Source organism: candidate division KSB1 bacterium, from assembly GCA_016214895.1.
In the GTDB taxonomy this organism is placed as follows: Bacteria; Electryoneota; RPQS01; order RPQS01; family RPQS01; genus JACRMR01.
Map to the genome: position 1 here is coordinate 461371 of JACRMR010000003.1, position 57671 is coordinate 519041.

The 57671-nt window shown below is 58.1% G+C and carries 36 protein-coding genes and 1 other RNA gene (2 of these 37 only partly in view); 18 read left to right on the forward strand and 19 right to left on the reverse strand.

The window, feature by feature from the left end:
* The 9 genes from had to HZB60_03795 form a co-directional block, all read left to right on the forward strand.
* Positions 1 to 950, forward strand: the 3' portion of a protein-coding gene (gene had, locus HZB60_03755) for a 6-hydroxycyclohex-1-ene-1-carbonyl-CoA dehydrogenase (GenBank protein ID MBI5058885.1). It extends 106 nt beyond the left edge of the window; only the last 950 of its 1056 coding nucleotides appear in the window; the start codon falls outside the window, past its left edge; it ends in the stop codon at positions 948 to 950.
* Between the two features lie 67 nt (positions 951 to 1017).
* Positions 1018 to 2103, forward strand: coding sequence for a 6-oxocyclohex-1-ene-1-carbonyl-CoA hydratase (gene oah / locus HZB60_03760; protein MBI5058886.1), 1086 nt, complete (start codon positions 1018 to 1020; stop codon positions 2101 to 2103).
* 7 nt (positions 2104 to 2110) lie between these two features.
* Positions 2111 to 2887 carry an enoyl-CoA hydratase/isomerase family protein gene (locus HZB60_03765; protein MBI5058887.1) on the forward strand — a complete coding sequence of 259 codons (777 nt, stop codon included), beginning with the start codon at positions 2111 to 2113 and terminating at the stop codon, positions 2885 to 2887.
* 5 nt (positions 2888 to 2892) lie between these two features.
* Positions 2893 to 3630, forward strand: coding sequence for an SDR family oxidoreductase (locus HZB60_03770; protein MBI5058888.1), 738 nt, complete (start codon positions 2893 to 2895; stop codon positions 3628 to 3630).
* Between the two features lie 9 nt (positions 3631 to 3639).
* Positions 3640 to 4107: a (2Fe-2S)-binding protein gene (locus tag HZB60_03775; GenBank protein ID MBI5058889.1), complete on the forward strand. Its 468-nt coding sequence runs from the start codon at positions 3640 to 3642 to the stop codon at positions 4105 to 4107.
* Complete coding sequence (locus tag HZB60_03780) at positions 4104 to 6383, forward strand: molybdopterin-dependent oxidoreductase (protein ID MBI5058890.1); 2280 nt, start codon at positions 4104 to 4106, stop codon at positions 6381 to 6383. The genes HZB60_03775 and HZB60_03780 overlap by 4 nt, the downstream gene beginning before the upstream one ends.
* Positions 6380 to 7360, forward strand: a complete 981-nt coding sequence (locus tag HZB60_03785; protein MBI5058891.1) for an FAD binding domain-containing protein — start codon at positions 6380 to 6382, stop codon at positions 7358 to 7360. The genes HZB60_03780 and HZB60_03785 overlap by 4 nt, the downstream gene beginning before the upstream one ends.
* 31 nt (positions 7361 to 7391) lie before the next feature.
* Positions 7392 to 8600 (forward strand): hypothetical protein, encoded by a 1209-nt coding sequence (locus HZB60_03790; protein MBI5058892.1) that lies wholly within the window; start codon positions 7392 to 7394, stop codon positions 8598 to 8600.
* 14 nt (positions 8601 to 8614) lie between these two features.
* Entirely contained in the window at positions 8615 to 10687 is a 2073-nt protein-coding gene (locus HZB60_03795; GenBank protein MBI5058893.1) for a hypothetical protein, read from the forward strand.
* Positions 10688 to 10843: 156 nt separating this feature from the next.
* On the opposite strand, the gene HZB60_03800 is transcribed toward HZB60_03795, so the two are convergent.
* The 15 genes from HZB60_03800 to ssrA form a co-directional block, all read right to left on the reverse strand.
* A complete protein-coding gene (locus HZB60_03800; protein ID MBI5058894.1) occupies positions 10844 to 13963 on the reverse strand; it encodes an efflux RND transporter permease subunit in 3120 nt (1039 codons plus the stop codon).
* A gap of 11 nt (positions 13964 to 13974) precedes the next feature.
* On the reverse strand, positions 13975 to 15609 hold the full coding sequence (locus HZB60_03805) for an efflux RND transporter periplasmic adaptor subunit (GenBank protein ID MBI5058895.1): 1635 nt from the start codon (positions 15607 to 15609) through the stop codon (positions 13975 to 13977).
* 2 nt (positions 15610 to 15611) lie between these two features.
* Positions 15612 to 16856 carry a TolC family protein gene (locus HZB60_03810; GenBank protein MBI5058896.1) on the reverse strand — a complete coding sequence of 415 codons (1245 nt, stop codon included), beginning with the start codon at positions 16854 to 16856 and terminating at the stop codon, positions 15612 to 15614.
* A gap of 69 nt (positions 16857 to 16925) precedes the next feature.
* Positions 16926 to 17243 carry a hypothetical protein gene (locus HZB60_03815; GenBank protein ID MBI5058897.1) on the reverse strand — a complete coding sequence of 106 codons (318 nt, stop codon included), beginning with the start codon at positions 17241 to 17243 and terminating at the stop codon, positions 16926 to 16928.
* A gap of 465 nt (positions 17244 to 17708) precedes the next feature.
* Positions 17709 to 19643 carry a serine hydrolase gene (locus HZB60_03820; GenBank protein ID MBI5058898.1) on the reverse strand — a complete coding sequence of 645 codons (1935 nt, stop codon included), beginning with the start codon at positions 19641 to 19643 and terminating at the stop codon, positions 17709 to 17711.
* A 94-nt stretch (positions 19644 to 19737) separates the two neighbouring features.
* Positions 19738 to 21855 (reverse strand): hypothetical protein, encoded by a 2118-nt coding sequence (locus HZB60_03825; protein ID MBI5058899.1) that lies wholly within the window; start codon positions 21853 to 21855, stop codon positions 19738 to 19740.
* Between the two features lie 24 nt (positions 21856 to 21879).
* On the reverse strand, positions 21880 to 24414 hold the full coding sequence (locus HZB60_03830) for a T9SS type A sorting domain-containing protein (protein ID MBI5058900.1): 2535 nt from the start codon (positions 24412 to 24414) through the stop codon (positions 21880 to 21882).
* A 272-nt stretch (positions 24415 to 24686) separates the two neighbouring features.
* On the reverse strand, positions 24687 to 25535 hold the full coding sequence (locus tag HZB60_03835; protein ID MBI5058901.1) for a tetratricopeptide repeat protein: 849 nt from the start codon (positions 25533 to 25535) through the stop codon (positions 24687 to 24689).
* The gene (locus tag HZB60_03840) at positions 25532 to 26119 is read right to left on the reverse strand and encodes a hypothetical protein (protein ID MBI5058902.1); all 588 of its coding nucleotides are present in this window, start codon (positions 26117 to 26119) and stop codon (positions 25532 to 25534) included. Before HZB60_03840 ends, HZB60_03835 begins: the two co-directional genes overlap by 4 nt.
* Before the next feature lie 65 nt (positions 26120 to 26184).
* The gene (locus HZB60_03845) at positions 26185 to 29637 is read right to left on the reverse strand and encodes a caspase family protein (GenBank protein ID MBI5058903.1); all 3453 of its coding nucleotides are present in this window, start codon (positions 29635 to 29637) and stop codon (positions 26185 to 26187) included.
* A gap of 490 nt (positions 29638 to 30127) precedes the next feature.
* A complete protein-coding gene (locus tag HZB60_03850) occupies positions 30128 to 30583 on the reverse strand; it encodes a CBS domain-containing protein (protein MBI5058904.1) in 456 nt (151 codons plus the stop codon).
* Between the two features lie 707 nt (positions 30584 to 31290).
* Complete coding sequence (locus tag HZB60_03855; protein ID MBI5058905.1) at positions 31291 to 34386, reverse strand: efflux RND transporter permease subunit; 3096 nt, start codon at positions 34384 to 34386, stop codon at positions 31291 to 31293.
* A gap of 9 nt (positions 34387 to 34395) precedes the next feature.
* On the reverse strand, positions 34396 to 35985 hold the full coding sequence (locus HZB60_03860) for an efflux RND transporter periplasmic adaptor subunit (protein ID MBI5058906.1): 1590 nt from the start codon (positions 35983 to 35985) through the stop codon (positions 34396 to 34398).
* 1 nt (position 35986) lies between these two features.
* Positions 35987 to 37231, reverse strand: coding sequence for a TolC family protein (locus HZB60_03865; protein ID MBI5058907.1), 1245 nt, complete (start codon positions 37229 to 37231; stop codon positions 35987 to 35989).
* Positions 37232 to 37901: 670 nt separating this feature from the next.
* Positions 37902 to 38261, reverse strand: a transfer-messenger RNA (tmRNA) gene (ssrA, locus tag HZB60_03870).
* 589 nt (positions 38262 to 38850) lie between these two features.
* Between ssrA and HZB60_03875 the strand changes: the two genes are divergently transcribed.
* On the forward strand, positions 38851 to 40074 hold the full coding sequence (locus tag HZB60_03875; protein ID MBI5058908.1) for a T9SS type A sorting domain-containing protein: 1224 nt from the start codon (positions 38851 to 38853) through the stop codon (positions 40072 to 40074).
* Between the two features lie 154 nt (positions 40075 to 40228).
* On the forward strand, positions 40229 to 41746 hold the full coding sequence (locus HZB60_03880; protein MBI5058909.1) for a T9SS type A sorting domain-containing protein: 1518 nt from the start codon (positions 40229 to 40231) through the stop codon (positions 41744 to 41746).
* A gap of 167 nt (positions 41747 to 41913) precedes the next feature.
* Here HZB60_03880 and HZB60_03885 read toward each other — a convergent pair whose 3' ends face one another.
* Entirely contained in the window at positions 41914 to 42213 is a 300-nt protein-coding gene (locus HZB60_03885; protein ID MBI5058910.1) for a hypothetical protein, read from the reverse strand.
* Positions 42214 to 42573: 360 nt separating this feature from the next.
* Here HZB60_03885 and HZB60_03890 point away from each other — a divergent pair, with 360 nt between their 5' ends.
* On the forward strand, positions 42574 to 44031 hold the full coding sequence (locus tag HZB60_03890; GenBank protein MBI5058911.1) for a T9SS type A sorting domain-containing protein: 1458 nt from the start codon (positions 42574 to 42576) through the stop codon (positions 44029 to 44031).
* 2142 nt (positions 44032 to 46173) lie between these two features.
* On the opposite strand, the gene rpsU is transcribed toward HZB60_03890, so the two are convergent.
* Positions 46174 to 46371, reverse strand: a complete 198-nt coding sequence (gene rpsU / locus HZB60_03895) for a 30S ribosomal protein S21 (GenBank protein ID MBI5058912.1) — start codon at positions 46369 to 46371, stop codon at positions 46174 to 46176.
* Between the two features lie 316 nt (positions 46372 to 46687).
* On the opposite strand from rpsU, the gene HZB60_03900 reads away from it, so the two are divergent.
* Complete coding sequence (locus tag HZB60_03900) at positions 46688 to 48862, forward strand: hypothetical protein (GenBank protein ID MBI5058913.1); 2175 nt, start codon at positions 46688 to 46690, stop codon at positions 48860 to 48862.
* A gap of 98 nt (positions 48863 to 48960) precedes the next feature.
* Here HZB60_03900 and HZB60_03905 read toward each other — a convergent pair whose 3' ends face one another.
* On the reverse strand, positions 48961 to 50106 hold the full coding sequence (locus HZB60_03905; protein MBI5058914.1) for an acyl-CoA dehydrogenase family protein: 1146 nt from the start codon (positions 50104 to 50106) through the stop codon (positions 48961 to 48963).
* Between the two features lie 316 nt (positions 50107 to 50422).
* On the opposite strand from HZB60_03905, the gene HZB60_03910 reads away from it, so the two are divergent.
* Complete coding sequence (locus HZB60_03910) at positions 50423 to 52048, forward strand: hypothetical protein (protein ID MBI5058915.1); 1626 nt, start codon at positions 50423 to 50425, stop codon at positions 52046 to 52048.
* An 86-nt stretch (positions 52049 to 52134) separates the two neighbouring features.
* Here the strand turns inward: HZB60_03910 and HZB60_03915 are convergent, their stop codons facing one another.
* A complete protein-coding gene (locus tag HZB60_03915) occupies positions 52135 to 53280 on the reverse strand; it encodes a hypothetical protein (protein ID MBI5058916.1) in 1146 nt (381 codons plus the stop codon).
* Between the two features lie 205 nt (positions 53281 to 53485).
* Here HZB60_03915 and rsgA point away from each other — a divergent pair, with 205 nt between their 5' ends.
* The 4 genes from rsgA to HZB60_03935 all read left to right on the forward strand — a co-directional run.
* Complete coding sequence (gene rsgA, locus HZB60_03920) at positions 53486 to 54415, forward strand: ribosome small subunit-dependent GTPase A (GenBank protein MBI5058917.1); 930 nt, start codon at positions 53486 to 53488, stop codon at positions 54413 to 54415.
* 117 nt (positions 54416 to 54532) lie between these two features.
* Positions 54533 to 55711 carry a Fic family protein gene (locus HZB60_03925; protein ID MBI5058918.1) on the forward strand — a complete coding sequence of 393 codons (1179 nt, stop codon included), beginning with the start codon at positions 54533 to 54535 and terminating at the stop codon, positions 55709 to 55711.
* A gap of 105 nt (positions 55712 to 55816) precedes the next feature.
* Entirely contained in the window at positions 55817 to 57097 is a 1281-nt protein-coding gene (locus HZB60_03930; GenBank protein ID MBI5058919.1) for an FAD-dependent oxidoreductase, read from the forward strand.
* Positions 57098 to 57421: 324 nt separating this feature from the next.
* The coding region annotated (locus HZB60_03935) for a hypothetical protein (GenBank protein ID MBI5058920.1) crosses the window boundary (this coding region is incomplete at its 3' end): on the forward strand, positions 57422 to 57671 show 250 of its 2707 nt. The annotated region continues 2457 nt past the right edge of the window.

Here is a 57671-nt window from a genome sequence, read left to right on the forward strand (position 1 = left end):
CCGGCTGCGGTGTGTGTCACACGGACATTAGTTTTTGGCATCACGGAGTGCCGACCAAGAAGGAACTGCCGTTGACGTTGGGGCACGAAATCAGCGGCGTGGTAGTGGATGGTCCGCTGGACTTGATCGGGAAATCGGTTGTGATTCCGGCGGTACTGCCTTGCGGCGAATGTGATTTGTGCCGAACCGGGCGCAGCAACATTTGCCAGAAACAGCGGATGCCGGGCAACGACTTTCATGGCGGCTTCGCCAGTCATATTGTGGTCCCATCGCGATTTCTGGCGGTCGTACCGGAGGCCGTGCTCGCGCGCTACAAACTCGAAGAACTGGCCGTAGTTGCCGACGCCGTTTCGACGCCGCTGCAGGTCATCGAAAAGAGCGGACTGAAGTCCGGGGATTTAGCCATTGTCATCGGGATCGGTGGCGTCGGTCTGTATGCCGCACTGCTGGCCAGAATTGCGGGAGCCAGGGTTGTCGCGCTTGATCTTTCGCAGGCTCGTCTCGATCTGCTTTCGCAGGCGGGGATCACCTCGACGCTGAACACCGGCGGACTGAGTATCAAGGAAATCAAGGACAAGGTGAAGGCGATCGGCAAAGAATTGGGCGCGTCGCCCTATGGCTGGAAGATCTACGAAGTTTCCGGCACGGCGGCCGGGCAGGAATTGGGCTTCGCGCTCCTCGGGATTGCCGGCGTGTTGTCCGTGGTCGGGTTTACGCTCGACAAACTGGAACTGCGGCTCAGCAACTTGATGGCCTTCGATGCACAGGTCATCGGGACCTGGGGCTGCCGTCCCGAGTTATACGGCGAAGCGATCCGCATGGTGGGCGACGGTCGGCTGAATTTGGCACCTTTCACAAAGACGCATCCGCTGTCGCAAATCAACGATGTCTTTCAGCAGGCGCTAGAACACAAGCTCTTGCAGCGCGCAGTGCTGGTGCCGGATTTCTGAGCCACCCGGCCCACGGAGATCAGACATCGCGCTCGGCTCTTCAATTTAACTCACAAGGTGCAAAAACGTGGCTCACGATCTGTACGATCATAACTTGGTGGAGACCCGGTTCTCCGAGATCCTGTTTGAACGGCGCCCATGTCTCGACAAAGGCGGTAATCCGATCGCGGGTTTGTACAATGCCTGGATCCTGCTGAATAATCCGAAGCAATTCAATTCGTACACGACGGCGGCCGTCAAGGAAGTCATTCTGGCCGTGCGCAACGCATCGGCCGATCGTGCCGTGGTCAACGTCGTTTTTACGGCGGTCGGCGACAAGGCGTTTTGCACGGGGGGCAACACCAAGGAATACGCGGAGTACTACGCCGGGCGGCCGACCGAGTACAAGCAGTACATGCGCCTCTTCAACGATATGATCACGGCTCTGCTTTACTGCGATAAGCCGGTGATTTGCCGCGTCAATGGGATGCGAGTCGCGGGTGGTCAGGAAATTGGCATGGCATGCGATTTTACGATTGCCAGCGACCTTGCGGTCTTTGGGCAAGCCGGGCCGAAGCACGGGAGCGCGCCAGACGGCGGCAGCACGGATTTTCTGCATCTGTTCGTCGGAATCGAACGCGCAATGCAAAGCTGCACGCTCTGTGAAATGTGGAATGCGTATGAAGCGGTATCCATCGGGCTGATCTCGCGAGCAGTGCCGGTATTGACAGTGAACGGCAAGCTCGTGCGCAATCCTCTGCTCATTACCGACCGTTGGTTGGATGAGTCGGGTACGATTGTGTACGGGCAGAAGAAGACGGGAGCAGCGATGGAGGAAGCTAAGGCCGTCATGGCCGCCGGCACCATCGACTTAACACCGCTTGATAGCGCTGTCAACGAGATGGCCACCAAGCTGCTCTATACGATGCCGGATTGCATCAACAAGACGTTGAACAGTCTGCGAAAGAAGAAGCTTGAGCATTGGGATCGGAACCATCAGACCAATCGCGACTGGCTTGGGTTGAATATGATGACCGAAGCCAAGGCCGGGTTTCGAGCGTTCAATGAGGGCCCGAAGGGCAATCGCGAGGTGGATTTCGTCAAACTTCGCTTGATGCTGGCCGCCGGCCATCCGTGGGATGAGGAGATGGTGGAAGCGATACTACCCAGGTAACAAAGACATGCCGCAGAAGATTCGCCGCGAGTCGTCGTACGACGGTCAGGTCGTCACGCTGACTCTTGACGCACCGAAGGCGAACATCCTCGATGCTGAGTTGATGTGTCAGCTACAGTTGGAGCTGGATGATTTGCGCGAGCACGCCGAGCTGAAACTGGTTCAGTTCACGGGTGCGGGAGATCATTTCAGTTTCGGCGCCAGTGTTGCGGAGCACACCCGTGAAAAGGCGGCGGCAATGCTCACGCAGTTTCATGCGCTGTTTCATGCGCTGACTGAGCTGGCCGTTCCCACCGCGGCGCTCATTTCGGGACAGTGCCTTGGTGGAGCCATGGAATTGGCGCTGATGTGCAATTTCATGTTCATTGATCGCACGGCCCGGCTTGGTCAGCCGGAGATTGTGCTTGGGGTCTTCCCCCCGCCAGCTTCGCTCTTGCTGCCGTTGAAGATCGGACAGGCGCGTGCTGACGAGCTAATTCTCACAGGTAGATCGCTGACGGCGGAGGAAGTGGTGAGCTTCGGCCTGGCCACCGCATCGTGTGCCGATCGCGCCGCGCTGGAGGCGGGAGTTGAAGCTTGGGCTGCGAAGCACATCCTTCCGAAGAGTGCCACAGCATTGCGCTACGCTGTCCGCGCGTCACGCTGGCGGTTCAATCAGGCCATCAAGACGGAGCTGAACCGACTTCAGGAGTATTATGTCGGGGAGCTGATGGCTACGCATGACGCCAACGAAGGCATCGCGGCGTTTCTGGAAAAGCGACCTCCAGTTTGGCAGAACCGCTGAAGACAATGAGTAGTTTTCAAGGGAAGTCCGCGATCGTGACCGGAGCCGCGCGCGGCATCGGCCGCGCAATTGCTCAGCGGTTTCATGAGTTGGGTGCACGGGTGTTCGTACTGGATCGGGACTACCCCGATTCCTTTACGAGCGAAACCGAGGGTCTCATCCCGTTCACCGGTGATGTGTCATCGCGTATCGATGTCGAGCAGTTCGTCGCGGCCGTTATTGAGCAGGCCGGCGGCATCGATATCCTTGTGAACAATGCCGGAATTCTTCGAGACAATGTGATCTGGCGAATGAGTGAGGAGGAGTTCGACGCCGTGTTGAATGTGAACCTGAAGGGCGCGTGGTTGATGTGCAAGACCGTTGCCCAGCCGATGCGCGAGCGGAAGTATGGCCGGATCATCAATATTGCCTCGCGTGCGTGGCTAGGGAATGCCGGACAGTCCAATTACTCGGCTTCCAAAGGCGGACTCATCAGTCTCACGCGCGTGCTGGCTTTAGAATTGGCGCGCTCCCAAGTGACCGTGAACGCGGTAGCACCGGGACTGATTGATACCCCGATGACGCGGGCATTGCCGGAGGACACTTTTCAGATGCTCGTGAATGCGCAGCCCGGCAAGCGGGCCGGGACTCCCGAGGACGTTGCCGCCGCGGTTTGCTTCTTCGCTTCGGCTGAGGCGGCGTTCATCACGGGCCAAACGCTCTACGTGGACGGCGGCAAAAGCATCGGAGCCGCGACCGTATGATTCGGATCCATGCCTGACCTGACGCTCAATGTGAATGGCGCGCGGCACACCGTTTGGGTGGATCCGCACGAATCCTTGCTGGACGTCCTCCGCGAACGCTTGGGCCTGGCGGGAACGAAGCGGGGTTGCGACCAAGCGACGTGCGGCGCCTGCACGGTGCTCTTGGACCGTCAACCGATCCTGAGCTGTATCACTCCGGCACTCCGCTGTCGAAACCGCGATGTGCGGACCATCGAAGGCGTCGCCCTGAACGGCAAGCTCCATCCGGTGCAGGAAAGCCTGGTCGAATCCGGCGGGATTCAATGCGGCTTCTGCACGCCGGGGATGGTGATGACCATTCTCGCCTTCTTGAGTGAGAATCCCAATCCCTCGGCGGAGCAGATTCGCCGGGCCCTCTCCGGGAATCTGTGCCGCTGCACCGGCTACGCAAAAATCGTATCCGCCGTGCAGCGCGCGGCGGAGGTACTTAGATCATGAGTCGTGTTATCGGCCATCCCACGCCGTACATTGACGCACGCCGCAAAGTGACCGGCGAGGCGCTGTACACGGATGACTATCGATTCTCCAATGCGCTTCATGTTCATTTTCTGCGCAGTCCGCATGCCCATGCCTTGATCAAAAGTATCGACGCGTCCGCGGCCGAGGCGAATCCGCGGGTGCGAGCGATCGCAGTGGGCAAGGAGTTGCCGACGGCGTTCGGAATACTGCCCATCAGTCCGGATGAGACGGCGATGGCGATCGAGAAGGTGCGCTTCGTCGGGGAGATCGTGGCGGCGGTGGCGGCGGATACGAAACAGGCGGCCATGGCGGCGGCCCACGCCATTCGCGTCGAATACGAGTTGCTTCCAGCGGTTCTGGACCCGGAGGAAGCGCTGCAAAGCTGCGAGCCGGGGCGGCAGATTCACGACCATTCTCGCGACCGAACGAATATTCACAAGACGGCCGAACTGAGCTTCAATGATCCGGAAGCCGGGCTGCAGGAATCGACTTTTGTACGATCCGCGGAATTCAAATTCGCGGGCGTGACTCATGCGTTTACCGAGCCGCATGCCACCTGGGCAACGTATTCACCGGATGGCGAGCTAACGGTGATTTCCGCGACGCAAGTTCCCCACTACTTGCAGCGGACGTTGTCCACTGTGCTTGGACTGCCCCGGCACCGGGTGCGCGTGGTGAAGCCGACGCTGGGCGGTGGCTTCGGCGGGAAGGGCGATCCGTTTCCCCACGAGCTCATTACGGCTCATCTGGCGATGAAGACGGGGCAGCCTGTCCGATGCTCTTTCAGCAGGGAAGAAGTGTTTTTGACCAATCATGGCCGACATCCAACGACGCTGACGATGTCGGTCGGCTGCGACAAGTCCGGCAAGCTGACGGCACTGCACGGAGACATCGTGATTGATGGCGGAGCGTTTGCCAGCTTCGGCGTCGTGACGACATACTACAACGGTGTGCTGCTGCAAGGGCCTTATCGAATAGACCGTTTTGGCTTTCGGACCCGGCGTGTGTACACCAATAAGCCGCAGAGCGGCGCGATGCGCGGCCACGGCGCGGTAAACTCCCGCTATGCGGTCGAAACGCTGTTGGACATGCTGGCGCGCGACGCCGGGATGGATCCCTGCGACTTCCGCATGCAGAACTTCCTCCCGGCGCATACTCAAACCGTCGGTCAACTGCGCATTACGAGTAACGGAGTGCGGGAATGTCTGGAGGCTGTCCGGAAACGTTCCGGCTGGGATCAGCGCTTCGGCAAGCTGCCGTTCGGGAGAGGCATCGGCGTGGCCTGCGGCTTCTACATCTCCGGTAGCGCGCTCCCTATCATCTGGAATCGCCAGCCGCAAAGCGTCGTTCACGCGAAACTCGACGCCGACGGCAGCATCGTGATCTTCAGCGGCGCTTCCGACATCGGTCAAGGTAGCGATACCATGTTGGCTCAGATTGCGGCGGAAGTGCTCGGCGTTCCGCTGAGCCGGATTCGTGTCGTGACGGCGGACACGAGCCTCGCTCCCGTGGATTTGGGAAGTTACTCGAGTCGCGTAACCTTTATGGCCGGTAATGCCGCCAAAAGCGCGGTCGAGAAAGTTCGTCACGAGATCGCGCTTGCCGTAAGTCAAGAGCGCAAGGTTGATGCGGACGCGCTGTGCTTCGATCATGAGCGTGTCCTGACCGCCGACGGACAGGTGGATGTGAGTTGGGATGAAGCCGTGGAAATCGCCACCGCCTTTCGCGGTTCCTTCGTAGAAAGTGGATTCTACATATCTCCCAAGCTGGGCGGAGATTTCAAAGGTTCCGGCGCGGGTCTGAGTCCGTCTTACAGCTTCGGCGCGGCCGTCAGTGAAGTGGCGGTGAATCATCACACCGGTGAGGTGCGCGTCATCAAGGTGTGGAGCGCTCACGACTGCGGCAAGGCGCTGAATCCGCTGGCCGTGGAAGGGCAGATGGAGGGCAGTATTCACATGGGTCTCGGCCAGGTCCTCTCAGAGGAGTTGCGCTACGACAACGGCCGACTGCTGAATGCAAACCTTGCGGACTATCGGATTCCGACGGCGCTGGACACTCCTGAAATGGATGTCACCATTGTTGAATCGGCGGATCCCGAAGGTCCCTTCGGCGCCAAAGAAGTCGGCGAGGGGCCGATTCATCCGGTGCTCCCTTCGATTGGAAATGCCATCTTCGATGCCGTTGGTGTGCGGATGTATGAACTGCCGATCACTCCCGAAAAAGTGCGTCGGGCACTTCGCCAGGGCTCCGTATGAGCAGCGCATTGCCGTCCGATCCCGCAGCGCGCTTCTACTCCCTGCCGGAATCCGTTGCTGAAGCGTTGGCCGCGGCTCGCAGCTGTGCGGGAGAATACCGATACTCGGCAGGAGGCACGGACCTGCAAGTGCTGCGTGGGCAAGGCTTGCATGATCCGGCAATGGTGATTGACCTCTCCTGTATCCGCGACCTTCGTGAACTGCGCTTTCAGGATAGCGCACTTGACATCGGCGCACTTGTCACACTGGATGAACTGATTTCTAATCTCCGGGTCAGGCAAGCCTATCCGCTGTTGCTCGAAGCGGCGCTGTCCGTGGCGACTCCGGTAATCCGCAAGACGGCGACCGTCGGCGGCAATCTGTTGGTAAGTAATCGCTGCATAAACTACAATCAATCCCGGTCGTGGCGAGCCGCGGTGGGTTCCTGCTTGCGCGACGTCGGCGACACGTGCCTTGTCACGGGAGTCCGCCATGGCAAGTGTTTCTCGCGTCATGTGTCGGATTTGGCTCCGGTCCTGCTTGCCCTCGATGCCGCGGTGACGATTCGAAATCAGAACTCCACGTTCTCCATTCCGTTGTCCAAGTTATATGTGCAGGATGGCATCCGGTTCCTCAGCCACCTCGAGCACGACGGCATTCTGCTGAGCATTCGAGTCGCGGCGACCACCAAGCATTGTTATTACCGAAAGCTTCGTCTGCGGCAGAGCCTGGATTTCGCGTCGTTGTCAGTGGCGGCCTGCGTTGACGCAGCAGGAGTCGTTCGCATCTGCCTGAACGGCATAGCGATGGCTCCAGTTTTGATTACGGGCACATGGTCCGACCTCTCTTTGCCGGACCTGATCAAGCGGGCGCGTCTGAAGAGCAAGTTAGTGGACAACGATCTTCTGCCGATGGCCTATCGACAGGAGATGCTGGCTGTGTATCTCGAAGAGTTGTGGCACGTCTTCCACGGGCAGAGACCCGAAAGCAATCGATGAGGGACAACATGACGAAATTCCGGAGGCATTCGTGAGCGACCAACACCAGATGTTTCCTCGCGCCCGAATCCCCTATGGCACATGGGGCAGCAGCTTCTTTCCGGCGTGGCAGACGTCGCCGCTTGCCGAGGTCAATATCGGCCAGTTCGCGGGCGAGGCGATGAACCTGATCATGGGGAAACGCAAAGTCCCGGTCCGCGAACTCCAATATCTGATCATCGGCTCTACCATTCCGTGGCACTGGAAATTTTGGAATGCTCCGTTGGTAGCAAGCTGCGTGGGCCATCGTGTGCCCGGTTTTCACATGGAACAGGCATGCGCCACAGGGCTCCAGGCTGTGCTGCTCGCCGCGGCCCAGGTAGAGACAGGCGCCAGCGACGTCGTGGGCGTGTTGACGTTTGATCGCACCAGCGATTCGCCCGTGGGAGTCTTTCCCGAGCGACGCGGGTACCGGCGCACGGAAGTTATCGGTGATGTGTGGGATAACTTTGGCTTTGACCCGGCCACCGGACAGGCCATGATCACCACGGCGGGCATGACGGCGCGCAAGTACAAGATTGACCGCAGTGAGGTGGACGATATCGCGTTCTTCCGTCACCAGCAATATTTTGAAGCGCTCGCCTCCGGAATTCTGGATCACGTGCTCGTTCCGTTGGACGTGCTGAACTTGCAGGGCCGCTCCATGGGTGTTGTGAGTCAAGATGTGGGCGTTCGCGAGGTCACACTGGCGGGTCTGAAAGCGATGCGCGAGTTGGACACCTGCGTGACGGCGGGAACTCAGACTCATGCTGCCGATGGCATGGCGACACTCCTGGTCACAGACAAGCAGCAGGCGCGCAAGTTGAGCACCCGTCCCGAAATCGATATCACGTTTGTCGGGAAGCAGGAGGTTCGCACCTCGCCCGGCATGATGCCGGAATCGCCGGGAATGGCGGTAGTAGAGTTATTGAAGCGGACCGGACTAAAGATGTCCGACATGGCGGTGGTGAAGAACCACAATCCGTTTGCCGTCAATGACGCGCTGTTTGCCAAAATGCTCGAGTACGACTGGCGGAACATGAACAAGACCGGCAGCTCGCTGGTCTGGGGACACCCGCAGGGACCGACCTTGACGCGCGTGATTATTGAGGCGTTGGAAGAGGCGGTGTCACTCGGCGGCGGTTACGCGCTGATCTTTGGCTGTGCCGCGGGCGACGTTGGCATCGCCGCGATACTCAAAGTAGCGGAAGGGGGGAACTGAACATGGTCAAGTTCATGAGGCAGCCTACACTACAGACGCTCGGGCTTGGGAATGTTCACGATATCTTCCGTCAGGGTCGTTTACCCGTGACCGCCGGCGAATTGGTGGACAAAGTTTTCGGCAAACCGGACGAACGCGGCTCGCTGGTCATCTCCGGCATGAACGGGATTGTGGGCGCGGGAAAGGCGATGCAACTCGGATCACGGTTGGAGCCGTTTGGTGTCACGATCGTGGGTTTGGATTTTCCCGGCGCCGCGGATGGCATCGGACGCCAATATCAAGGCCTGAGGCAAGCGTTTGGCGGGGACGGCGCGGACCGAATCATGGGTCGAATTGTCCGGCTTGCGTACGATGGCAAGCATTTGCCTGCCGCGCTGTTGGGGATGAAGCCGCGTTTTCTGCTCGAAGCGATCCCGGAAATCCTCCCCGTGAAGAAATCGCACTACACGCTATTCCAGGCGGCGTTTCCCGGAATCGAGATTCGCTCCGTCACCTCCGGATTTCCGCGGTCTCAGCTCGGGGTCGGCGTCGCCCATCCCTCGTTTCCCCATGAAATCAATAAGGTGTGGGAGACCATCGAGCCGACTCCTTCCGCCATCACACAACTACTCTGGGCGCTGGGGCTTGTTCCCGTACCGGTGGCGGATCGTTGGTCGTTTGTGCTCGACGTGCTCTTCTGCGGTGTGACGCTGGCGGCGCTGCGATATCAGCAGGCGAGCAACATGCCCTTCTGGAAGGTGGACAAATTCGTGCGGCGGCTGGTCGGCCCGAATCCGTTCCGCGCGCATGATGCCATTGGAGCGAAGGGTGCGGACTTCCTGACGTGGTCCTGCCTGCATCATCTGGCGCAGCAGTATGGCGAACTGTTCCAGCCGACGATTCAACTGGAGGAGCGCCGTGCGGATGGCCGGGATTGGTATCCGCTAAATCACCTGCGGCCGATTGTCAACTGGAGTATGCAAGCCGATCAGGAAGAGGAGTTTCGATCCTGGATTCTGGGGCCCCTCTTCCAGATGGCCGCTCTCATGTTGCATGAAGAGCGGGGGCACCTCTCGCATATTAATGCCATCGGCGAATTGTGTGCTCAATTCCGGCGCGGAATTCTCGCCGAAATCCGTGCGAGCGGCGCGGCTGCAGCGATCAAACGCGTTGAAGCTTATCATCGTCTGCACCCGGCGGCGGCGCAGAGTTGGTTTCCCGCAGCATTCGACAATCTCGACGGCCCGGACTGGCAGCAGCTCTATGTCAATGCCGAGCATGACGGAACCGTGGGTGTCATCACGATCAGCCGGGAAAGCTACAACGACGATGTGGACCGGGAACTGAATCGTGCGGTGGATTGGCTGAAAGCGGAGCGGATCAAGCGCGTGATCGTGACCGGAGATTTTCATCTTTCCACGCAGATGGTCGGGGCGGATACGAACGAGTTCTTTGGTGCGCTTGAGAGCGCGGACCACGGAACGCAGCTTTCGATCCGTTGGTCGCTGACGGCCAGACGGCTGCATCACGAGTTCGATGTCTCGATTGGTTTCATCAACGGTAAACGCTGCCTCGGCGGGTTTCTCGAGCTGTTGATGCATTGCCACTACTTGGTCTCGCTGGACTCCGCCTACGTGGGAATGCCTGAAGTTTCACTGCCGGTAGTGCCGGGCATGGAAGGCTGTCACTGGCCATTCCGCAAATCGAGCCCGGAACAATGGCCGCAACTGCTGAACTTCCTCCTCAGCGGAAAGATGCAGAAGGCAGGCGAAGCCGTCCCGTGGTTGGTTGACTATGCCGGGACCATCGAGGATGCGCTGCAAACGACTTGGAATATTGCCACGGGCGGCCACCACGGATTGAAACCGAGAGTACTCAGGCAAGAGCGCTTCGACAGCATTCCCCGAGAGTCGCGCCTTGCGGCACCCGAAAATCCGGAAACCGAGGCCGCGCGCAAAGCGATCGTGGATACGATTCAGGCGGCGTGCGGGGCCGGCCTGAGTGAGGCGCTCGAGATTCAGGCCCGTCACTCGGCGAACTTCATGACGACATCATCTTGTAAGCGCGGACGGATCGGTCAGGACTGCTCCAAGATCATGGCGGTTTGACGTCAGCACGGAACGCGGCGGTAGCTACAAGAAGCCCGGGAATCCCCGGGCTTCTTCGCGTCTTAGCAACTTGTGCGACGGACAGTAATTCGCCCGCAATCACCCGGAACCCAGTCGTGGGAGTTCCCGCTGTGCGGCTTCTCAACCGTGCCGCTGTCATGTTTCCTGTTCGTCGGCGATCCGCGCTGCCTGCGCCTTGCGCTTCGCCCCGAACTTCCAATAAAGTGCGGGCAGCACGACCATGTTGAGTGCCGTTGACGTGAGCAGACCGCCCAGAATCACAACGGCCATCGGCGTCTGAATCTCCTTCCCCGGCTGACCACCGCCCATCGCCAGCGGCAACAACGCCAGTCCGGCACAGAGCGCCGTCATCAGGATTGGGTTCATTCGTTCCATGCTGCCCCGGATGATCGCACTGCGCGCCGACATCCCTTCCTTGTCGATTAAATCGTGGAAATGGGCAATCATGAGAATACCGTTTCGAGCCGCGATCCCGAAGAGCGTAACGAATCCCACCAGTGCCGCAACAGAGACAATTCCGCTGGTGAAGTATATGGCAAACACGCCGCCGATCAGCGCCAACGGCAGATTCACCATGACCAGAAACGCGTCTCGGAAAGTCCCGAATTCCATATACAGCAGTACGAGTATCGCTCCGATCGAAAGCAGTGACAGCAATAGAATGATGCGACTGGCGGCTTCCGCACTTTCAAACTGACCACCGTAGGACACAAAGTAGCCTTCCGGCAACTTGACTCCTGCGTTCACTTTCGCGCGCACCTCCTCGACCGCGCTGCCCAAGTCCCGACCCGCAATATTGGCCTGGACCACGATCTTGCGGCTGACGTTCTCCCGACTGATCGAATTAGGTCCGCTTGCACGATAGACCTTCGCCATCTCATTGAGGGGCACTTGCGGCCCGGCGGGCGTGGCGAAGAGGCTCGTGCGGATCAGTTCGTCATCTTGGCGGGCAGCTTCCGGAAATCGCACGACCAGGTCAAACGGAATCTGACCTTCCAGCACCTGCCCCACGACTTCGCCATTAAATGCAGTCTCGATATTCTCCGCAAGATCGGCCACCTGCACGCCGTACACGGCCATCGCGTCCCGGTCCATTTCCACGCGGAGCTGCGGCACATCCACTTGCGCCTCCACGGCCAAATCCACAAGACCGTCCACCGTTTGCATTTGCGCCTTGACTTGCTGAGCAATGTTGCGCAGCTCGTAGAGGTTGCTGCCAAAGATCTTCACGGCCAGTGCAGCCTGGGTCCCACTTAACATGTGGTCAATCCGGTGAGACAGCGGCTGACCCACGCTGATAACCGTTCCCGGAACGTCTGTTAGCAGCTCACGTAGTTCACGAAAGACCTGCTCCTTGTGAAAGCCCTCCGGCTTCAGGCGAACTTCAAGCTCCGTCTGATTGCTGCCAAACGAATGTTCATCCAACTCACCGCGGCCGGTACGACGCGCCACGGACAGCACCGCCGGATGTGTCATCAATCTTCGCTCTACGAGTTCACCCATGTCGGTGGACTCCTGCAGCGACGTTCCCGGCGGCGTCAGCGCAATGATCGTGGCAGAGCCTTCATTGAATTCGGGAAGAAACGAGCGCCCTAACTGCGCGTAAACCATTAGCGCCACAACAATCAATGCCAGGGACGACGCGATCACCCAGTTTCCGCGCTTGAGTGCCCACTCCAGCGCCGGGCGGTAGCCGGTCTTCAGCTTTCGTACCACCCACGTTTCCTGATGTCCGGCTTTCTGTTTGAGCGTTGGCAAGAGGTACAAGCTGAGTGCGGGAACGATCGTCACCGCAACCAGCAGCGACGCAAACACGGCAATGACGAAGGCGAAGCCCAGCGGCAGCAGTAGCCGGCCTTCAATTCCCGACATGAAGAAGAGCGGGGCGAACACGGCGATGATGATGAACGTCGCGATCACCATCGGCTGCCGAATCTCGTTGGACGCTTCAAAAATAACCGGTAGTGACGGCCGCTGCTTGTCCACGGGCAGGGTCCGATTCTCGCGCAGCCTGCGATAGACGTTTTCAACGTAGATAATCGCATCGTCCACCAGCACCCCCACGGCAATTGCCATCCCGCCCAAGGTCATCGTGTTGATGGTTAGCCCCATCCCATACATGGCCAGCATTGCCAGGATCAGAGACAGCGGAATGGAAATGAGACTGATGAACGTCGTGCGGATGTTCGCCAAGAACAGTAAGAGAATGATCGTCACCAGAATCGCCCCGTCCCGCAGCGCTTCCACAACATTATGAATGCTGACGTCGATGAAATCCGCCTGCCGAAAAACATGGTTGTTGATGTCCACGTCGGCCGGCAACAGCGGCTTCATGTCCGCGACCATCGCATCCAGCCGCTCGGTCAGCTCCAGCGTATTGGCGTTTGGCTGCTTCTGAATGGAGAGAATCACGGCATCGCATCCGCTGACTGATGACGTTCCCAGCTTCGTTGCCGCCCCGATTTGCACATCCGCGACGTGCTCCACCAGTATCGGGCTGCCGTCGCGCACCGTGACCACAGCTCGCTTGAGGTCTTCCAGCGCTTCAACCCGTCCGACTCCGCGAATCAGATATTCACTGCCGCTGGCGACAAAGAACCCACCGGTTGAGTTTAGATTGGCTTTGCTGACTGCCTCTTGCAATTTGTCAAGGCTGATCTGATATGCCGCCAACCGTTCCGGACTGGCGAGCACTTGGTACTGCTTTCGTTCACCGCCGATGGCGACAACTTGCGATACCCCCGGAACGGCCAGCAGTCTCCGTCTCAGGATATTGTCGGCGAAGGACCTGAGGTCCATGGCGGGAAGCGAGTCACTGGAGACGCCTACGAGCATGATCTCACCCATCAGGGAGGAGACCGGGGCCAGCATCGGCGGGTCCATGCCCAGGGGCAGCAGGCCGATGGCGGATTGCAGCTTCTCCGCGACAATCTGCCGGGCCTGGAACACATCGGTTCCCCATTCGAATTCGATCCAGATCACCGCCACGCCTGTCGTCAGCGATGAACGAACGCGCCGAACACCCGAAGCGCCATTCATGGCCGTCTCGATGGGGAAGGCAACCAGTGTCTCCACTTCCTCGGGAGCCATGCCGTGCGCATCCGCCAGAATGGTCACGGTGGACGCCGTGAGATCGGGAAATACGTCAACGGGCAGGCGAAAGGTAACGAAGTAGCCCAGCAGCAGAACCAGCACGGACGCGAGCACGACAATAAATCGATTCTCCAGAGAGAACCGGATGATTTTTTCAAACATGGTTCTGCTCCTTAATGTCCGTGACCGGCATGACCCGCATCCGCCGCGCTGGTCTTCAGCGACGCCAGGCGGACTTTGTAGGCGCCCGTGGCAACCACTCGTTCGCCTTCCACCAGACCGTCGAGAATCTCGATGTATCCTTCATCTTTCGCTCCGGTCTGCACGATCCGTCTCACGAACTCCTCTCCGCCGATCTGGACATAGACGACTGGAGTGCCATCCTCGTCGAGGATTGACGACTCCGGAACCGTCAGCGCTGCTCGCGACGAGCGGGTCTTCAGGTACACATGTGCGTAGCTGCCGGGGCGAAAGATGGCGTTTGTGTTATGAAATTCAAAGATCACGGGGACACGTCTCGTCGCCGGATCAAGCAGCGGACTCACGGTGACGAGCTTGCCGCCCAACTCGGATACTCGATGAATCTGATCCGAACCACTGAGTGTAAAAGCGGCATCGCTCACCTGATCCAGCCGGCCGGATTCGGAAACCGGAACCTGCACCTCCAACCAAATCCTGGATGGATCAACGATGTTGAACAGATGCTCGCCCGTCTCGACGTGCTGTCCAAATCGCAGATGAGTATCCGTAATCACGCCGCTCGCCGGTGCGCGCAAGTGAAAGTGATCGCCCTCAGCAACCAGTGCATCGAGCTCAGTGTCTCTTCCGCCCAGCGCGCCACGGAGCCGACTCCGCTTGTTCTCCAGATCCAGCCGCGCCTCTTCACGGCGCTTCGTCGAGACCGCGCCCCCTTCCGCCAACCTGCTGACCCGGTCAAATTCCGCGTTGGCCAGCTTGTAATCGTTCAGCAGTTGGGTCCAACCGCTTTCCGGTCCGCCCGAGGCGGCAATCCGCGCCAAAACCTCGCCTTTGGCCACCACTTGTCCGGGACGAACGATGCCGTGCTGAGGATCAGGCATCAGGACACCATCAAACGGAGCGAACACTTCCGCTTCACCAACACCCGCGGCCTTGATTTCACCTAACGCTCTGATATTGTCGGACAATGTCCGTCTGCTCACGGGCTGTGTGCCAAAGTCTAACTGCCACTGCTGCTCCTTTGGAAAGCTCACGGCCTCTGCGGTGACCGCTCCGGCATGGTCGTCATTCTCCGGCGTCTCAGCATGTGCTTCGCCGCCAGAGTGCTCAGAGCCTTCCTGCTCATCATGTGCGGCCGCGGCTGACCCCCATACATCGACATCGTCGAAGATCGCGCGGTGGACGCGGCTATCTCGATTCAAGGTGAATACAAGTTCATACTCCCCTGCGGCGGGACAAGCAAGCTGCACACGATAAATCCCGGGACGAGTCGGCTGTTCTACCGCCGCACTCTGAATCTCCCTCACATCTTGCATGAGCGCAACCGTTAGCGTGCCAGCGGTTACCGGCTTGAACGTGTGCAGGTCCGTGACACGAACCAATAAATCAGCCTTCTTCCCGGTGACCAGCTCTGTCCACTCGGTGAAGACTTCGAGACTGTCTTGCCAAACCGTGCGGGAACTACCCGCCGCATCGTGGCCATGTCCCTCATGCGCCGCGTCCACGGCCTCCGTCCTGGCTGGGTCCGCCTCGCGTGTGGCTTTACAGCCGGCGCTGAATAGTGCCACCGTCATCGTGATCTGCACGACTACGAGTAGATAGCGTTTCATGGTTATGGCTCCACGGGGTCAATGCCGGCCACCCTGCGCAATTCCGCGCGCGCCATAGCCAGCGAATTTCTCAGTCTCAGTGCCGCATCCTGAGCTTCGATGCCGGTGCGCAGCGCGTCCACCAATTCCAGCGCGCTCATTTCGCCTTCCAGATACAAACGCACGCCTCGCGCCGTATTCAAATTGGCGCTGTCCGCAAGACCGGTTTCCAGTGCGAGTCGCAGGCGGTCCACAAGCTGAAGCTGCTGAAATGCCGCACGCACTTCCTGTTCAACAAGTTGGAGTTGACTGCTCTGATGAAGCTCGGCCCGAGCCAATTCCGACCGGGCAATGTTCTTCTCGCCTCGGCGCTGGTTCCATAGTGGCAACTCCAACTCACCTTCCGCATAAAGTCCGCCCGGACCCGGATCAACCGTCTTCGTACCCACACCGAGGCTGACTTCCGGCAATTGCCTCCAGCGCGCCTGCGCCAGCGCGCGCCGCGCGGCAGCGAGTTGTTTTGCCGTCCGCGTGAGTTCAGGACGGTGGTCCAGGGCATAGCGCACGGCTTCATCTTCAGAGGTAAACGACAGCGCCGGCGGGGATATCAATTCGATCCGCTGCAATCGCTCCGCGGGAAGTCCCGTCAGCCGCACCAAACCGGAAAGCGCATTCAGCTTGTCCCGGGCGGATTCCTGCTTACGGTTCTGCAGTTGGACCTGCTCCAGCAGGAATCTCTGCTCATCATACGGAGCGATGTCACCCTCTTTGCGACGAGCCGTGGTTGCCTTGGATAGCTGCTCCGCGCGTGCGAGCACACTGTCCAGTAGACTGCTCTGTTGACGCAGCCGATCGTACTCGTATGCCTGAGTCATGACCTGAACTGTCAGCTCGCGCCGAATCTCCACGAAGGCGGCTTGTGCCGCCTCGTACGCGGCTTTCGTGGCGGCATAACGCGACGATTGGGACCAGAGGAATCCCAAGTCTTGACGAACACCGATAATGCGTTCGGTAGAATTGATCGCATCATTCAGGGTTTCTTGAGTACCGAAAAGCGCGGGGTTGGGAAAGGCTCGGCTACTCGTATGGGCGGCGCGCGCCCTGGCGAGATCGACTCGGGCTGCCGCCAGTACGGGCGACGTCGAGTCCAGAGACGCTATGACCTGCTGCAGTGAGTGCGAGTCAGGCTGAGCGAGGGAAGGGGAAACGGGGCTGGATACAAAAAACGCTCCCAGCAGGAGCGTCAACCAATTAAGTTGAGATGGCATTCCTGTACTCCAAGTTCAACACGAGTGTAGCCGTACCTTGTGAAGGCACGGAGTTGACCTATGAATGAATTAGGAGTGCAGTCGAGGCGGTCGTTCTATCGAGGGGAGGTAGGTGTGAAAGGTGGAGCTAATGTGGACATACAGAGCTGGAGCCGTCGGCAGCGCCGGAGCACCGTGGACGTCGAATAGGACCGCGCAGACCACGATGTGGCAAGGACACCCGCATTGCGAATCATCGTGGTCACCTTCCGCGGTGGATGAGGATGTTTCATGCCCTTCGTCACACGCGTGACCCATCGAACCGATCACCGGGCCGACGGCGATCAGCAGACAAACAAGGGTCACAACGATGAACGGAATGAATCGGGTCAGCATCAGGTTTCGCATTGCCAATATTACTCAATATGCAACCACAATATACAGTATTTAGTTCCATTGGGCAAGTACCGCGCTCGTCGGTGCAGCCCATGATCGAGGTTGCAGGCCTCCGGCACGCAATGGAGTCGCAAGTTGCCCCGATTCGCGATCACTCCCGTATTTATAAGAGTTTAATAAACAATAGCATAACAATGACTTCCCAACCGGTTACCGACACCGCACCAAGATAAGGTAATTCGTCAAGTCACTATACGAGTGTTGTCACACATCGCCGGAGATGACCTCTGCTGAATAACCGTGAGAAAAGCCCCTGCGGGGGGGCTTCTACTCGGATGACAGCGAGATCCGCTGTCCAGCAACCAGCATCAACTGAAAACAGGATAAGAGCAGTCCGGCGGTCTTCAGGGAGGGTGTTTCACAACGTTGATGAGCGTCAGCTCGTTCTGGAGGTTGCCGGACTCCCGTCGAAGCAACCTATTTCAATAGCATGAGCTTCGTCGCCTGCGAATTGGCGCCAGCATCGAGCCGCGCGATATAGATCCCCGAGGCCAGATCGCTCCCATCAAACGTCACGCGGCGCATTCCTGCCTGCACAACTCCATCCTCGAGTACCGCAACTTCCCTCCCCAACAGATCAAACACGCGCAGCGAAACGTACCCGGTCATCTGCAGATTGTAGGCAATCGTGGTTGACGCATTAAACGGGTTTGGATAGTTCTGGACTACGGAAATTTCACGCGGTGCTGCACGCGCGTCCGGCGGCTCCGGCGCCGCGAGATGATGCTCCACGTATTCGAAGATCTCGTTGTAGATGTACCGCGGGCCCCAGTAATCTTCACCGTTGGTCAACACGATAACGCCCGTATTTTCTGCGGGGCAATACCACATATCCGTCGCGGCCCCATGCTCCAATCCGTGATGTCCCCATACGACTCGCCCCCACCAAGTCCGTGAAATCCAGAACAGACCCCAGACGTAGCCGCCCCACACCGGACTTGGAAGCTGAGCGCTTGACATCATCTCAACCGTCGTGCTGTCCAGGATTCGAGCTCCGTCAATCTGACCATGCTGCATGAAGGCGATCAGGTGGCGGGCGAGTTGATTCACGCTCGTACGCAACTGACCGGCGGGAAAGTCAGGATAGCCCGGATGCTGATAGGAAACGTAGCGGCTTCCATTCCACGCATAGGGCACGGCGGCCTGACTCATGTCCAGATTCGCTTGGAAGAACGAGGAGTTATTCATTCCCAGCGGATGCAAAATGTGCTCCTGGCAGTACTCCTCGAATGCCAGCGAATCAGGATTCATTCGCTCCACCAGATAAGCTGCCAGCGTGGCCCCAACGTTGCAGTAGTTCCAAACGGTACCGGGCACTGCGTTGCTGAAGTTCGCTCCCGCGTGATAGTAAGTGCCCCCGGGCGTCAGATAATTCATCAGGAATTCTCCCAGTGGAATCGGTGAATCGCCGCCCCAAGTATAAAGCTGATCCAGCTCGTCCCCGTTGTCCGCAATGCCTGACGTGTGCGTCATCAGCATTCGAACCGTAATCGCGGAGTCGGGGTAGAAGGGATGGTGCACTTCCCAGGGCAGATACAGGTTGATGTCATCATCCAACCCGAACAGACTATCCTCCCAAAGTTGCATCAGCGCGGTCGCGACAACGGTTTTGGAGATCGACGCCAAATGGTAAAGCGTGGAATCCGTCGGCGCGATGTCCTGCGCGATATTCGCGTTTCCGTAGTTGCCCGTCCAAACGATCTCCCCGTCACGAACGGCACACGCCGACAATCCCGGAATATGACGCGCCTGCATGGTCGAATCGATGAAGGAATCCAACTCGGCGGCTGGCTGGTACTCAGTAATGCGCAACTGATAGGCTCCGGCGCTGTTGCCGTACCCGTCCACCACGATCAATAGCTCTTGTCCCGCCGACAGCGCAAAACAATACAACTCGGACTGAACTCCGCACACATCATCACTTCCGCAGATGAAATCTTCCGGATACGACGGTTCTGCGGGGCAAGTGAAATTGAATAGCAGCAAGCCAGTGTCGTATGAACTTCCGCAGAGGGAAATGGTGTAGCGGGCATCCGCCGGCACGGTCCACTTGTAAGTAATACCTCGTCCTGAACACGCGCCCGAATCCCAGCCGCCCCGCCAGCACGGAGGCCATGCCGGATATGGGCCGTAGTCATTCGTGGCTCCGACAGTGGTGCCGTTCACGTTGATGGGCAGTGACTGGCCCGAGAGGTCAATGTAGTCAGTGCAGTCGCCCGTGAGAAAGGGATCTCCGGGAGGTGAACGGAAGACCTCCGAACCCTTACAGAATACTCGATTGCTGAAATCCGCAGCTTGCCCACACACTTGCGGGAGCAGGCAGCCGAGGATTACCACTAACAGGATCGCCACGTTCGGCCTCCTTTCAACGCTAATTCTGCTGATGTCCACGAACGATCTCCCACGATGTGTCGTCTTGCGAACGGCTTCCGCGAGCCGAGCGGCACTAACGCGCAACTGCTTTCACTTGATAGACGCCGTGCCGGTTCATCGCCGGCGTGTCAACGAAGTATGTTGTGTCATGAGGAGCAGGAACTCCGACTGAATCCATCCGAGTCCCGTCACCCTTCATCACCACATAGTGGTCAACATCGATTTCCGCGCCCAGGGTGTCGAACCGGACCGGCGCCCAGCTCAGCCACAACAGCTCGAAATCAGGATCATACCGCACGACCAGACTCTCCGGGGCTGCGGGTACGCTGGGTGGATGGGGCGCAAAGTATGAGATGTCATAGATCCCGAAAAAGTGGTTGTCTGCTACATATGCAAGATCACCAACCACGGAAGCGCTCCAGGCCAAACCCGGCGTGTCGTAGTACCCCACCGGCACGAGCGAAGTCGGGCTTGTGATGTCAATCACGCGCAGACCGCTCGCGTAATCGGCGACGTAGGCGTAATTCTCCACGACGACGACCCCCGAAGCCACGCCCGGGGTATCATAGTATCCCGCCAACGCGGGTGTCGCCGGATTGCCTACGTCAATGACCAGCAGTCCGGAATATCCGGCGGCAACATACGCATAATCTCCGACCACGGCCACCGCGGAATACACATCCGAAACATGATCATAGATTCCGATTTGCCACGGCGCCGTAGGTTCGGAAATATCAATCACCCGTAGCCCCCCGCCCCCGTCCGCCAGATAGGCCAGATTCCCCACCACGGCCACGCCCATTGCGCCCGTAGTTGAGAGCCCCGCTACGTCGAGCGGGGCGGCAGGATCCGTAATATCAAGAACCCAGAATACTCCGCCTGCGTCTGCCACGTAGGCATAAATACCCGCGACCGCCACGCCCCGGATAGCTGCGTATTCCGCCATCCCAATCGCCCCGACCTCCGCGGGCCAGAGCGGATCTGAGACGTCGATCACGCGGAGGCCGCCTTCGTAATCCGCGACGTATGCATAGTTACCGGCCACCGCGACCCCGCGCGCATGACCCGGTGTATCGCAGAAACCCACCTCCATCGGAGCCGCGGGTGTCGAGACATCGATGACGCGCAACCCGGCGGCGTCCGCCGCGACATAGGCATAATTCCCGACGACAGCCACGGCCATCGCCGATCCCTGTGAATCGAGAAATCCCAACTCGATGGGAGCGCTGCCGACGGCCACATCTACTACGCGCAGGCCAGCATTGAAATCGGCGACATAGACGACATCGCCAACCACCGCCACGCCATAGGCGTTTCCGGGCGTGTCATAGAACCCAACCGCAATAAGCGTCGCTGGGTTCGAAACATCGATGACGCGCAATCCGGTGATACCGTCCGCCAAGTACGCATTGCTCCCTGCGATGGCCACACCCCGCGCCTGTCCCGGCGAGTTGTAAAACCCCATGGGCACGGGCACTGCCGGATCTGTCACGTCGATGACGCGCATCCCGATGCCATCCGTGACGTAGGCAAACTGGCCGGCCACCGCCACCGACAGAACCATGTTCGGGGTGTTCAAGGCAACGATCGAGACTGGCGCCGCGGGATTTGAGATGTCCAGAATGCGAAGCACTCCGTATTCCTCATCATAGTGGTAGTCCGTCAAATAGGCATAGCTCCCCGACACGGTCACCGCCCGCGCTTCTCCATCCGTGGCATAGAACCCGATCTCGGCCGGAATGGATGGCGTCGAGATGTCCACTACTCTGAGGCCGTTCGTATCATCCGCGACGTAGGCGAGATTACCGGATACGGCTACGTCATGAACGAAACCCGGCGTGTCGTAGGCGCCGACCGCTTCCGGGGATGCCGAATTGGAGATATTCACCACGCGTAAGCCACTGAGTCCGTTCGCGACATAGGCGAACTCGCCGGCAACGTCCACACGGAGTGCTGGTTCGGGGGTGTTGACAAACCCGACGTCTATCGGTCGCGACGAGTTCGAGACATTGACGATGTGTAGTCCGGTGATTCCGGTCGCGCAATACGCGTAGTCGCCGACCACCTCTACATCGTACGCGTATTCCCAGAAACTGAACAAGCCCACCCGCCGCACGTTCAGACTGTCCTGCGCGATCGCTGCCTGGCCGATCAGTATTCCGGCGACCATAGAAATCGTGAATCGCTTCATCTCATGCTCCACGGATTGTGTCTATCACTTTAGCAGCATCAGCTTCCGCGTCTGCGAGAACTCCCCCGCCTCCAGCCGCGCGAAGTAGATCCCTGAAGCCAAACCGCTGCCGTCGAACACTGTTCGATGCCCGCCGGCTTCGACAATGCCATCCTTGAGCACGGCGACCTCTCTGCCCAGCAAATCAAACACGCGAAGCGAGATTCGTCCAGCCTTCGGCAGATCGTAGGCAATGTTCGTGGTTGAGTTGAAGGGGTTCGGGTAGTTCTGGCGAAGCATCAATTCAGTCGGTAGCGGTTCGTGCTCTTCGTGAACAGCTTCGACTTGCTCATCCGCCAGCCTGATGAGATAGACATCGCTGCCACCGGCCCCGAAGGAGCTTGTTTCACCGGCAATGACATGTCCGCCGTCCGAGCATCGTGCGAGACTCCAACCTCGATCGGCTGCGGATCCTCCCCAGCCCGTGCTCCACACTGAATTGCCAAGAGAGTCAGTTCTCACCAGATAGACATCCCAGTCACCCGCACCGAATGACCGCGTGAAACCCAAACTGAGAAATCCCCGGTCCGCCGTCTGGACAACCGACTGGCATTCATCCCAATCGGAGCCTCCATCCGCCCGGTTCCACTCCGCGTATCCGTGGACATCGGTCCTGACAAGATAGGCGTCATAATACCCACTGAATGAACAGGACCATCCCCCGAAGATGAATCCTCCGTCTGAAGTCTGCTGGACGGAACGACCCCCGTCGCCCGCCTCACCTCCGTATGTTTGCGACCAGACAACAAAGCCGTCGGCGTCAGTCCTGACCAGATAGTAATCCCAGTTTCCGGCGCCGTATGATCGCGTCGTCCCTGCAATCACATATCCGCCGTCTGACAACTGTTGGATTCCCCAGCCCTCGTCGTTACCTTCGCCTCCAATGGTTCTTGTCCAGAGGGTATCGCCCCTTTCATCTGCTTTCACCAGGTAGATGTCACGCTGACCCGCCCCGAAGGAACTCGTGATCCCCGCCACGATATAATCTCCGTCGGCGACCTGTTGAACCGAAAATGCCCACTCATCGTTCGCTCCGCCGAACGTACGTGTCCAGATCGTGTCCCCCTGGCTATCCGTCTTCACGAGGTAGAAGTCCCTGCTGCCCGCGCCAAAGGAAGTCGTAGTTCCGGCCACGATGTAGCCGCCGTCCGTGGTCGGTTGCACGGACCGGGCCTCATCCCAGCCGCTTCCTCCATATGCGCGCGCCCACAGCATGTCTCCGAGCCCGTTCGTTTTCACCAGATAGAAATCACCCGAGCCGGCACCGAGAGACTCGGTTAGTCCTGCCACGATGTAGCCTCCGTCGGCGGTCTCCTGAATAGAATAGCCGTAATCATTACCGGCGCCCCCAAGCGTACGCGTCCACACCGTGTCGGGTGCGGTTCCTCCTGACCGTCCGCCGTTGGACGTATGCAAGATTAGACTCCAGGTCGAATCAAGCACGCCATTCGAATCGTAACGCCCGGCGGATCCCACAATCCAGCCATGGTTCGCGTCCGCAAAGTCAATGTCTTGAACGCGAGTCAATGGAGCACCGGTTTCCTGTGTCCACCAAGACACGCCCCCATCCGTGGTGTGTTGGATGACATAGAATGGCGGAGCCCAAGCGCTCAATGCTCCGTTACCCGCGGCCCAGCCCCAATTCGCGTCAATGAAATCAAAAACGGTCTGAGATTGCCTCACTCCGGGAATTCCATGAGTGCTCCACGTAGCGCCACCATCTGTCGTGCGCCAGAAGCCGCCCATGTCGTAGCCCTCAGGCATGCATCCCCCAACAATCCAACCGTGGTTCGCATCAATGAACTCTACTCTTCGGAAGGGATATGAGCAATAAGCCACTTGCGGAGTCCACGTGGCTCCCCCATCCGTCGTGCAATAGACGACTTCTCCATCATCGAGCGATCCGGTGTCGCAGAATCCGCCCACGGTCCAGCCATGGTTCACATCCAGGAAATGCACGCCATGCATCAAGTGACTCACGCTCGCCTGTGTCACCCATGTGAGACCCCCGTCGGTAGTGTGCAATATGTCCGAAGGCGGCGTCCAACAATCCACGCTGCCCACAGCCCAACCGTGGTTCAAGTCAACAAAGTCCACGCTGCTCAAACAGCGACTTGAATCGCTCACCTGCGTGGTCCAAATCGCGCCGCCATTGGTGGTCCTCATAATAACGGAACGCCGAAAGACGGAAATAGAATCTGACCCTATCACGCTGCCCACCGCCCAACCGTGATCAACATCTACGAATTCCACTTCAGTCAGGAAGTACCCTGTGTCACTGCTCTGGATCGTCCACGTTTCGCCGCCATTGGTCGTATGCAGAATGATGCTTCGACTGGAATCAGGGTACCAGTAGTCAACAGACCACGCTTGACCTCCGACGGCCCAGCCATTGCTGGTGTCCACAAAAGCGACCGCGTTGAGCGGCAGCTCTGTCGGCGGAATCTGCCGCTCCCAGCCTTGCGCGAACGCCTCTTGGTTGATCAGCACCGCAATGACGATTGCAACGAAGCTCTTCATGCGTCGCCTCCTTGATTCACCTTATGTTGCCCGCAGAGGAAATTGGCAGGACTGCCTGGACTCGCCTTCGGGGGGCTTCTACTCAGTAGATTGGAGGATCGCACCGCGTCTTTCCGCGAGTCCAAACCACGGACGAATGCGGACTTAGAGTCACGGTCAATCGGCAACTCCACGCACAAGAAAGGCAGACTCTTCCGCCGTCGGTGCGGAGAATCTGCCTGTCCAAAGCGCGCGGCGGAGATCGGACCTCCCCCCCGGATGTTATTGCGGGTCTATCGCGTCCCTTTCAGTTTCCAAAGTTTCGTGGCGAGCAGATCGGCTCTTGGAGACCAGCGAGATTCTCGATCCACTTGCTCAAGTACCTCCAGTGCGGAGTCCGCCTGATTGTTGAGGAGAAACGCCTGCGCGAGGTACCACTGACCGGCGTTACGGACTCCGGGACTCGTGCTTGAAGTCGCTTGCCTCAGGGCTTTGAGGGCCGGACCCGCGTCTTCTTGGAGATAGTAGGAGACGCCCAGGTAGAGCCAGGCTGAATCGTTCTCGGAATCATGAGTGACCGCTTGGGAGAGTAACGTCGCTGCCCTTTCATAATCACCGGTGCAGTAAGCATCCATGCCTTCACTGAAGAAATCGCCCGGCTTCGGAGCCTCCATTTCTCGAACACCGTGTCTCTCATAGAGCAAGGGCTCGAACTCCAGCAAACCCAGGTATGCTTTGCGCGGATAACTCCACATGAGTACCAGGATAGCCACAATCGCTGCCGCGCCAATGGCGGGTGCCAGCACCCAGGACCTGCGCCACTGCGAAAGCCACTGGACCTGTCGAGACCACCACGCGGAATAGGGAGACTTTCGATTCGAGTCGCTGACCGCGATAGCGCGTATCTCACTGCAGATCGCCTCATAGGTAACGCCTTCGTCCTGTAGCCTTGCGAGTAACTCGACGCGACGCTGACGGAGCGCACCCATGGCCGGCAGCATCGTGAAGACCTCATGTCGGCACACCTCGCATTCCATCAGATGAACCTCGAAGCGCTCGCGCTCGTCCGGCTTCAGGTCACCCAATTCATAGCGCCAGATGTGGCAGCCGATCGCCGTGTCCGTACAGGAAGCAGCGTTCACGGATTCAATCCAATCGCTTCTCGAAGCCGTTTGCGACACATGAATATCCGCTTGTCAAATGCTCTCCGTGTTAAGTAAGGCTCCGCAGTGTGGGCAACGTCCCACACATCAAGCACTGCCTTGCCTTCCAGCATAGCGACGATGAACATCCTGCAGAAACGCGGAAGCCGGACCAATTCGGCGTGAATGCGCTGCAGCAGGGCGGTTCCATCGATCCGCGCTCCATAGTTGCTCTCTGGATCAGTTTCGCCGATCGGCACCGCTTCTGACGTCTCGTCCACATCGGAGTCCGCGAAATCCGCCCGATTGCCCCTGATTGACGCACTGGACTTCATATGCCGCAGTGCGTCACCGATCTTGTTATGCATGACCTGCAAGGCGAAGATGTGCGGGTTATCTTCGATGTGGCTATACTTGTCGGCAAACACTAAGAGCGTATTTTGTAGAATATCCTCCTGATCCTGCCGCGACCATCCCCATAATCTGGATTGTAAGGCCACTCGCAATCTTTCCGCAAGCGCCCGACACAGTTTGTCCAAGGCCGCACGATTTCCCCGTTTGGCCTGGCTCAAAAGCTGATTCATCTGGCGGGCTTCCTCAGACATCGGTCGTTCTAAAGGGTGATCATGGATCATGCCATTCCAGGTGCCTAAGGGAACGCCGATCGCAGGAGGGGGGCAGCCACCACCAAGTTCTCCAGGCCCGCGGGTGCCCAGAACACCGGATTCTGCTTCTGCCCCGTCAGTTGAATGACGCGACTGCTCACATAGGTGATTAGTTGCAGCGCAGTAACCTTGTGCTCCACGCCGGACGGATTTCCCTCGCCTTCCAATCCTTCAATCAATGCATACGTGAACACTCCGTGCTGCAAGCTATCGGATTCAATTGAGGGTCGGCTGCCCTCACTGGAAGTCATAACCAATACACGGTTGTCTTTCAGCCCGCGCGCAAGTCTCACAACGTCAACACCGACGTCTCCTGAATGGCAGGCATCGAGAAACACAAGCCGTCGGGCCGATACGTTGACCGCCTCCAGCAGGGAGGCGCTTGAAATCGCTTTGGACTTGTTGAAGTCGTGGGGTCCCGCAATCTCGGCATCGGAAGGCAGGAAGTAGAAATCCCCTGTGCTGTCGTTTTCACCATGTCCTGCCATGAACAATACGGCCAGATCCCGTTCGCCTGCCCGCTGCAAGAAGCCGATGTTTGAGACAATGGCGGCGTACGTCGGTTTCTCAGGGCTATCGTCCGTGAGGCACACACTCATTACCTTCCGGCACGTCTTGCCGGCCTGAGACTCAAACGCCTGAATGACCCCCTGCGCATCATTCTGGCAGTAGCTTAGTCGGCGCACTCGCCTGTCATCATACCGATTCACGCCGACCGCGAGTATCCAGATCGTGTCAATGTCCCAGGGTTCAGATCCGGTCTCGGTACTCTGAACCCGCACCTGAAGGTTCACCACGGCTTCCGACCTGCCCAGAACGATGATCGAAATCTGATTGTCTCCTTCGTCCAGCTGTACCGGGACCTTGAGGTCGCGTGAAGCGTTTCCTTGGGCAATGTCGATGAAGCGACGCGAAGTCGCGTCGCTCGTGGCGGCGGTCGTGCGCCTGGTCAAGGGCCGACCATTCACAAACACCCTGACTGACTTGATCGACGAGTGCCGGTCCTCGACTCGAAACACCAGCGTCGCGTCAGTCGTTCGCAGTGTGTCACCGTTTCTTGGATACTTGATCTCGACAATTGGCGGCTCCAGAGTCGGCAAGTCAGCAATCGTCGTACACGTTTCCTTGCAGCCCAGAACTTCACGGATGGCCGCTTCGCTATCCCCCAGTCGCAACGCCGCTTCAACCACGGCCGGCTGGTAGAATGTCGAACGGTACGGCTCAATCCCCGTGACCATGCTGCCGGCGCGCACGTTAAGAGATGCGTCTCCATTCAGTGATGCGGTGTAGTAGCCTTCTGGAGTTACCGCAATCCACTCGCCGTTCAGGAAGCTGACCAATTGCACGATCTCTTTGCCGGTCACAACACTCCACACCCGTGTGATACCCCCATAACTACTGGTGACAAGCCGGTGGTCATCCGCAGACAGACCATTGCATACGATGTACCCGGTTTGGTCGAAGAACTCACGAACCTTCCTTCCCGTTTGAGCATCCCACATCCCGACCGAAGAACAGTCCCATATTCGTGTCCTAAGATACTCGGTCCCCGTCCACCAGTCGATCGCCGCCAAGTGATACGCCTGACCCGCAAACCAGCGCTCGTCCGAGGACTGCACAAGTCGCACCGCGGCGTCATCCAACTTCAATGACCGGGTGATCCTGCCGGTCAACACGTCCCAGAATTCAACGGTACCGTCGAATCTCGAAATCACCGCGCGATCACCCGATGACGAGAGTAGTGCTTCCGTCGTGCAACCGCCGCCCCAGCCGTCTGGATCAAATCGAACATCCATGGCGGTATCGCGCAGAATCATGTGACGGTTCGTCGTGAAGTCGAAGTAGTCCACCTCTGGAACACACCGCTTCGCCATGGCTCGTTGGCCGTTGGCAGAGAGTGACACCGTCCTACATAGCTGAGACTTCACGCAAAGTGGCGGGCAATCGCCGGTAAAGCTCCCGGCTTTCTGGCCGGTAGCGATGTCCCACCGAGTGTAAACGCTGTCAACCGTTTCTGTCAGCGCGAAGTGACCGTTGCTATCGACAGCCCAGGCTTTCACGTCGCCCAACACAGGTTGCGATGTGATCCCCAGCGGACCGCGTTCCACGCTCCAGAACTTGATGTAGGCAGAGCCGGCGTCATCCCCGGCAATTCGCGCCAAGGCATGTCGGCAGTCTCTGGTCCAGTTCCACCCTTCACCCTGCTCGCTCGGAAATACCACTTCAACTCGTCTGCCCGTTCGTGCGTCCCAAGACATTAGCCGGTCCCACAACGCGGTTCGAATCCGGGTGCCGTCCGGCGAAAAGGCAACCTCGGAAACGGCTCCCGCGAGCCTGGCGAAGTCGCGCACAAGACTCCCCCGCTCGATGTCCCAGAGGTGGATAGCGCCATCAGACCCTCCCGTCAGAATGTAATATCCATCTGGCGACAGAGAAGCAGCGGTGACGGGATAGTCTTGCACGGGATACTGCGTGAGCAGCTGCCCATCCTCGATTCCCCACAACTTCATCGTCCCGTCCAGTCCGCATGAGAGCACGCGCCGCCCGTCCGGCAGAATCTGGATTGCGGATACACCGTAGTCATGCGCGACGATGTATTGTGTCCTGCCCCCCGATTGTACATCCCATATTTCCAGCTTTCCGGCTTCCGCATAATCCGCACGTGGCCCCGGAAGTCCGACACCCGCACGAGACTTCACGAACGCCTTGAGGTTGCCGTTGCCGGAGAATATTTTCGCTCCACTCTCGTCGAATGCGACACACAGGAGAGCTCCTGGCGCCAGGCGAAATTTCTGGACAGCACGGCCTGCATTGACCTCCCACTTGGTCAGTAACGTCGTATCCTGCGATCCCCCCGTGATCGCGTAACGTCCGTCGCCGGAGAATGCTGAGCAGATGGCCCCCCCGAAGCCGGTAGTCACGCGCTGCAACTCAGGCCCTGAGTTGGTATTCCAAATATACGCAACGGAGTCACTGGTCGTGCAGAGAATCCGGTCACCATTGGCGGACAAAGAGACGGAGTTGACCGGAGCTGCTGTGTTGAAGCGCCGGCTCTCCGTCAAAGTGCTCGCATCCCAGATCCGCACTGTGCTGTCTGTACCTGCTGTCAGAAACTGCTTGCCGTGAGCGACATACGCTACAGCGGTAACCCAGCCCGTCGCATGCGCGCGAAGACTGTACACCTCACGTCCGGTCGCGACTTTCCAGATCTTGACAAGGCCGTCCCGCCCCCCAGATATCGCGTAGCGTCCATCCGGCGACCACGCGATGGATATCACAGTTGCATGGTGCCCTTGCTGAACGTACACCTGCGGCGCGTCGAACTCGACAACGCCAGCGGTACTGCCTTGCTTTTCGTGCCTGGCCAGGAGCAGGGCCAAGACCGCAGCGAGGACAATCGCTAAGACCAGTGCAAATCCGATAACGCGACGACGCACGGCATTCTCCGGAGTCTCATCACCTTGAGAGTCTTCTTCCAAGCCCTTTCATGGTGATAGCCCGTGTACAAGTAACGGGTGATACCTGATCCTGCATCAGAGGTTGGTCCGACGGTCTAAAGATAGCGACAACAGTGAACTTTCAGCCTAAGATACGTAATGACAAAATAGTAGAATTTATCAAGGAATCAATTTCCGCGAGCAAGATGTTACTTGCGGCAACGTCGGATCCAAACAAATTCACAAGGCCCCTGTTAACAATGAAGTTAACAAGGGCCTGTCGGTGGGGAGGGCGGGAATCGAAAACGAAACTGCGGAGCTCGGCACGCCTTCTAAACAAAGTAAGCACAATAAGTAAGCTGGCTTGTGACGGCTCTGCGCGGGTACGATCACACGGCATAGAACGCCAATCCGCGGCAGGTCAGGGAACCGGGGATGCCGAGCCCGGAATCAGCGTGTTCATCCCGTCACAACACGGCTCTGGCTATTCCTACTCCGTGCGGTCCGGCACACGCTGGATGAGAACTCGGTCGATGCGGTTGCCGTCCATGTCCACGACTTCGAATCGACCGTTACCGAACTGGAAGTGTGCGCGAATCTCGGGTATTCTTCCAAAATGGCCCAGTACAAATCCCTCCAGGGTCTGCATATCATCTCCCGTGAAGACTCCGGTGATCTCGGTGATCTGATCGGTCGCAACATCCCCGTCCACCGGCCACGACCCATCGTCGCGCTGAACAATTGCCGCCTTCTCGTCTTCGCCTTGCTCCGGCAGCTCCCCTGCAATCGCTTCAACAATGTCGGTCAAGGTCACCAGCCCGTCCGTCGAACCATGCTCATCAACGACGATCGCGAAGTGGATCTTCTCCTTCTTAAACCTGTTCAACAGCTTCAGCGCCGGCATTCGATCCGTCACCCACAGGACCGGTGTCACATGTTGACGCAAATCTATCGACTCTCCCAATCCGCGTGCAGATTGGACGGATCGATGTCCGGCTCATGCGCATGGGGATGATGCCCGTCGTGGATGTGCTTGTGATCGCGTAATGCTTGTCATGCGTGTGCTCGTGGCGCTCCGGGAGATACAACCACACTCCAACAGCCATGAGGACTGCCGGTGCGGCATACGCCGTCGTCAACGGAGAGTGAAGTCTGGCGAGAGAACTCATCGCTCCGGCAAACGGAGCTATAGAAAAATACGCACCGGCTCGGGCGGTTCCGACGTGCCGCGGAGCAAGCACGCACGGCCGCAATTCTCTCGGCAAGCGCAATCATGCGCAACAGGGGACCCACAACTCCGCCCACGGCGACTGCGCGGGTCAACCACGGTCGGTCGTACCGAGTCAGCGAGCCTTCGGTCGTAATTCCAGGGCATCAGCGCATGTTTCGAATAGGCAGCTACCAGCCAAGTCCTACTCCGGCACCTGAGTTAAGCAAACCGCGAGGAGTGCGGGATCCACCCCGTTGAGCAGGGACTCTGCAAGGGGGGTGGATTCTCCCCAGAGTACAGCCGCCGCCAAGCCCGGGTAGGCGCCGGTTCCATCTGGCCTGCTCGTTGACAACTCACGAATGTTTCAGGAGTCAAGTCTGAGTACTTGCCATCGGAAACGTGAGAGTCGGCGGAATTGCCGACTCCTGCATTCCTCCGACAGTCTATTCCACCGCGGCCAAACGTTTGTCGCGGCCGAAGCGCAGATAGAGCGCCGGAACCACTACCATGTTCAATGCGGTCGATGAAATCAGTCCACCGAGAATCACGATCGCCATCGGGGTCTCTATCTCTTTGCCCGGTAGTCCTCCACCCAATGCGAGCGGTATCAATGCCAATCCAGCGCACAAGGCTGTCATCAGAATCGGACTCATCCGCTCGATACTCCCTTGCACGATGGCCTCGCGGAAGGCAACACCTTCCTCCTGCATCAGATGATGATAGTGTGAAATCATCAAAATGCCGTTGCGTGCCGCGATGCCGAACAAGGTGACAAAACCAACCAAACTTGCGATCGACACAATCCCGTCAGTCATCCCGATTGCCAGCACACCGCCAATCAAGGCAAGCGGTAAGTTCACCATGACCAGGAGCGCGTCGCGCAGGTTGCCGAATTCCGTGAACAACAGGATCAGTATCACCAGAATGGCGAGCACAGTCAGCATGCCGATCACCCTGCTCGCACTCTCGGCGCTTTCAAACTGACCGGCGTATGAAACGAAGTAACCGTCCGGGAGCGGGACATTTTCCGCCACGCGCGTCTGTACATCACCCACGACGCTGCCCAAATCGCGCCCGGCCACATTGGCTTGAATAACGATCTTGCGGCTGACGTTTTCACGCGAGATCATGTTCGGCCCGGTTGAACCGTAGATCGTTGCCAAATCCCGCAACATCACAAAATGACCTGTCGCTGTGTGGAACGGAGTTCGGATGATAGCGGCCGTATCGGCCTTGGCGCTTTCATCATAGCGGACAATCAAGTCGTAAGCATATTGCCCTTCCATGACGCGGCCCACGACTTGTCCGTTGAAGGCGGTCTCGATGGTTTCCGCGAGTTCGACAGGCTTCACGCCATATTGACTCATCGCCTCTCTGTTCATGTCAATGCGTAACTGCGGAACCTCGATCTGCGGTTCGACCGCGAGGTCCACAATGCCCTCAACCTGGCTCATCTCCTGTTTGATCTTCTCCGCCGTGCTTCGCAATTCAGTCAAGTTATCGCCGTATAACTTCACGGCGATCGCCGCTTGAGTGCCGCTTAACATATGGTCGATTCGATGCGAGATTGGCTGTCCGATGCTGATGAACGTCCCCGGGACCAGCGCGAGACGTCCACGCAGTGATTCAAGCAGATGTTCCTTGTCCACCCCTTCATCCAACCGGGCTTCCATCTCGGTGGCATTCGAGCCCATCGCGTGCTCATCCATTTCGCCACGGCCGGTGCGACGGGCGACGCTTGCCACTCCGGGTTCCGACAACACGATCTGCTCAATCATGCGACCGATTTCGTGCGATTCCTGCAAGGCTGTTCCCGGAGGTGAGACGGCAATAACAGTGAGCGATCCCTCATTGAATTCCGGTAGAAAGGCCTGTCCAAGTCGGCTATACAACACGACAGAGGCGATAAAGAGCATCACCGACACCACGATCACGGTCGTGGCATGCTTAAGCGCAAAGTCCAGCGTTGGGCGATAGGCTACCTTTAATCGTCGAACGAGCCACGCCTCATGTTCAATCTGACTTTGCTTGAGCCGCCCCAGCATGTAATACGACAGAGCGGGCACCACGGTGACAGCGACCAATAGAGAGCCGAGAATCGATATGACAAACGAGAGTCCCAACGGCCTGAGCAGCCGCCCCTCCACTCCGGACAGGAAGAAGAGCGGTGCAAAGACAGCAATGATAATGAGGGTAGCCACGACAATCGGCTTCCTCACTTCAATGGCTGCCCGCAGGATCACGACCAGCACGGAACGCTGCTCGGCCGTGGGTTTCAATGCGTTCAAGCGCAATCGGCGATACACGTTCTCGACGTAAATGATCGCGTCGTCCACGAGCAGTCCAATCGCGATCGCCAGTCCCCCCAGTGTCATCGTGTTGATCGTGCTTCCCATCAGGCTCAAGACGATTACCGCGACAACCAGTGACAAGGGTATCGCCAACAGACTAATGAACGTCGTTCGCAGATTGCCCAGAAAGAGCAACAGAATGATCGTGACCAGGATCGCTCCGTCTCTGAGTGAGTTGAGCACATTTCGGACGGCAACTTCGATGAAATTCGCCTGCCGGAATACGTCCGCACGAACCTCAACGTCCGCCGGAGCCAGCCGCTGAAGATCCGCTACGGCAGTTTCGATTCGTTTGGTCAGTTCCAACGTGTTCGCGCCGGGCTGCTTCTGCACCGAGAGCACAACGGCGTCCTTGCCTTCCACGGAAGCCGTTCCCAGTGGAACCCCTCCGCCAATCCGCACATCCGCCACCTGCTCGATGAGAATCGGGACACCATTGCGCATGGTGATAACCGTTCTGCCGATATCATCCGTGGATTCCACGCGACCAACACCGCGAATCAGGTGCTCCTGTCCTCCCTGCAGAAGGTAACCGCCGGTCGTATTCTCGCTGGACAGGCGTGCGGCTTCCAGCACTGCTTCCAATGAGACGTCGAAGGCAAGTAGTTTCTCAGGCTTGACGACAACCTGATACTGCTTGATCTGCATCCCGATCGGCGTGACTTGCGCGACTCCCGGAATTGCGAGTAGGCGCTTCCGTAGAAAGTTATCCGAGTATGAGCGTAAGTCCGTCGGATGAAGTGAGTCGCTGCGAACGCTGATCAGCATCACTTCACCCATGATCGAGGCAATCGGCGCAAGCATGGGTGGCTCCATATCCGGCGGCAGGCTGCTCATCACGGACTGCAGTCGCTCCGTCACCACTTGTCTCGCCTGCAATATCTCCGTACCCCAAGTGAACTCGACCCATACAATGACCATTCCAGTCGTAATCGACGACCGGACTCGGCGAACGCTGGTAGCACCGTTCATTGCGGATTCAATCGGAAATGCGACCAGACTTTCAATCTCTTCGGGTGCAAGTCCGTGAACGTCTGCCATCACCGTGACGGTAGGCGCAGTCAATTCCGGGAAGATGTCGATGGGCATTTGCAGCGCAACATAGGTGCCGCCGATCAGGATGACCAGCGCTGCCAGCAGCACGTGAAACCGCTTCTCAAGCGATTGGCGAACGATCAAATCAAACATGCTTTCTCCTTAATGTGCGTGGCCGTGACCGACTTCGCCGGTACTGCCAGAAGCAAGTTTGATTTTGTACGCCCCGGCCGTCGCGACACGCTCTCCTTCTTTCAAACCTGCCAGGACCTCGATCCATGGCCCGTCGATTGCGCCCGTCGTCACAACGCGTCTTACGAAGGATTCTCCTCCGGCTTGAACATAGGCAACCGTTGACCCACCGTCTTCCAGAATCGCGGACTTCTGCACCGCCAGTGCTCTGCGGGCCACCGAAGTCTGCAAGTCCACCTGCACGAACTCCCCGACTTTCAGAAGGCCGTCACTATTCTTCAGTTCAAATGTCACAGGAATCCGCCGTGTTATCGGGTCTAAGACTGATCCCGATGCAATGACGTTTCCTTCAAATTGATCCGTCGAATAGACAATCCCGGAGCCACTGATGGTAAAGAACGCCCGGCTAATGTCGTTCGCGTTGTGGATGTCTGCCGCGGCCGCCTGGATTTCGAGCCAAACGATCTCCGGATTTATGACGCTGAATAGTCTCTGCCCCGGCTGAACGTAGGCTCCGTAGGCAACATCATGATGGGCAATGACGCCGTCACGCGGCGCCCGTACCGTGAAGTGTGGCGTTTCGCTGTCCACATCGTCCAGTTCGGCTCCCCCCAAGGCCGCCATTAATTGAGCTTCTTTCACCGTCAACCTTTGTCGTGCCTCCTCAACCCGACGCTGCGATACTGCCTGTGACTCATAGAGCTTCTCTACACGAGTCATTTCAGCCTTTGCCAGGCGATACTCTCCCAACAACTCATACCAACTGTTTTCGGCATTCGGTGAAGGTGATATCATGGCAAGTGCCTGGCCCTTTCGCACGACCTGACCGTGCCTGACCGCTCCAAACTTGTGGTCGGGCAATAACGCTCCTGCGAACGGCGCATAGACTTCAGAGGCCCGGTTCCCGGCAGCTTTAAGCTCTCCGGGTGCACGAACATTATCGTGAATGTCCCTGCGCTCGACCAGTCCTGTCTTCGTGCCAAGCACCCATTGCTGCTCTTTCAAAAACGAGATTTCCTCTTCGCCGCCTTCTGCATGAGGCATTTCTGGGGCTTTGCCTTGATAGACGTGAACACCATCAAGCGTAATCGTACCACTCATCTGTGGCGATGCCAGGGTCATCGTCATGCGATACGTCCCCGGATCCGGTGGAAGAACCTCGACAATGAAAATGCCGGTGCGGGTCACGGTGTCGGCGACTTGCGACTTCACCACTCGCTCGCCTTGCTGCCACGTGATGGTCAATGGCCCGTCCGTTGCCGGGTCGAAGGTGATGAGACTCGTGAAGTGCAACACGGCCCGCGAAGACTGTCCGGCCAGGAATTGCGGCCACTCGCCGAACATTTCTAAATTGTCTTGCCAAATCGTCTCAACCACTCCACCTTCGCCAGGGCCGTGACCATGTTCGTCTGCTCCGTGGTCACCATGTTCACCTTCGTGTGCTTGCTCGCCTTCGTGCGCGTGCTCGTCATTTTGAGCGTGATCGGCAGTGCCACCGCCGCAGCCAAAGGCAAACAGAATGGCGGCGAACGCGACGGCAATCAATCCTGTATACTTCATGTTACTTAGTCTCCAAAGTTGGGTAGCCGGTCAACTCTCGCAGGCGCAGATCTGCCTGAAGTCGTGCAAAGTCTATCTCAAACCGCTCGTTCAAAGTCACTTCCGTAACTGAAAACGCATCGAGGAACTCGAGGTAGCCAATCTCTCCACTCATGTACAACGAATGCGCGGTCTTCATGTGTGATAGCAGCGACTCCAATTCTAGTGCGACTTGCGGCTGGGTGCTGAGTTCTTTCCAGACACTGAAGGCGCCGGATATCTCAGAGTCAATGCTGCTGGATCGCACTCTGCTAAGCCGGCTTGATTGAAATGCTTGCGCCGTTGCAAGCTGTACATCGGCGTTTCTGCGACCAAACAACGGGAGTTCAAGTTCCGCTTCAACGAGAAATCCCTCGTCGTCACGATTGGTTGATTTGCTTCCTGCACCGAGCGCGAGTGCCGGCCAGCGGTTGCGCTTGGCGGCGGTTACAGAATGTTTCGCGGCATTCTCCTTTGCATGCAGCAGAGCTAATTCCGGGGCATGTTCCCGCGCGTATTCGGTGGCATCCTCAATGTTCGAGTAGGGTAACACGGAAAGGCCGTCCAGATCAATCTGTGACAGCTCGTATTCGCACAGCCCTGTCGCACGGCCCAATGCAGACAGCAGAAGTTGTTGTTCGCTAACCAGCGCACTCCGCCGATTGGTGACCGACAAGGCCTCAAATCGGACTCGTTGTGCATCGAAACCGGAGATGTCTCCTTCGATGACACGCGCTTCATTTGCCTGCAAGATCTGATGGAACCGACCCTGCATCGTGTCAAGCAACTGCTGGTTCTCAACAATCTGTTGAAACCGCAAGAGCTTGAGGATTATGTCAGAATAGGTCTTCGAACGCTCAAGTGCGAGCGCCGCTTCTGCAGCTTCCAGTGCTGCGGAAGCTGACGAGCGGCGCGGTGCGTACGACCACAGGAATCCGATATCTTGCCGAACTCCAATAGTATTCTCCGTCACCGACTGGTTGGCATTGCCCAGCTCTTCGCTTAAGCCAAATAGTGTCGGATTCGGAAACGCATGTGATTGAGCCAAAGCAGATCGCGCTCGGGCGACGTCTTCTTGAGCAGCAAGTACACTGGCCGAAGTCGAGTCAATCGCGTTGGCGAGATCGGCCAAACCGACTCCCTGTGCCTTCGCACAGGGAAGAGAAACGGACAAAATGGAAACGGCCACCCCAAACAGGAGTAGCCGACATAGGATATGCTTGCGCATGTCGCTCCTTTCTTAGGTAGATATTATAGCCCGCCCACGAGGTAAGCGGTTATGATCGCCTTAAGCAAGGAACAGTTTGGGAGGTCGTTCGAAAGGAAAGAGCGGAGGGAGGGGGAAGGTATGGGAGAAATCAATACGGCCTGATTCGGCGGCTAACACAGGGCCCAGGTGAACGACGTATGCCGTAATACCTGTCACCTGGAAGTGGACATGACCATCTACGGTCACGCCCATTTCAGCATGCGCTTCTTCTTCGTGGTCGTCGTGGTGTGGGAATTCGGCGGCGATTCCAAACCCGGCAACGAGCAGGATTAGAAGCACGGATATGATCCGGAAAAACAGCATACTGCTTTAACACGATTGACGAAACTAAGTTCCGTAGGGTAAATGTCCTTAAATGAATCTGACGAATACAGTCGTATATATGCACAGGCTGCCTCCATGTACACGACGCGAACGCGATCTAACAAAGATCGATGCACATAATCACATTCCCCGCGTTAGTGAGGGTCTCTTTTCGTAATCAATAATAATAATAACAATAAGAAGGCAGTGAAGCTGTCCGTCGATCGTGCGGCGTGTTTTGTTCCTGTCCTGTCGCCATCCGCATCACTGTGCCCCTAACAAACACCTGCGCCCTTGATAAGTCTATACTTAACAAGGGCGCAATTTGTGGAGACGGCGGGAATCGAACCCGCGTCCGAGAAGCGGACCACACCGGGTACTACAGGCTTTTCCGACTGTTTGGGTCTTGCTTGCGGGTTAGACAGTCGGCGAACCGATCGCAGGCCAGTCGCAGTGAATCTTGCCCGCGCATCACGACTCTGCGTGGACCAGCGCTACTGGGTTGGTGCCGGGACCGGGGCGGCAGCGCGCACACCGGGCGACAGGTTGGCTAACTTTTTAGGTTAGGCAGCCATTGCGTAAGTGCTGTTGGCACTTGAATTGTGGAACTGTATTTAGGAGGAAATCCCAACCTCCGCCTGCACCCAATGCCATCCATACATCCCGTCGAAACCAGATCGTCCCCGAGCAGAAACGTGAAATTTGAAACTTGGAACCTGAAATCAGAGCAGAATTGTGAACGCGAGCGAAGTATCTTTTTGACCAAACGAACTATGTTAAGATAGGAATTTTATTGGTTTGAAGGAATATTGAGTTGGTGACCACATACCTAACATTGTTACCGTGGACGGGTGAATATGGTTCCAAGGTGATCGCCGCTTCTCGCGAGGGCCGTAGCCAGCCAGCAATATACGAAATACAAGGCCAAAAAGCAAGACATTCGCTGATTAAATTGCACAGCACTACTGAACATACGAAATTCTGGAGGCATGAAGGCGTGGAGATTGCGCGGGGGGGGGTCAGGCGGATTCCCGTTCGGGGGAAGTCAGACGTAATTGCATTCATTTGACAAGTTGGGCGGGGCTTGGTATCTTGGACCCGCAAGCGTCATTGGGCAAGCGGGCAGGGAGGGGAGTATGACACGCGAAAGGCGAATAGAGAGCGGACCTGGATCACGAGCGAAGTCGTGGTCCCGGGTCCGCTTTGTGTTTTTGGGGATAGCGTGTATTCTATTGACAATTCAGGGTTTAAATGCGCAGCCAGTCTGGGAGTTTGTGAGTCTGGGTGATACCAATGTGGTCTATCTGTACCCCAGCATATCTGAACCGAACGTGCTGTTTGCTGCCGTCATGCCGAATCCTCGGGTAACTCCGATTCTCAGGAGCGACGACTACGGGGAGAACTGGCGGCTCGTGATTCCTGCGGACTCCCTGGCAGGCCCCGGATGCATCTCAGAGGACCCGTTCAACCCCGGCCATTTTGTGTGCGCTGGGCTGGGGACGTTTCTCGCGAGCACGGACAACGGAAACACCTGGAACCGACGCGTGACGAATCTCCAAATCCTGCCGTACGTGGGTGTCGTCGCTGTGTACTCGGGGATCGGCCCCGGAGTCATGATTCTGATGGCGGATGATGTCGACTGGCACTACCCACTGCACCGAAGCGTGGACGGCGGTTATGCCTTCACTCCGATTCCCGACGAGTATCCCGGCTTTGGCCCGCTTAATTTGTATTCCTTCCCGTCACACCCTAACGACATCTGGCTAGGCGGCACGGGCCGACTCAGCACGGACGGGGGAATGACTTGGGCTGCGCCCGACGATACGCTGAACGAGTTCTGGACCATTCGCAGCGGACAGTTGCCGGAGATGACATACTACTCAGTATTGCGTCGGCTCCAAGGGCCTCACGTGGGCGAACCATTCTTGGCCGCTCGTTCATCCGACGACACTCGCTGGTCACTCATCCGGTCAGTTGCGGGGGCAGGGGCCAGACTGGCGGCGCATCCCGCCAACCAGGACGAGCTTGTGATGGACGACACGACCGGCCTGTTGCTCACACTTGACGGTGGCGAGACCTGGAGTGTTTTCGGTGAATTCGAAATCGATTCGCTGCGGACCCGCGACCTCGCCTTCAGTTCAGATGGCCGCTACCTCTATCGAGCCATGGGGAGAGGGCCGTGGCCGGATCGCGGCGGCATTTGGCGGAAGGATTTGTCCGAAACCGCTCAATATCCACGTCGTATGCGCACCAGTGAAGACCTGAGCCTGTATCCGAATCCCACGAACGGAGTTGCGACGGTTTGGTGGCCGGCCGCTGACGCTGGACGGAGGCGCCTGCAGCTCTATGATTTGGTCGGGCGGAGAATCGTGGACACCGAGTTGAACGCGACTCAGCATTATCTGCTGCCGACATTCGGCCTTCCATCCGGCAGTTACATAGTCGTCGTAAAGGACGGTGTTCGCCGCGCCTCGCGACGACTATCGATCATACGGTAAGTCACGGTCGGCGAGGTGTAAGATTCAACATTTTTGTCCGGGACTCGTCGGTCCGGGCAAAAGTCTTGGCAATTGGACCTCTTCACTTGCTCTTCTCCGGGGGGGGGGGGATATATTTGGGTAGGTGCGTAGCTCGGCAAACCGGGAGGCGGGAATGACAGGCAATTGGCGAAAAGCGCGCGGACTTGGAGCACGAGCGAAATCGTGGTCCTGGGTCCGCTTTGTGTTGTGGGTGCTGGTGTTGATCGCATTGTCGATTCATGACTTACAAGCCCAGCCGAACCCCGATACGCTGTGGACAAGGGTGTATGAGCAATACCCTGTGGAAGTCCAAGCAATCGCCGACGCACCAGATGGAGGTTGGGTCGTTGCCGGAGCAGCCGGCTTTCCATCTGACGCTTTCGCCATGAAAATCGACTCGCAGGGTAATATCGTCTGGGCCAATTCGTGGGGCGATGCGGACCTCTTTGAGTCGATTTCGGGAATGGTCGCACTGCGTGATGGAGGCTATGTGTTAGTCGGAACCGTCTATGGACAGCCAATAGACTACGATCAACAGAACTACGTGGTCCGCTTGGCGGAAGCAGGTGACACCCTGTGGACACGTCGCTTCGGCGGAGACGATGGCGATTGGTCGCGCGATCTCATTGAAATGCCCAACAGGGATTTGCTAGTCGTAGGCGACGCGGATATTAGCGGCGCTGATCCAGGACAGCGAGGGTTTGGCATCGTGCGCATAACGTCCGCCGGCGACATCGTCTGGAGTCGCTCGTTCGGCACCCCTTTGACGGATTGGGCATCCGCAGTCGTGCAGATTTCGGAGCATGATTACGCGGTATGTGGAACAGCGGGATCGAGGTGGGAAGATGGTCAATCGCGGTTCCTGATGATTCGCGTCTCCGATGAGGGCGACTCTTTGGCAGCCGCGTTCTTCGGTGTCCGTCAATTCGCTGTGTTGTCCGCCGCTCGTTTCGTACCGCCGAATCAGGTGGCCTTGGTCGGCGACGTGAGTGACGATGGGCAGGATTCGGATTCTTATATAGTGCTTGCAGGTACCGACGGCACTCCGATTTGGCAGCGGACCCTCGGTGGTTCTGGAAACGACTACGCTACGGCCGTCTGCAGGGAGGTCAGCCAGACCCTAGCAGTCCTTTCTACGACGGGATCCTTCGGCGCGGGTTACTCAGATTACTGGCTACTCGGGATGAGTCTGACCGGTGACAGCCTGTGGTCGCGGACCTACGGCGGCAGCGGGGGAAGCGACCACGGTCGAGCCATCGCGGGGAGCTCTGATGCTGGCTATGTCTGTTCGGGATTCCGGTTCGGGCCGGGTCTGGATTACAATGGTGCTTTTATCGTGAGAACCGGACCGGATCTTACATCGGCTCAGCAACGAACGCCTTCTCCCAATCCGTTGGCCAGTATCACATGTTACCCGAATCCGTTCAATGCGGTGGCATTCGTAGCGTTTGAGCTTGACGGACCTTCCCCCTACCGGGCACAGGCGGTTGACCTGCAAGGCCGTGTCGTGTGGCGGGAGCAGACGGGAATGCCGGTGAGAGGCCGACAAATGCTTCGATGGGATGCCACGCGGTTGGCCAGCGGGAGCTACTTTGTACAGGTCTTGACGCCAAACGGCCACTTGCAGACACGGATAACACTGACAAAATAGTGTAGGTAGCGCGTGAGCGGTCCCCGGGCGGCTGCAAATTCGCAAGATGATTTCTTTTGCTTGACCGAGTCGTTCGGTAGCGGCAGATTGACGGTGGCGACGTAGATCGGCAACCGGCACGGAGGGGCGCATGACACGCGATGGAGTGTACCCCAAAAACTGGACAGTCAGCTGTGTTGAGTTAGCTGCGGTGTTGAGGGTTGTCTTGATTTGAGTTCGGACTCGATCGGGGATAGATATCCGAGGGCCGAGTGGCGTCGATCGCGATTGCGGACCCGGTCGATGAAGTGCGGCGGCTGGGCCTGTGCTCCTGCGAACGTGTCGCAGTTGGACAGATGAACTTCTTCCTTTTTCAGCGTGGCCATGGCGAAGTGCGGACTCTGGACGGGCTTGAGCTGACGCTCGCCAAGGCTATTTTCTTGAAGGTGAATCTGCTGTGTCCGCTGTTGGATGATCTCGCCTTTCATCTGCTGATCGGCGAGCAGCTCCGGCAGCGACGGTGCCGAGGCAAATTGGGATCAGTTTATACATTCGCGCCACCGCCGCCTGACCCTGACCCGACTCCAGCTCTTCCACCACCCGCCGCTTAAACTCCGGACTGAAGATCCTGCTCTGACGTGGCATCCTTGGCTCCTTGCTGACCCCGCGCCTAATCTACCAAATCAACCCCTAACTGTCCAGTCCGATGCGTACAGTCCAACTCCCTGTCCCCGACGGTCAAATTCGATTCTCCTTCCTGCACACCTTGCTGCTTGCGGCGAGGTGTGTTTTGTTTCAGGATTCTATTTATGAATGAACAACGTCTCCGACGCAATCCGCGATCTTGCATGATGGCAGTGGCACTCGTGGGAGTGCTGTTGGTCGCCCTGTCTGGCCACGCGCAGCTTGATACCATATGGACCCGCAGCTTCAGCGAGTACAGCATCGAGATTTCGACGTCCCTGGTCGCGATGCCGGACGGAGGGTTCGTCAGCACGGGCTACATCTCTGATACGGCGTATGCAGAGTGGGACGGGATCATCCGTAAATTGGACAGATTTGGGACGGTCCAATGGAGTCATGTTAGTAACATGCAGGAAGAGAACTATCTGATCGGTGCAGCGCTGACAGGTGACGGAAGCGTAGTGGCGGTGGGGGGCTACGATGTCAGTCCGGCACCGCGAATCATGATTCTCAAATTCAATTCCGCAGGCGACACGCTCTGGGCAAGATCCTATGGCCATCTGGAGTTCAGTGTCGCGACGCACATTATGGGGACGATGGACGGTGGTGCCATTGCATTCGCCCAAACGGTGAATTCAACCGACTCCCATCTCGACGGCTATGCGATTCGACTTGACTTGGCGGGTGACACGTTGTGGACGCGGCAGTTCACTCGTGGCCGCTTCACGCGTATTGACATAAGGGCTGTGGTCGAGAACGGCGACGGGGGATACTTGCTGGCGGGGGATGTAGTCGATACGCGTGCAATGCCGATCCTCTATCAACCATACCTGATTAACATCGACCAGAATGGTGACACCCTCTGGACCAGAATCTACTCGGCTCCCGACACGAACTTCCATGTCACAGCGGCTTGTGGCGATGGCTGTGGAGGTTATGTGATCAGCGGCACCAAGAACTACGTCGGTGCGTACCTTCTTCGTGCGGATCATGACGGATACATGGTCTCATTCGATACGCTGAATCATCTCGATCTATTCAGCAGTATATATAGGCTAACATCCCTGAACGATGGGTCGGTTGTGATATCGGCGATGCGTGACTCACATGTCCCTCCGTTTGGGACTAGTGCCCGCTTCATCGCGCGACTGGACCGACAAGCGCGTGTGATATGGTCCGCCGATTATTTGGTTGAGAACTGGTTTAACACCTATGGCGGTCCCATGGTGCTCGCATCAGACACTGGCGTGGCAACCTATGGTGGCTACCGTGACACCCTCAATAGCCACCACGGGGGCCACTATGCTTTGTTCGAGGGGCGCGAGCTATTATACGTCGATGAGGCCCACCGACCGCCGGTTCCCGACGCCTACTATCAAGTGTATCCCAATCCGTTCAACTCTACCACGACGCTCCGCTTCTTCACTCCACAGGGTGGACCAGTAGCCATCGACATTTTTGATCTCCTCGGACGGCGAGTCGGCGGCCTCAGGAGTACCGCGTCCTGTCCGGGATTTCATGAGGCTTTCTTTGATGCGGCAGGCCTGAGCACGGGGACTTACTGGTCCATCATCTCGGGTGCCGGGACCTCCTATCGGGGAAAGCTGGTGCTGCTGCGGTAATATTTCACTCGCAATCTCTCATCTCTTCATCCTCCGCCCCCCATCGAGGCACCTCCTTTGCCATACAAACTGCGGGGCAAACCAGAATATCAGGAGACATCATGGCCTTTCAAGCGGCGGCATATACGGCGCGTGCTCCGCTCGGGAGAGAACCGTGCGAGTGAGATTCGTGGGCGCGAGGCGGATGTTCTGAGCGGATGTCCAGGCGGGCGTGTTTCCGAAAGGACCTCGCCGAGGTACCCGTCCGTGGTTGCTCGGAATCTGTTCCTGTTCGTGGACGCTTGACGCAAGTTGTGGCGTAAGATCGGTGCCTTCCGGCGGGGACACAGTCCCCGCTCGGCGAAGAAGTGAAATGGACGCTCCGTGGTCCTTCGGGCCCCATCGCTTTGACACCGTGCCGTCAATGTGGCAAATGGTCCAGCCTTGGCCGCGTGACGCGATTGTAACATCTTTCACTTGACTTTTTCGATATTCATTGTTAAGCTATGGACACGACCTTGGGGGGACCAACGGAAGTAGGTTTGACATGCCGACCATGAGTATCTTCCTGCCGAGCATTCTGGCCGTTCCTGACGGACGGCCCACACCTCGACGAACCATCATCGACACCTTGCTGCGTCCTGCGGCGAGGTGTTTTTTGTTTTGTCCATCGCAGTTTGAAAACTCTCCGCTCCCTGCAGAGGTCTGCCCTGCTCGTCGACCGTGCACTAAAGGCGTCGGTGGACGGTCGTCGAAGGCGTTCACGTAGACCTCAGCTGCGGAGCGGCCCCGGTCTTTGGCGCACCACTTCGCGTCGCGGAGCTGCATCTCGACGCTCTGTTCTTTGGTCGAGACGTGCGCGTCAATAGTGACTCGTTTTGTCATATTCGGTGAGGAGGGAGACTGCAGGGAAGTCCATAGTGAAGTGACGGACTTTCCACTTGGTATCCATGCGAAGAGTGCACGTTATCCCCTCCACAATGCGGCGATTTAAGTCTAAGGGTCCATTCATGAACTTGCAGCAAGACAACCGGTCTCCAGATCAAGGCAAGTTATCCGAATCCATGTTTTGGATGCGGGGTGCTCGCTTTTTGGTTTTCTGTGTACTTGCGATTCCGTCACTTGCTCAGATGCATGACGGCGCACCAGAAGGTCGATCCGCAGTTGAGAAAGCGAACTTGCCGAAGACGGCGCGTGCGATTCGATCACGTTCATTGTCCGTGCAGGTTGGGGTGCCTTATCCGTTTGATAACAGTGATTTGAAGTACTATTCAGCTGGCGGTCTTAGTTTCAGAATGCGCATTGCGTCCATGTTGGGGGCAAGACTCGGAGTCGGCTTATCTAGTTCGTACAGTACATTCAACTTCAACTACTCCGAATTCCAAAGGGCGACTGACTACCGTGGCCAGGAAGGCGGTCGTGCATATGCTTTCACGATTGGGGTGGGGGTTGAGTATCACCTTTTCGCCCGCCCTCACGTGTATGACCTAAGTCCCGATCTCGCTATTGGCTACATGCGTGGCGCGGTGGGTTGGCTTAAGTTCCCAAGTGGAGAAGCCCAAGGGTTTCGAGGAGAGTCGAATGACCTCTACGCGGAACTGGGCGTGTCAACATCGAGGAAGTTAACCTCGGTTGTCTGGGGTCAACTGCGGTTCGCGATGACTTCTCAACTTACTAGCGAGTGGAACCATCACTTGTCGTTCGCGACGCTTTCATTCGGCGTCTGTCTACGACCGAGTCTTTCACGCGGCGGCATGTGTGCGGCACGTGTCCCGCTCTGGAGAGAATGTTAGACTCTTTCGATAGTCAAAAGCGAGCAATCTAACCGAGCGCATATTGATGCGGCGCTACGGAGATTTCACGCACAGCTATGCGGGCTTGTTGCCCAAACGAGAATCCGCCGAGCGGGGTGCCCTCGCCCCGCCGGAATCGGGGTGAGTCACGCCCTGATCTTCATCGAACTTGTAAGTTTCTTCTCAGATTCCGGGCACCCGGGGACGGGTGCCTCGGCGAAGTCTTTTCGGCAACAAGCCCGTGCGGCGCTGCAACCGGGTCGATTCCTGATTGTTAAATACAGCGCCGTCGTGTTGATCATGCAACGAGCAGCGCCTGACCGGGGTGGTCAGGCGCTTTGTCATACTTGAGCAGTCCGAAACCGCGGGATCAGCGGTTATCGTAGGCGCGCATCTTTCGCTGCTTGCGGAGGGCGGCGTTGTCCTCGCGTTTTTTGATTTCGGAGGGCTTTTCGAAGCGTTGCCGACGGCGGATTTCGGCCATTAAGCCGGCCTTTTCGCAGGCTTTGGAGAAGCGGCGGAAGGCGCGATCGAACGGTTCACCTTCACGGATTTTGACAAACGGCAATGTTATTCACCTCCTCTCGCGGTTTTTAACCACATGTCGCGGCGAAGCGGCACCGTGGGTTAGATAGTTCAGCACAACAATATAACCAAGCCTCCCGGGATTGTCAACTCCTTCGCGGAGCCGGGGTGGGCGCGATCGCGGGCAATCGACGGTGATGAAACAATAACAGGAGGTTGGAGAGGTGATTTCATGAATATGTGTACAGGATATTGTAATCCGGAAGCTGTGTGTGTATATTAGAGAGTTGGTGAAGATTTAACATAGCTGTCAACTTGCCGGAATGCCGGTTGACCTCAAATCACCGGGAGGGCCACCCATGCGTAACCGCGTAGTAACTTTGCTGCTATTGATCGCTGCTCAGTCGATGACGCTGCGGGATGCGACTGCGCAGGTCTGGGGCCAGTACGCATTCAGCGGATATGCGTCCGGCTGGTGCTCGGCGGATAACAGTTGTTTCAATCCATACCCGAGCCCGACCGAGAACAGTTTCTTTGCCAATACACTGTTCGCGAATATCTGGGGGCATCAACTGGGGTTGGCGCAGATTCGCGAAGAGGAAGAGAGTACAGGGCCGATGAGCTGCGAGCAGAGTCCTACGACAGCCGACGGCTACACGGCGACCTACGCCTATCTCGACGGCGTCAATACGAACGCGGTGACGATCTCGTACATGATCAATCCGGTGGTGTATTGTTACACGGAGCAGCATCGCGCGGTCGCCTCGGATACGCTGGACGTTGGGTTTGTCTTCGATGTAACCGGCGCGCCCCCCGGGTCACCGATTACGATCTATGTGAGCTGGGATCACTTCGGCGGCATTAGCGGTCCGTACGGATCGGAGCGTCCGCCGTTCTATAATGAGGACGAAAACTGCTGGACGACGGCGCGGATCTGGGTGAACGGCATGGAGCAGTTGCTCGGCCGTTTCGACTTCAACCTGGCCACCATCTCGGGGTTCAACCAGCTCCTCAACCAGAGTTTCGCGATCAACACCTTCGTCGGACAGGCGTTGACCACGGTGGAAGTCGAACTGATCGCTTATGCTGAGGTGAACGACCCTTGCCCGCTCGGGAACTTCGGCATCCGGAAGCCGGACGAGAATAGCGCGAACCAGAACGGCATGATCCGACTTAGCATTGATGCCCCGAATCCCTTGACGGAGCCGGATTCACTCTATACGGCATGGTTGGATTTCTCGGTGGACATCGGCGGGGACGCGGAGCTGAGCGATACTCCGTCCACGGGCAACGAGGTGTTTGACCCGGCGGACGTCTATCAATGGCACACTCCGTTACTGCCGCCGGGCGGCGTGGACGGCATGTACAATGACGAGGTGCTGTACGGTTTCGATCCGCCTCCGGTTGCGCCCGATGGACCGCCGCCATTGACGGGCGCTCCGTGCGGCGTGGGTCCGTATGGGCCACTTGCTTATCTCGACATCGATGACTACGACTTCCTGGATTTCAACCTATCCAGTTTTGCTTACGGCCCGAATCAGGGTCCGATCGGATTCTTCCTCGCGGGCTGCGTTCACGACGCGGACAACTTTTTCATCTCGTTCGACGATGATGAAGAGCCGAACTGGGCGAATCCGTTCAGTGTGGCAACGAGCAGCGGTTCGCCGATGCAGGGCGATCTGTACGGTCAGGCCGGTCGTCACGACGAGGTTCTGGGATTGACCGTGGCCGCGATGCCCGGCGGCGCGCCGGTCGTCTTTCAATATCCGTTTCAATCAGAACTGGAGTTGCATCCGAGCCTCGGTCCCGATCCCGACGGGTTAATGCCGCAAGTTGATGACGATGTTGATGGTCTCGACATCCGCACCGGTCAATGTAACGTCTGGTATTTCTCCGTGGATCACGAGGCCAGTTTTGGCCTGAATCCCGGTGCGGTTTATGAGAAGCTTGGCGGCGGGCCGGGCGGTGGATTCATTATGGCGGTTGATCCGGCATTTCATCTTGGACTGCCCCTGGGAGTGGATCTCGACGCGATGGAGTTTTGCTGGCTCTATAGCAATGTGTTGGGCGGCGCGGGATTGGCATTGATGTTCAGCGTGGATGTGGACGACCCGTTTACGCCGGAGGACGAGTCGGGCTTTCTCGATCCGGGGATGATCTACTTCTCTTTCCTGGACGGCGTTTCGCTGCCCTATTTGGTCACATCGTTGGGCGAGAACATCGATGCGCTGGCGGCCTGGGATTCTCCGCTCTACACGAACTACATCACGCCGCCGAGTCCGTGTGCGGCGGTTGGCGATCTGACGATTCAATGGGTGAGCGGGCAGGTCAATCTGAACTTCACGGCTCCGCAGGCGGGGACATTCACCTTATATCAGACGACGAATCCTAACCAGCCGACGCCTCCGCCCAGTCCGGGGTGGATCACCGCGGGGACGGCCACCGCATCCGCCGCCGGGCAGTTGATGGGATTCACGGTTTCAGCGGCGGGCACGGGCTATGCGAATTACGCGGTGATTTCGCGCTGCCCGTAAGTCACCAACCCTCCACACCAGAAACGCAAGCCCGAGGCAATTCGCCTCGGGCTTGCGCATTTCACGTTTCAAGTTTCACGTTTCAGATCTTCCTCCCCTCAGCCCTTTATGATTGCGTTACCGATGACCTGTCGCTGAATCTGATTTGTACCTTCGTAGATCTGCGTGATCTTGGCGTCGCGCATGAATTTCTCGACGGGATAGTCGCGCATGTAGCCGTAGCCGCCGAAAATCTGTACGGCGTCGGTGGTGACCTTCATGGCGACATCGCTGGCGAGCAGCTTGCTCATCGCGGAGTAGATTCCGATGCCCTTGCCGTCACTGGCGTCGATGTGCCGCGAGGCGGCATAGAGCAGCGCGCGCGCGGACTCGATGGCCGTGGCCATGTCGGCGAGCATGAACTGAATCGCCTGCAAACTGATGATCGGATGGCCGAACTGCGAACGATGTTTCGCATAGTCCACGGCGAGATCGAACGCGCCTTGCGCGATGCCGAGCGCCTGCGAGGCGACGCCGGGGCGCGATTTGTCGAGCGTCTTCATGGCGACGAGGAAGCCTTCGCCTTCGCGGCCGATGCGATTGATGGCGGGCACGCGGCAATCTTCGAAGATGATTTCGTTGGTGGCCGAGGCGCGAATGCCCATCTTGTCTTCGTGCTTGCCGACCTTGAAACCGGGGTAATCATCCTGCACGATGAAGGCCGAGGTTCCGCGCGAGCCTTTTTCGGGATCGGTGACGGCGATGATGGTGTAGAGATGCGCGACGCCGCCGTTGGTAATGAAGATCTTGGAGCCGTTGAGAATGTAGTCATCGCCGTCGCGGACCGCGCGTGTGCGCATCGAGCCGGCATCGGATCCGGCGCCGGGTTCGGTGAGTCCGAACGCGGCGAGGTACTTGCCGGCGGCGAGATCGGGCAAGTAGCGCTTTCGCTGTTCGTCGTTGGCGCTCAGAAGGACGGGGAAGGTGCCGAGTGCCGACGCGGCCAGCGCGAGGGTGATACCGCCGCAGGCTTTGGACAGCTCCTCAGTCACGATCGCAAGTTCGAAGACTCCCATGCCGAGACCGCCGTACTCCTCGGGAATGACGATTCCGAACAGGCCGGCGTCGGCGAAGACCTTGACGATGTCCCAGGGGAAGGTCCCATCGCGGTCATGCTTGGCGGCGACGGGCCGGACCTTTTCGTCGGCGATCTTTCGGGCGAGGTCGCGGAGGGCGATCTGATCTTCGGTCAGGAAGTAATCCATGACAATAGCCTATAATGGGGATGAATCGTTAATTCTTCGTGGCAACAATGTAGGAAAACACGCGCAAAAAAGATAGTGAAGAAAGTCACAAAGAGAAATGGACCGTTTGACTCTGATTGCTTGATAATCGGTGACTTGCCCGGACTCGACCGGGAATCAGCTGGTCACGAGGCCTCGTGTTTGGGAGTTACTCCGGAAGCAGCTCGGGCGGCGGCTGCCCAGTCAGACCGGCGGTCGGCAGGGCTGGCTGACGAATTTCAAATGCCCCATACGACGGCTTGACATGCTGGTCCGCCGTACCTATATTCATTCGTTCTTGTCCACAATTGATGTAATCTATTTACCGGAGACGAAAATGCGCTGCTTCCTCGCTATCGCTTTCACGGTTCACCTCTTGATCGCCACGGCGTCGGCGGTCCCGCCGCTGATCAACTATCAGGGCTACCTGAGCAACAGCGCCGGTGTGCCGCTGGACACGACGGTGGCGATGCGAGTCTCGATCTTCCCCGACTCGACGGGCGGCACGTCCAATTGGAGCGAGACGTATGCCAGTGTACTGGTAACGGATTGGCTGTTTCACTTGCAGTTGGGCTCGCTCGTTCCGATCAGTGATCTGTTCGCTGATTCTACTTTGTGGCTGGCGGTCCGGGTGGGGACCAATGCCGAGATGACTCCGCGCCAACGGCTCACGGCCGAACCGTGGGCTTATCGGGTGTGGTCCGTGGACGGCGCGACCGGCGGCACGGTTACGGGTGATTTTTCGATCATCGGCAGCGGCAGCATCGGTGACGGAAATACGGTTACCGGGAGCCAATCGCTCGCGGTCGGTCGGACTAACGTGGCAACCGGAGCGAACAGCGTTTGTTTTGGTCGTGGCAACCGGGTCCGCGGCGACTACTCCTCGGTGCTCGGCGGTGGTGGCGCAACGGACATTGATTCTAATTCAGCCAATGGTTTCGCCGCGGTCGTCGCGGGAGGACGGGGCAACGACGCGGATGGCGGTTATGCCGTGCTGGGCGGCGGGAACGTCAATCGCATACAATCCGCTGCCAGTTATTCGACCCTCGGAGGCGGCTATTTGAATGATATCGGCGGCGACTACACCGTGATCGGCGGTGGTTCCTCCAACGATGCGGACGGCAACTATTCCGTGGTGTGCGGTGGAGTGGCCAACTGGGTTTCCGGCACGGAAGGCGTGGTCGTCGGCGGAGCGAATAACTTTGCCGGGATCAACGGTTTCGTCGGCGGCGGACGGGACAACATGGCGCAGGGTCCCTATTCCGTGATCTGCGGCGGGGACAGCAACAACACGTCGCTGGAAGGCGGCTCCGTGCTTGGCGGAGTTCACAACACGGCGGGCGGGTACTACTCCACAGTTGCCGGCGGACGCCAGAACACCGCGAGCGCTCGCTATTCGTTCGCGGCGGGACGGCGGGCGAACGCGAACGACGCGGGTGCCTTCGTCTGGGCGGACTCGACAGATGCCACGCTGTCGTCGCCGGGGATCAATACGTTCAGCGTTCGAGCTTCGGGCGGCATCCGGATGTGGACGAGCGCCGCGGCGGACGTGGGAGTAACGCTGCTGGCCGGAGACAATACCTGGAACTCCGTTTGCGACAGCACGCTGAAGACGAAGCTTGGCCGGGTCGATGGTCGCGAGCTGCTGAACAAGCTTATGGCGCTTCCGGTCTATCGCTGGCACCACAAGCACGGTGATCCTCAATTGCAGCACATCGGTCCGATGGCTCAGGATTTCTGGAATCAGTTTCACGCCGGGGGGGACAGCATGAAGATCTCCACGATTGACCCCGACGGCGTGGCGCTGGCGGCGATTCAGGAGCTGGCGAAGCGAACCGAGCAATTGGAAATGAGAAACGAGAGATTAGAAAGCGAAATACGTGAGTTGCGAGCGCGACTCGATCAATGGGCTCTGCGAAACTGACATCGCAGTAGAACTCAGGCACGCGCATTTGAAAGCCCGAGGCTCAGCACCCCGGGCTTTGTCGTTTGGTGGTTGTCGCATGATTCTCACATTTCGATCCACTTCTTCCAGTAGAACTCGTGGTCGGGATCATCGCAGAGTCGTTGCACGATCTGCCAGTACCACTCTTCGAGGGGGATTTCGTGGTCGTCGAGGCGCGGAAAGGGATTGTAGGCGCCGCCGGAGACCGCGCGGCCGATTTGATCGAGCGTACCCAGCGCCAGTTCGGGGACGTCGCGATGGCGGATGCCGGACATTTTCATCATTTTTTCGACGATGTAGGCTTGCGGGATCGCGCCCGGAATGAAGCCGAGCGCGCGGGTGCGCATCACGGGCAGGAAGGCGTCAAGCACGACGCGGCCGTGGCCGTAGGCTTTAATCGTATCGGCCTGCAAGAATTCTTTGGGCAGATACAGACTTGTGGAATAGGGACCCTGCCGGCCATAGAATGGAGTCTCGGGATCGCGGCTGATCACGTCGAGACTTCCGCGCCAATCGATGTAGCAGGTCACGCGGACTTTAATGCCCGCCGCGGCGAGAGCCTGGGGGAATTCGACGGCCATGCGGCCCATGACATGCCGCGTGTTCTCGATTTGCTGATCCGTGAGCGGTCCGAGCTTGTATTGGAACAGACCTTCCTCATCGACATCCTTGACATAGACCGGCGGCAGATCAGGCAGCATACCGGCCATGGCCGCGGCGACGCAATTGACATAGATAACTTCTTTGGTGCCGGCTTCACGCAGCGTATTCAAGAGCCATTCGAAGGCGGGGCCGTCGAGGGCCATGCCGTCATTGGAGAGGTGATAGCGCGGACCGAATCCCATCTTTTCGGCACGTTCGACCATCTGTTTGCCCATCTCGAATCCGACGGAACGCGAGAGATCGCGCGCGAGCACGGTCACGCTGCCATCGACGGCGGTGAATCTGCGAACGGCACTCTCGATTGCGCCGCCCAGACCCGGCCCCGTCGCTCCGGCGAGGACGAAGTGCCGTCCGCGTATCCAGTCGAGGCCGTACTGCCCGTAGGGGATCAGCTCATTGTGTCGGGCCCAGATGCGGTCAAGCAGCAGACGCGCGTCGTCGGGGAAGCGAGCAATTTCTTCGGCGGTGGGTCGCGGTACGACGGCCGTGTATGCTTTGATCCGCAGATTGGGATCTGGCTTGGCGAACGGGGACGGGGATTCGATCATGGTAGTACTTGAAGCTTCACGAATGCGACAAATCGGCGAGCGGCATCACAGTCTTGCCTGTTGCTTCGCCGCTTTCCATTCTACCCCAATATAGCGAATCCGTTCCCACGGGTCAACCGCATAGGTAAGGAGTTGATATTTTGGAGCAAAAGCCGTAAATTGGAACAGTGGGGATTAGCAGAAACAAGGAGTTAGCGGAGCAGGGATGGCTGAGCGGGGACGGGTTGCCTTGGTGGCGGGGAAGCGGTGCGCGGTCACGCGTGACAGCGGCGAGGCCGTGGACGCTCTGGCGCGCGGCCGGCTGTTTGCGCGCGGGGAGCAACCGTTGGTTGTGGGGGATCGGGTCGAGCTGTCGCGGGAGGGGGAGCAGTGGATGATCGAGTCCGCGGAGGCCCGCTCGAACGAGTTTGTGCGAAAGGGTCTGCGCAGCGAGCGGCAAGTGCTGTTCGCTAATGTGGACCGCGTGCTGATCATTGCCGCGCTGGCGCATCCGCCGACGAAGACCGCGACGATGGATCGATTTCTGGTGGCGGCGCTGCGGGGCGGAGTACCGCCGCTGCTCGTGTTGACGAAGCGCGATCTGGCGGAGGACGGCGTGCGCGAGCGCGAAGTTCGCGACGCCTATGATGCGTTCGACCTGCCGATTTTTTCAGTGTCGAACGAGACGGGAGCGGGTTGTGAGGTCTTGCGCGCGGAAATCGCGCACGGGGTCACGGCTTTGGCGGGCAATTCGGGCGTGGGGAAAAGTTCGCTGGTGAATCGGTTGGTTCCGGGATCGGATCTACGCACGCGGGAGATCAGCGCGTGGAGCGGCAAGGGCACGCACATGACTTCGGCAGCGCTGTTGGTGCCTTTCGGGGCGCCGCTCCCTACCCCCCCCGCGAGCGGGGCGGCAGCCGATTCATCTTTTCTGATCGATACTCCCGGGATGAAGAGTTTCACGCCGTGGGGGATTGACCGCGCGAGTTTGATTGAGCTGTTTCCGGATTTGCATGAGCATGCGGTGAATTGCCGGTTCACGAATTGCGGTCATGCGGGCGAGCCGGGCTGCGCGATTCAGATCGCGGTAGAGTCCGGGGCGTTAGCGGCGTCGCGGTTGAAGTCGTACGTGCGGATTATTGGAGAATTATCATGATGTACGGTGAAACATGTCGTCTTGATTTTCAGCACAATTATTGCTATATTTGTGGACAAACCAAGGTCGGTTGTTCTGTGTTATTTCTATAATATCAAGTATTAAACGAGGACATCTGTGCGGACATTTCAAACGACGCATCCGTGGCTCAAGTTTGAGTTTGATCCCTCTACATTTCCTGCCAAGTTGTGGCTGTTGCTCGGCGAGTGTCAGTCCAAATGTGAGCACTTGGCGGGTGTTCCGCTATTGCCGGAGACAGCCAGTAGGATCAATCGTTATTACCTTGCCCGCGGTGCCAAAGCGACGACAGCGATTGAGGGAAACACACTGACCGACGAACAAGTCGGACTTGAGATTGAAGGGAAGCTCACGCTCCCGCCGTCACAAGCTTACTTGATAACGGAAGTGCGCAACATTGCGAGAGCGTACGACGATATCTTCAACCAGATGTTCGTGGGACGATCAATTCCCGGAAGCCATTTCGCCGGACTGAAGACCGACCGAATTTGCGATTTCAACAGGTGGATCCTTCGGGACCTTCCCCTCGCCCAACACGTAATCCCCGGCCAAATCAGAACACACGCGATTGCGGTGGGAATGTATCGCGGCGCGCCCGCTGAAGACTGTGCATACCTGCTTGATCGAATGACCGAGTGGATAGCATCGCTTTCGATCACCGATGAATCCCCAATCGTGAACGGCATCGTCAACGCACTGTTGGTCCATCTCTACATCGCATGGATCCACCCCTTCTCCGATGGCAACGGCAGAACAGCGCGACTGGTCGAATATCAAATCCTGCTTCAAGCGGGCATCCCGGCGCCCGCAGTGCACTTGATGAGCAATCACTTTAACGCGACTCGATCTGAATACTACCGCCAGCTTGAGGAAGCCTCGATTTCCGGCGGCGACGTGATTCCCTTTCTTGAGTACGCGGTAACGGGATTTCGCGACGGGCTCAGAGATCAACTCGCGTACGTTCGCGAGCAGCAAGTTGACGTGATGTGGCGCGACCTGATCTTCCAGAGGTTCGGCTCGTCGCAGGCGACCGCCGACCGGCGTCGCCGAGATCTCATGCATGACCTGACGGCGCGGGGCACTCCGGTCAGTCAGAAGGAGCTTACCAGCATTTCCGGACGCGTTGCTCAGGCTTACGCGCAGGTGACACCGAAGACGCTGGCGCGGGATCTCGGCGTGCTGAAGTCTGAGCGGTTGGTAACCGTGGATGTCGAAGGCAACTTACTTCCCAATAAGCGTATCATCCTCTCCTACCTCCCGCCCACGCTGTGCCCATAGATCGGACCGCGCTTGGACGGGTTGTTTCCGGCGTCCCATCGCGGCCGACACCTCCCGGAATTTAGACCTCGGGCTCTTCACTCCTCACCATTCAATTACGTCATCGTGCATCACTTAATCATTGGTTTTTGTGCCGCGGGGGCGAACGCGGCGGAGTCGCTTCGTCGGCAGGATCCCGAGGCGGAGATCACCATCTTGAACGGCGACTCGCGGCACTTTTATCTGCGGCTCGATCTCGAAGGCGTGTTCGAGGAGAAGCCGCTGGAACGGCTGCAGCCGCGGCCGCCCTACTGGTGGGCCGAGCGGCGGATTCGCGTACTGAACGAGCGTGCGCTGCGCGTGGATGTCGGCCGGAAGCAGGTATTCGGCCAATCCGGCGAAGTTTATCGATATGACAAACTACTGATCGCGACGGGTGCGCAGCCGCGGCGACTTCACGTGCCGGGCGAGCAACTGCCGGGGATCTTTACCTATCACTCACTGGAGGACGCGCAGCGCATCTTCGCGATGAAGGAACAGGTGAAACACGCGGTGATCATCGGCGCGGGGATTCTGGGATTGGAATTCGCGCGCTGCGCTCACGAGTGGTTCGGCTGGGAGGTCACGCTGCTCGTGCGCGGGAAATATCTGGGCTCAGGTACGGTTGACGCCTCGGGCAGCAAGTACATTGAACGCGCGCTGGGAGCGGCGGGCGTGACCGTACTGTTCGACGAGGAGGTGGCGCGGTTTGAGGCGGATCACCCCGCGGTCCCCCCGTTGCCGCAGGATGGTGAGCGGAGCGCGGCGGGGGAATGGCTGGCGAGAGTAGTGACCCAATCGGGGAAAGTGCTTGAGACGAATTTTGTGGCGAAGTGTGTGGGAGTGGAACCGACGATTGGGTTCCTGCAGGGGTCGCCGGTGCTCACCGACGGCAAACTGATCGTGAACGAATATCTTGAAGCGCCGGTCCCGGATGTCTATGCGGCAGGGGACGTGGCGCTGGTGCGGTTGCCGGAGGGGCGTGTGGTGCACTGCAATACGTGGAACGTGGCGCTGGATGAAGCACGCACGGCGGCGGGAAACATGCTGGGCAAGCACACGCCGTGGAAGGAAGACGTGCTGTACAATCTCGATGCGCTGTTCACGCTGCCGATTGCCGTGATCGGAGCCTGGGATCTGCGGCATAAGCCAGGCTTCGACATTCATGATCTCAGCACGGAGATGGTTCACCGGCAGGTGGTCACGAAGGAAGGCGTATTGGTAGCCGGAGTGTTGATGGGGGACCGTCACGGTGACCGTCGGCTGCGGAAGTTGATGGCGCAGCGGGCGCGGGTGGAAGGGAAGCTGGACCGGTTGTTCGCCGAAGACGCGACCCCGGAAGAATTCATGACCGGGGTGGCCGTCTGAGCCTGCCGAGGATAGGGCAAGTCAGAGTAAGGGCAGATATGTAGCTGACCCACAAGGATTGCTGGACTTAGGTGAAAAGAGCGTGCCAAAGCAGGTACGCCTCTTTTTTGCCGGGTCAGGGGAATTGTGGGATTCGGGCTGTTACTTAAATTGTTAAAAAACAGTATCAGGAATATTACTAACTCGGTCAATAATTAATAAAGTTTCAGTACTAATGTTAGGAAATCGATTGCATCGGCTAAACATGGTAACTATATTTTAGGCGTTGACTCGTAACCAATTTTCAGGGTGAAATCCGAACCGTTAGGACTAAGGAGAAACCGCATGAAGAAGGCGTTGATTTTCTGTACCATGCTCGTCGCGATGTGTTGTAGCCTTGCGCTCGCAGACGTGGATAACATTAACAAGGCGACGGCGGTGAACGGGCCTTCGATGGGGACATCGAATGGGGCCGTTGCCGGCGAGGACTTCCTGGCGAAGCAAGCCTATGAGCGGATGCTTCAGGGGTTGACGATTACGCCGGCCGAAAAGGATCTGATTTCCCGCTATTTCCCGGGCAGCCGCGAGAGCGGTG

Excerpts from the sequence above, each read along its gene's own strand:
- HZB60_03795 (MBI5058893.1), top strand. The coding sequence starts at position 8,615 with ATGAGGCAGCCTACACTACAGACGCTCGGGCTTGGGAATGTTCACGAT.
- HZB60_03780 (MBI5058890.1), top strand. The coding sequence starts at position 4,104 with ATGAGTCGTGTTATCGGCCATCCCACGCCGTACATTGACGCACGCCGC.
- HZB60_03885 (MBI5058910.1), bottom strand. The coding sequence starts at position 42,213 with ATGAAAGGCGAGATCATCCAACAGCGGACACAGCAGATTCACCTTCAA.
- HZB60_03825 (MBI5058899.1), bottom strand. The coding sequence starts at position 21,855 with ATGAAGCGATTCACGATTTCTATGGTCGCCGGAATACTGATCGGCCAG.
- HZB60_03815 (MBI5058897.1), bottom strand. The coding sequence starts at position 17,243 with ATGCGAAACCTGATGCTGACCCGATTCATTCCGTTCATCGTTGTGACC.
- HZB60_03800 (MBI5058894.1), bottom strand. The coding sequence starts at position 13,963 with ATGTTTGAAAAAATCATCCGGTTCTCTCTGGAGAATCGATTTATTGTC.
- HZB60_03900 (MBI5058913.1), top strand. The coding sequence starts at position 46,688 with ATGCGTAACCGCGTAGTAACTTTGCTGCTATTGATCGCTGCTCAGTCG.
- HZB60_03915 (MBI5058916.1), bottom strand. The coding sequence starts at position 53,280 with ATGATCGAATCCCCGTCCCCGTTCGCCAAGCCAGATCCCAATCTGCGG.
- HZB60_03855 (MBI5058905.1), bottom strand. The coding sequence starts at position 34,386 with ATGTTTGATTTGATCGTTCGCCAATCGCTTGAGAAGCGGTTTCACGTG.
- HZB60_03770 (MBI5058888.1), top strand. The coding sequence starts at position 2,893 with ATGAGTAGTTTTCAAGGGAAGTCCGCGATCGTGACCGGAGCCGCGCGC.
- HZB60_03840 (MBI5058902.1), bottom strand. The coding sequence starts at position 26,119 with ATGAATCAGCTTTTGAGCCAGGCCAAACGGGGAAATCGTGCGGCCTTG.
- HZB60_03890 (MBI5058911.1), top strand. The coding sequence starts at position 42,574 with ATGATGGCAGTGGCACTCGTGGGAGTGCTGTTGGTCGCCCTGTCTGGC.
- HZB60_03785 (MBI5058891.1), top strand. The coding sequence starts at position 6,380 with ATGAGCAGCGCATTGCCGTCCGATCCCGCAGCGCGCTTCTACTCCCTG.
- HZB60_03805 (MBI5058895.1), bottom strand. The coding sequence starts at position 15,609 with ATGAAACGCTATCTACTCGTAGTCGTGCAGATCACGATGACGGTGGCA.
- HZB60_03765 (MBI5058887.1), top strand. The coding sequence starts at position 2,111 with ATGCCGCAGAAGATTCGCCGCGAGTCGTCGTACGACGGTCAGGTCGTC.
- HZB60_03775 (MBI5058889.1), top strand. The coding sequence starts at position 3,640 with ATGCCTGACCTGACGCTCAATGTGAATGGCGCGCGGCACACCGTTTGG.
- rsgA (MBI5058917.1), top strand. The coding sequence starts at position 53,486 with ATGGCTGAGCGGGGACGGGTTGCCTTGGTGGCGGGGAAGCGGTGCGCG.
- HZB60_03905 (MBI5058914.1), bottom strand. The coding sequence starts at position 50,106 with ATGGATTACTTCCTGACCGAAGATCAGATCGCCCTCCGCGACCTCGCC.
- HZB60_03880 (MBI5058909.1), top strand. The coding sequence starts at position 40,229 with ATGACAGGCAATTGGCGAAAAGCGCGCGGACTTGGAGCACGAGCGAAA.
- HZB60_03860 (MBI5058906.1), bottom strand. The coding sequence starts at position 35,985 with ATGAAGTATACAGGATTGATTGCCGTCGCGTTCGCCGCCATTCTGTTT.
- HZB60_03830 (MBI5058900.1), bottom strand. The coding sequence starts at position 24,414 with ATGAAGAGCTTCGTTGCAATCGTCATTGCGGTGCTGATCAACCAAGAG.
- HZB60_03810 (MBI5058896.1), bottom strand. The coding sequence starts at position 16,856 with ATGCCATCTCAACTTAATTGGTTGACGCTCCTGCTGGGAGCGTTTTTT.
- HZB60_03865 (MBI5058907.1), bottom strand. The coding sequence starts at position 37,231 with ATGCGCAAGCATATCCTATGTCGGCTACTCCTGTTTGGGGTGGCCGTT.